This window comes from Streptomyces sp. QH1-20, assembly GCF_041283565.1.
Classification (GTDB): Bacteria; Actinomycetota; Actinomycetes; order Streptomycetales; family Streptomycetaceae; genus Streptomyces; species Streptomyces syringius.
In genome coordinates this window covers 2,238,280-2,294,318 of record NZ_CP166299.1, presented here as the reverse complement: position 1 = coordinate 2,294,318, position 56,039 = coordinate 2,238,280, and the positions used below count along the sequence as shown (strand labels likewise).

Below are 56,039 nucleotides of genomic sequence, written 5' to 3'. Positions count from 1 at the left end.
GACCCGCAGGCCCCCAAGGGCCGCCCCACCCCCAAGCGCAGCGAGGCGACCTCGCAGCGCCGCAGCCTGGCCGGTACGCCGACCAATCGCAAGGACGCCGTCAAGCGTCAGCGCGAGGCCCGGCGCGCGGACCTGGCCAAGCAGCGCGAGGCCCTCGCCAGCGGGGACGAGCGCTTCCTGCCCGCCCGCGACAAGGGCCCGATCCGCCGGTTCGCGCGCGACTTCGTGGACTCGCGGTACTCCGTGGCGGAGTTCTTCCTGCCGCTCGCCGTGGTGATCCTGATCCTCAGCATGATCAACAAGGGTGACTTCCAGTCGCTCGTGCTGCTGCTGTGGCTCGTCGTGATCCTGCTGATCGTGATCAACTCCGTGATCACAGCCATGAGCCTCAAGCGCGCCCTCAAGCAGCGCTTCCCCGACGAGAACCTGCGCGGCGCGGTGCCGTACGCCCTGATGCGTACGCTCCAGATGCGCCGGCTGCGGCTGCCGAAGCCGAAGGTCAAGCGCGGGGAGCGGCCCTGAGCGCCCTGTCGGGCTTCGGCGGCGGTGCGCAGGGCTGGCTGAGCGGTCTCGGCGGGTTACGGAACACCGTCCGTCAGGAGCTGGTCGCCCGGCAGCTGGACGAGCAGATAGCCGCGCGGTTCCCGGTCGGCCGACGGCTGCGCGTGCTCGACGTCGGCCTCGGCCAGGGCACGCAGGCGCTGCGGCTGGCCCGCGCCGGCCATGAGGTCACGGGCCTGGAGTCCGACCCCCGCATGGTGGCCGCGGTCCGTGAGGCGCTGGCCGCCGAGCCCGAGGGCATCCGCGAGCGGGTGCGGCTCATAGAGGGCGACGGCCGGGACACCGGCGCGCACTTCCTCCCGGGCGCCTTCGACATCGTGCTCTGTCACGGCGTCCTGATGTACGTACCGGAGCCGGACCCGATGCTCGCCGGGCTCGCCCGGGTGCTCGCGCCGGACGGTCTGCTCTCGCTCGTCGTCCGCAACGCGGACGCGCTCGCGCTGCGGCCGGGTCTGAGCGGGGACTGGGAGGGCGCCCTGGCGGCCTTCGACTCGCCCGCCTACACCAACCGGATCGGCCTGAGCGCGCGTGCGGACCGGCTGGAGACCCTGACGGCGACCCTGGCCGGCATCGGCGCACCCCTGCACGCCTGGTACGGCGTGCGCGTCTTCACCGACCAGGCGCCGGACGACCGTCAGCCGCCCCCCGTCGCGGAGCTGGAGCGCATCCTGGCCGCGGAGGACCGTGCCGGCCGCACCGACCCGTACCGCCGCGTCGCTGCGCTGCTGCATCTGTGCGGCGTGCGGGGTTAGCCGTCAGGTCTTTGCCGCCTGCGGCGGCGGGCGCCCTGCGGGCGCGTCCTCAAGCGCCGGACGGGCTGAAATCAGCCCGTGCGGCGCTTGAGGACACCGCCGCGCAGCGGAGGTGCGGGGCACCCCGCACCGGCGCGAGCCGGTCAGGCCTCCGCGGCCGCGCGCAGGCTCATCTCGTAGATCTTCGTGTCGTCCTCGAAGAGCGTCACCCGCTCCGCGCCGCCGTCGAGCAGTTCCTTCCAGACCTCGCCGATCCAGGACTCCGCGTCCCCTTGCGTGGTGAACTCCTCGGGCTCCACCGCGGGTGACGTCTCCGTCCCGTCGGCCTTCTCGAACCGCCACGACCACACCATGTCCGCCTCCTGAGTTCTGCCTGCGTTCCTCAAGTGCCACGTGCTGTGCAGCGCAGCCTAACGGTCCGTACAGGACGTGAAAGGGTGAGCCCCGCGCGCCCGTCGCGCGGGGACGCGAGACGATCGACCTGTGGAACTGACTCTGCTCGGCACCGGAGCCCCCGACGGGCTGCCGCGCCCCGGCTGCCCCTGCGCCTCCTGCGCCACCGCCGTCGGCGACGAGGCGCGGGCCGCGACCGCGCTCCTCGTCGACGGGGCGCTGCTCCTGGACCTCACCCCGGGGCCCGCCTTCGCCGCCGCCCGGGCGGGGCGGTCGATCGCCGGGGTGCGGCAGGTGCTGCTCTCGCACCCGCACGACGGGCCCGCCGTGGAGTTCCCGGCCGGGCTGCCCGCGCCGGGGCGGGTGCCGGACGGCCGTGAGCTGGCGGTGATCAGCGGGCACCGGGTGCGGGCGATGGCCCTGGACGCGCCGGGCACCGGATACGAGGTGACCGGCCCGGAGGGCGAGCGGCTGCTCTATCTGCCGCCGGGCGCCTCCCCGGCGGGGCTCGCGCCGCTGGGCTCCTCGGGCCCGTACGACATGGTGCTGCTCGACGTCCTCGGCCGGCCGGACGCCCTGGCCCGGCTGCGGGAGACGGGGGCGGTCGGCGCGACGACGGACGTGCTCGCCGTCCACCTCGACCACGACGTACCGCCGGGCCGCGAGCTGCACCGCAGACTGGCGGCGCTCGGGGCGCGGGCCGTGCCGGACGGCACGACGCTGGTGGTCGGCGACTACCACGCGGTGCCGGATCTGCCCCGGCGGACGCTGGTGCTGGGCGGGGCCAGATCGGGCAAGTCGGTGGAGGCCGAGCGGCGGCTGGAGGGGTTCCCCGACGTCGTCTACGTCGCCACGGGCGGCACCCGTGAGGGCGACCGGGAGTGGGCGGCGCGGATCGCCCTGCACCGCGAGCGCCGGCCGGGCTCCTGGCGCACGGCCGAGACCTGCGACCTGGTGCCGCTGCTGGCGGAGGACGGCCCGGCCCTGCTCATCGACTGCCTCGGGCTGTGGCTGACCGACGCGATGGACTCCGTGGAGGCCTGGGACGACGCCGTCTGGGCCAACGGCGGCGCGCGGGCCCTGGCCAAGCGTGTCGCGGAGCTGGCCGCGGCCGTCCGGGCCACCCCGCGCACGGTCGTCCTGGTGAGCAACGAGGTCGGCTCGGGCGTCGTCCCGGCCACCGCTTCCGGCCGTCGCTTCCGCGACGAGCTCGGCCGGCTGAACACGGCGGTGGCCGCCGAGTGCGAACACGTCCTGCTGGTGGTGGCGGGCCAGCCGCTGCCGCTGCGCGGCTGACCGCCAACTCCGCCCGGAGCCCCGGAAACTGACGGGCACCTGGCTGCGTACGCTGGGCGTATGACTGTGCCCAGCGGCGACCGGCCCGTACGCCCCATCCGAGTCCTGCTCGCCGACGACCAGGCACTGCTGCGCAGCGCGTTCCGGGTGCTGGTGGACTCGGAGCCGGACATGGAGGTGGTGGGGGAGGCCGCGGACGGGGCGGAGGCGCTCGAACTCGCCCGTGCCCAGGCCCCGGACGTGGTCCTGATGGACATCCGGATGCCCGGCACCGACGGTCTCGCCGCGACCCGCGCGATCTGCTCCGACCGTGCTCTCGCGGAGGTGCGGGTGGTGATGCTGACGACCTTCGAGGTCGACGAGTACGTGGTGCAGTCGCTGCGCGCGGGCGCCTCGGGATTCCTCGGCAAGGGCGCGGAGCCGGAGGAGCTGCTGGCGGCGATCAGGATCGCGGCGGCGGGGGAGGCGCTGCTGTCACCGGCCGCGACGAAGGGGCTGATCGCGAAGTTCCTGGCGCAGGGCGGGGAGTACGACGGCCCGGCCGGCTCCGCCGTGCGGCTCGATGTGCTCACCGGGCGGGAGCGCGAGGTGCTGGTCCAGGTGGCGGGCGGGCTGTCCAACGACGAGATCGGCGAGCGGCTGACGGTCAGCCCGCTGACCGTCAAGACCCACGTCAACCGTGCGATGGCCAAGCTCGGCGCCCGTGACCGGGCACAGCTGGTCGTGATCGCGTACGAGACGGGGCTGGTGCGGCCGCGAGGGGACTGACCGGGAACGGCGTCCTCAAGGGCCCGACGGGCTGCTGTGCTGGGTCCTCAGGGGCCGGGCGGGTTCCGTCCGGCCCCTGAGGACAGCTACCGCTACGGAAGCGCCAGCATCCGCTCCAGGGCCAGCTTGGAGAAGCTCGCGACCTCGGGGTCGACCTCGATCCGGTTCACGACCTTGCCGTCCGCCAGCGACTCCAGCGCCCACACCAGGTGCGGCAGGTCGATGCGGTTCATGGTCGAGCAGAAGCAGACCGTCTTGTCGAGGAAGACGATCTCCTTGCCCTGGTCGGCGAAACGGTTCGCGAGCCGCCGGACCAGATTGAGCTCGGTGCCGATGGCCCACTTCGACCCGGCCGGGGCGGCCTCCAGGGTCTTGATGATGTACTCCGTCGAGCCGACGTAGTCCGCCGCCGCCACGACCTCGTGCCGGCACTCGGGGTGCACCAGCACATTGACGCCCGGGATGCGCTCGCGCACGTCGTTGACCGAGTCCAGCGAGAAACGGCCGTGCACGGAGCAGTGGCCGCGCCACAGGATCATCTTCGCCGCGCGCAGCTCCTCGACGGTCAGGCCGCCGTTCGGCTTGTGCGGGTTGTACAGCACGCAGTCGTCCAGGGACATGCCCATGTCGCGGACGGCGGTGTTGCGGCCCAGGTGCTGGTCGGGGAGGAAGAGGATCTTCTCGCCCTGCTCGAAGGCCCAGTTCAGCGCCCGCTCGGCATTGGAGGAGGTGCAGATCGTGCCGCCGTGCTTGCCGGTGAAGGCCTTGATGTCGGCCGAGGAGTTCATGTACGAGACCGGGACGGTCACGTCGGCTATGCCGGCCTCGGTGAGCACGTCCCAGCACTCGGCGACCTGCTCGGCGGTGGCCATGTCGGCCATCGAGCAGCCCGCGGCCAGGTCCGGCAGGACGACCTGCTGGTCCTCCGTGGTCAGGATGTCCGCGGACTCGGCCATGAAGTGCACACCGCAGAAGACGATGTACTCGGCGTCGGGCCGGGCGGCCGCGTCGCGCGCGAGCTTGAAGGAGTCCCCGGTCACATCCGCGAACTCGATGACCTCGTCGCGCTGGTAGTGGTGGCCGAGCACGAAGACCTTGCTGCCGAGCTTCTCCTTGGCCGCGCGGGCGCGCTCCACCAGGTCCGGGTCGGACGCCGCCGGCAGATCGCCGGGGCACTCCACACCGCGCTCGCTCCGGGGGTCGGACTCACGGCCGAGCAGCAGGAGAGCGAGGGGGGTGGGCTGGACATCCAAGGGTTGGGCGGTGGTCACGACACGCACCCTTTCTGTTCTGCGGACGGCCGATCCGGCCTTGTCGTCAAGTTGACGCTATCTATCATAACTGCTTCACGTCAGTTTGACGATGACGATCGCGTCGATGTGACGCATTCCCGATCGGGTGGGCTGTGTGCGAGCATGAAAGACGGAAGTTTCAAGTCCAGGCCCCGGAATGAATCCGCGGCCTCGCCGGTTGCAGCCGACGGCAAGCAGTCCGCACCAAACCCGGGAGTGAAGCAGATGTCCGTTCAGGACGAGAAGACCACTGTGAGCGACGGCATCCTCCTGTCCGACGCCGCCGCCGCCAAGGTCAAGGGCCTGCTCGAGCAGGAAGGCCGCGAGGACCTCGCGCTGCGCGTCGCCGTTCAGCCCGGTGGCTGCTCCGGCCTGCGCTACCAGCTGTTCTTCGACGAGCGCTCGCTCGACGGTGACGTGGTCAAGGACTTCGACGGCGTCAAGGTCGTCACCGACCGGATGAGCGCCCCGTACCTGGGCGGCGCCTCCATCGACTTCGTCGACACCATCGAGAAGCAGGGCTTCACCATCGACAACCCGAACGCCACGGGTTCCTGCGCCTGCGGCGACTCGTTCAGCTAGTCCGGCCCGGGCCGGGCACCCCGGCCCCAGCCGTACGTACGAAGGCGGCGCCCCCATCGCGGGGGCGCCGCCTTCGTACGTACGGATCCGGCCTTACTTCGCCTGCTTCTCCGCCACCTGCTCGCCGCTCTTGGCGTCCACGACCTTCCGGTCCTCCAGCGGCTCGTCGAGCGTCACAGTCTTCTGATACGACTTCGCCATCATCACGCAGACCTTGCCGGGCTCCTTCTCGGTGCCCGTGATCTTCACCTTCACCTCGTCCGAGGACTCCTCGGCGGAGGCGGAGAAGTCACTGCACACCCCGCCCCAGAAACGCAGGGTCAGCTTGTCGCCGTCCACGGTGTAGGACTCCACCGGCAGCGGCCCGGACTTCGGCGGGACGGACGACGGCTTGCCGCTCGGCGCCGTCGGGGCCGGTGCCGGCTTGGCGATGAACTTCGGGTCCACCGCCGGCTGGGTGATGGTGATCGTGGCCTTCTTGTCCGCCTTGTCCGTGCCGGGCTGCTGGACCTGGAAGAGCCACGACGGCACCAGCGCCTGCCGCCCGCCCACCGAGTGCGTGGCCAGTGCGAACGAGGCGCCGCGCACCAGCGCGGGATCCCGCTGCTTCGTCGTCCCCGGGCTCGTCTCCAGGCACGGCGGGGTCGGCTCCACGGCCTTGTCGCCGCTCTCCCCGTCCTTGCCGTGCGGGACCGCCGACGCGCAGCCGCCGATGACGACCCGGCCGGTGCCACCGCCCTTGTTCAGCTCCTTGAGCGCCTCCGCGGCCGTGATCAGCGGGTACGTGGCGCTCTTCTTCGGGGTCTGGAGCGCTCCGCTGCCGCCCACCAGCTGCGCGTCGGCGCCGACCTTCAGGCTGGTCTGCCAGCCGTAGGTGGGCACACCGCCGACCACCGGCTCCGCCGTGACGGTCCGCACGGCCCCGAAGAGCCCGCTCGCGTCGATCTTGGCGTCGTCCTGGCCCAGCTCCTTGAGCACGGGAGCGGCGGCCTGCTTGGCCTTGTCCTCCGACACGGGCCCCTCGGCACCGTCCGACGGCGACGGGGAGCCGTCCCGGAAGGACGGGCACGGCTTCGAGGCCGTCGTCCCCGAGGGGTCGGCGCCGGACAGCTCCATCGTCTTCTCCGGACCCTCGCCCGACGGCGGCACACAGGGCTTGCCGCCCGGGATGCCGTACCGCGAGAACGACCAGTTGCCCGGACCCGTCCGCTGCACCTGAAGGGTCGGCCCGGCCGCGTCCGGCGCGCCGCCCACCTGCCACACGTCCTTCTCCAGCCGGGGCGTGCCGGACACCTTCAGCACCTTCGCCAGGGCCGCCACCTCGCTCCGGTCGACCTCGCGGCCCGGCAGGTAGACGGGCGCGGTCCGCGGCCCGTCGGGCAGCTTCCCCTCGGCCCGGTACCGGACGCCGTTCGGATCCGGCTCGCCGACCGCGATGCCCCGGGAGGGGACGCTGCCCCCGCCCGACCGGCCGTAGCCGTCCAGGGCGAGCGGCGCCGGGGCGCCGTTCTCACCGGGGGCGCCGGGCGGGCTCGCGTCCTTGCCGTCGGCCGCGGTGGTGGCCCAGTACGCGCCGCCGCCACCGGCCAGCAGCACCGCCGCCGCCACCGATACGACCGCCAACGGCGAATGCTTCCGCCGGCGCTTGCTGTCGGGGGTGCCGCCTTCGGTGCTCACCACATCGCTCCTTCGCTCCGCTCAATGTGTGTACTGCGCCATCCCCCGTGAGGGGGACGCCGCTTGGACGGAACACAGGAGCGAGCGGTTCCACGGAGCCTCCAGGGGCGTTCCGGGAGCCGTCAGTCGCCGTAGTCCGACATGCCGTCGATCAGCCGCGCGGACGCCACGGGGACCGAGACGCCGTGGATGCGCGACGGCGGTACGGGCGCGGGAGCGGGGGCCGGGGTGCTGCTCGTCCAGTGCGGTGCCATCGCCGCGCAGCAGCCGCGCAGCTCGTCCAGCGACTCGGGATCGTTCGCGGAGGTGAGAGTGACGTCCTTCACAGGGTTCGGCATACCCGCACCGTAAGCACCGTGCGGCACACGGAGAAAGGCCTACTATTTGGTAATTTTGGCCGCTCAGTGGCTTGAAACGAGCACGGCGACGGTATCCGGACCCGGTAGCGTGGTGTGGCTCTTCTTGTTTTTCTCCTTATGTCACCTCGCCCCGCAGGGAGCAGACCAGCCGTGCGTATCGCAGTCACCGGCTCCATCGCCACCGACCACCTGATGACTTTCCCCGGCCGCTTCGCCGATCAGCTCGTGGCGGACCAGCTGCACACCGTTTCGCTGTCCTTCCTGGTCGACGAGCTCGACGTCCGCCGGGGCGGCGTCGGCCCCAACATCTGCTTCGGCATGGGCGTGCTCGGTCTGCGCCCGGTCCTGGTCGGTGCCGCCGGTCAGGACTTCGCCGAGTACCGCGCGTGGCTGGACCGGCACGGCGTCGACACCGCGTCGGTGCGGATCTCCGAGGTCCTGCACACGGCCCGCTTCGTCTGCACGACGGACACCGACCACAACCAGATCGCGTCGTTCTACACCGGCGCGATGAGCGAGGCCCGCCAGATCGAGCTGCACCCGGTCTCCGAGCGGGTCGGCGGGCTCGACCTCGTCCTGATCGGCGCGGACGACCCCGAGGCGATGCTGCGCCACACCGAGGAGTGCCGCACCCGCGCCATCCCCTTCGCGGCCGACCCCTCCCAGCAGCTCGCCCGCCTGGAGGGCGACGACATCCGCCTGCTGATCGAGGGCGCCACGTACCTGTTCACCAACGAGTACGAGAAGGCTCTGATCGAGTCCAAGACGGGCTGGACGGACGCCGAGGTCCTCGCCAAGGTCGGCACCCGGGTCACCACCCTCGGCGCGCGCGGCGTCCGGATCGAGCGCACCGGCGAGCCCGCCATCGAGGTCGGCTGCGCCCAGGAAGAAGCGAAGGTCGACCCGACGGGCGTCGGCGACGCCTTCCGCGCGGGCTTCCTCGCGGGCCTGACCTGGAAGCTCTCCGTCGAGCGCGCCGCGCAGCTGGGCTGCATGCTCGCGACGCTCGTCATCGAGACCCTCGGCACCCAGGAGTACGAGCTGCGCCGCGGCCACTTCATGGACCGCTTCGCCAAGGCGTACGGCGAGGAGGCGGCCGCCGAGGTCAAGGCCCACCTGGCCTAACCGGGGCTCCGCCCCGGACCCCAGTGCTCAAACGCCGGACGGGCTTGATTTGGCTGAGCTCAGCCAAATCAAGCCCGTCCGGCGTTCGAGGACGAAACGGCGGGTCAGCCGCTAGACGCGGCGCCGCACCACGTACGCCGCCCCCCGCTCCGCCGGACGCTCGCCCACGTACTCCTGGCCCCGCATCCCGCACCACGCCGGGATGTCCAGCCGGGCCGCCTCGTCGTCGGACAGCACCGTGACCAGGCCGCCCGTCGGCACCTCGCCGATGACCTTCGCCAGCTCGATCACCGGGATCGGGCACCGCTTGCCGAGCGCGTCCAGGACCAGCTCCGAGGAACCGCCGGCCGCGGCCGTGGCCCCCGTCGGCGCACCCAGCTGCTCCCGTACGGACGACACCACCTCGGGCAGCACGTCGAGGAAGCCCTCGACGTCCTCCTCGGTCGTGCCCGTCGGCAGCGACACCCGGATGTTGCCCTCCGACAGCGCACCCATCGCCCGCAGCACATGGCTCGGGGCCAGCGTGCTGGAGGTGCAGGAGGAGCCGGAGGAGACCGAGAAGCCGGCCCGGTCCAGGGCGTGCAGCAGGGTCTCACCGTCGACATACAGACACGAGAAGGTGACCAGATGCGGCAGTCGCCGCTCAGGGTCGCCGACGACCTCCACATCCGGTACGAGCCGCGGCACCCGCTCCCGGATCCGGTCCACCAGAACCCGCAGCCGGGCCCCTTCGGCCGCCGCCTCCTGCCGTACGGCCCGCAGTGACGCGGCCGCCGCGACGATCGCGGGCAGGTTCGGGAAGCCGGGCGCCCGGCCCGACTCCCGCTCGTCCGCCGGCCCCCGGGCGGCGAACCGCACGCCCTTGCGCACGGCCAGCAGGCCCACCCCCGACGGCCCGCCCCACTTGTGCGCGCTCGCCGTCAGCAGGGACCAGCCCTCGGCGACCGGACCCCAGCCGAGCGACTGGGCGGCGTCCACGAGCAGCGGTACCCCCGCCGCCCGGCAGGCCTCGGCCACCTCGGCCACCGGCTGCTCCGTGCCCACCTCGTGGTTGGCCGACTGCAGGGCGGCCAGCGCGGTGTCCGGGCGCAGCGCCGCCGCGAACGCGTCGGGCCCGACCCGGCCCGTGCGGTCCACCGGGACCTCGGTGACCTCGCCGCCGGCCGCCTGGAGCTCCGCCGCGCTCTGCAGGACGGCGGAGTGCTCGACGGCGGACACCGCCAGATGGCGGCCCACGCGCCGGCGGCCCGCGAGGGCCCCGGCGATCCCGTCGTGCAGGGCGCGGGTACCCGATGGGGTGAAGACGAGCTCGTCGGGCCGGCACCCGACGGCCTCCGCCGCGGCCTCGCGCGCGGCGTCCAGCAACAGCCGGGCCCGGCGGCCCTCGCGGTAGAGCCGCGCAGGGTCGGCCCAGCCCTCGTCGAGGGCGGCGAGCAGCGCCTGACGGGCGACGGGGTGCAGGGGAGCGGCGGACGCGGTGTCGAAGTAGGGCACGTGAGGAACGCTAACGCGCGGCGCGGCCGTACGGGGCTGCCGCCCGCCTGCGCGGCACACGCCGCGCCGCGGACGGGAAGCGGAGCCCTCCGGGGGCGGCTCCTCCCCGTGGTGTCACCCGTGCACATGTGTGCGGACCGCGCGTCGGCCATGTCCGCCGCCGATGGGTCCGGGGTCCGGGGCGGCGGTCACCAGGTCCGCGACGGTTCGCGCGCGCCCGCCGCGCCCGGGCGCGGCACGGCCCCTCCGGAAGCGACACAGTCGCAGGTCGCGGCCGTCTGACGGTCCTCCAGATGGCCCACGGAGCCCCAGATTCCATCCCTTCGGGGAGTGACCCGGCGCGTTGGGCACCCTCCCCGCGCGACCCCAAATAGCGTCCAGTAGGGTTTGGTCCGCATAAACATCCAAACCCCTGCCCGCAGCGGGCCGGCGACCGACCCGAGACGGCCGCAGCCGGCCGCACGGGCGAGACTCTCGGGAAGGCGCTACGTGAGTCCCAACGGCTCCGACCGCTCGTCGCGGCGCCCGGTGCGGCGGAAGCTGCTGCAGGCGCTGGCCGCGGGCGCTGTCCTTGTGACCGCCACCGGTTGCACATCGAAGGACTTCCCCCGCCTCGGAATGCCCACTCCCGTCACGGAAGAGGCGCCGCGGATCCTCTCCCTGTGGCAAGGCTCTTGGGCCGCCGCCCTCGCGGTCGGCGTTCTGGTGTGGGGCCTGATCATCTGGAGCGTCATCTTCCACCGGCGCAGCCGGAGCAAGGTGCAGGTCCCTCCGCAGACCCGGTACAACATGCCCATCGAGGCGCTGTACACCGTGGTCCCGATCATCATCGTCTCGGTGCTCTTCTATTTCACCGCGCGCGATGAGAACAAGCTCCTGACCAACCCCGAGAAGCCGCAGCACGTCATCAACGTGGTCGGTTTCCAGTGGAGCTGGGCGTTCAACTACATGGAGGACGTCGACGGCAAGGCCGCCACCCCGGCCAAGCCGCTCCGCGAGAACAAGGAGCTGGACGCGATCCCCGACCGGTTCCTGAAGAAGGCACCGGCCGGCGCCGAGGGCGTCTACGACGTCGGTGTCCCCGGTGACCGGAACCCGCAGAACAACAACCCGGGCCCCACGCTGTGGCTGCCCAAGGGTGAGACGGTCCAGTTCATCCTGACCTCGCGGGATGTCATCCACTCCTTCTGGGTGGTGCCCTTCCTGATGAAGCAGGACGTCTTCCCGGCGCACACCAACAGCTTCACGGTGACTCCGAACAAGGAGGGCACCTTCATGGGCAAGTGCGCCGAGCTCTGCGGCCAGGACCACTCCCGGATGCTCTTCAACGTCAAGGTCGTCTCTCCTGAGCGTTACCGGGCGCACCTGAAGGAGCTGGCGGCAAAGGGCCAGACCGGCTACCAGCCGGCGGGCATCGCGCAGACCCCTCACGCGAAGAACGCGGAGACCAAGAACAAGTGAGCATCCTCAACGAACCCCAGGGTGCCGCCGCCGCGACAGCCACGGCAGCACCGCCCGTACGCCAGAAGCAGCCCGGCAGTAACGTGATCAAGTGGCTCACCACCACTGACCACAAGACGATCGGCACGCTGTACCTGGTCACGTCGTTCGCGTTCTTCTGCATCGGCGGCGTGATGGCGCTCCTCATGCGCGCCGAACTCGCCCGTCCCGGCACGCAGATCATGTCGAACGAGCAGTTCAACCAGGCGTTCACGATGCACGGCACGATCATGCTGCTGATGTTCGCGACGCCGCTGTTCGCCGGATTCGCGAACTGGATCATGCCGCTGCAGATCGGCGCGCCCGATGTGGCGTTCCCGCGGCTGAACATGTTCGCCTACTGGCTGTACCTCTTCGGCTCGCTGATCGCGGTGGCCGGCTTCCTCACCCCGCAGGGTGCCGCCGACTTCGGGTGGTTCGCCTACACCCCGCTGTCGGACGCGGTCCGGTCGCCGGGTGTCGGCGCCGATATGTGGATCATGGGTCTGGCCTTCTCCGGCTTCGGCACGATCCTCGGTTCGGTCAACTTCATCACCACGATCATCTGCATGCGCGCGCCCGGCATGACGATGTTCCGCATGCCGATCTTCACGTGGAACGTCCTGCTGACCGGTGTCCTGGTCCTGCTGGCCTTCCCGGTGCTCGCCGCCGCGCTGTTCGCCCTGGAGGCGGACCGCAAATTCGGTGCGCAGATCTTCAACCCGGCCAACGGTGGCGGACTGCTCTGGCAGCACCTCTTCTGGTTCTTCGGACACCCAGAGGTGTACATCATCGCGCTGCCGTTCTTCGGCATCATTTCCGAGGTCATCCCGGTCTTCTCCCGTAAGCCGATGTTCGGCTACATCGGTCTGATCGCCGCGACGATCTCGATCGCCGGTCTGTCGGTGACGGTGTGGGCGCACCACATGTACGTCACCGGTGGTGTGCTGTTGCCCTTCTTCTCCTTCATGACCTTCCTGATCGCGGTCCCGACCGGTGTGAAGTTCTTCAACTGGATCGGCACCATGTGGAAGGGCTCGCTGTCCTTCGAGACCCCGATGCTGTGGGCCGTCGGCTTCCTGATCACCTTCACCTTCGGTGGTCTGACCGGCGTCATCCTGGCCTCGCCCCCGATGGACTTCCACGTCTCCGACTCGTACTTCGTGGTCGCGCACTTCCACTACGTCATCTTCGGCACCGTGGTGTTCGCGATGTTCTCCGGCTTCCACTTCTGGTGGCCGAAGTTCACGGGCAAGATGCTGGACGAGCGCCTGGGCAAGATCACCTTCTGGACGCTGTTCGTGGGCTTCCACGGCACGTTCCTGGTGCAGCACTGGCTGGGTGCCGAGGGCATGCCGCGTCGCTACGCGGACTACCTCGCGGCCGACGGCTTCACCCTGCTGAACACCATCTCGACGATCAGCTCGTTCCTGCTCGGTCTGTCGATGCTGCCCTTCATGTACAACGTGTGGAAGACCGCGAAGTACGGCAAGAAGGTCGAGGTCGACGACCCGTGGGGTTACGGCCGTTCGCTGGAGTGGGCGACCTCCTGCCCGCCGCCGCGGCACAACTTCCTCACCCTGCCGCGGATCCGGTCCGAATCCCCGGCGTTCGACCTGCACCACCCGGAGATCGCGGCTCTCGAGCTCGAAGAGAACCTCTCCGCGGATGACAAGGCCCTCGCGGGTGGCAAGGAGGCCGGCAAGTGAAGATCCAAGGACGGATGTTCATCTGGCTCGCCGTCTTCATCCTCGCCATGGCGGCCGTCTACGGCGTCTGGTCGAAGGAGCCGGTCGGTACCACGGCGCTGTTCATGGCCTTCGGCCTGAGCATCATGATCGGTTACTACCTGGCGTTCACCGCGCGCCGGGTGGACACCGGTGCCCAGGACGACAAGGACGCGGACGTCGCGGACGACGCCGGTGAGCTGGGCTTCTTCGCCCCGCACAGCTGGCAGCCGCTGTCCCTGGCCGTCGGTGGCGCGATCGCCTTCCTGGGCGTCATCTTCGGCTGGTGGCTGATGTACTTCGGCGCGCCGATCATCATGATCGGTCTCTTCGGCTGGGTGTTCGAGTTCTACCGCGGCGCGGACCAGAACCAGTAGGTTCACCGCACGTCGGCGATCGGGCCCCGCACACCTCGGTGTGCGGGGCCCGATGCGTTTGCACCCGTTCGGAGTCACCCCGCGAGCCCCGTCTGGCGTTCCTCCCTACCGTGGTGACCATGAGCCACTCACCTCGACGCCGCACGGCGCTCGCCTGCGCCCTGCTGGCGATTCCAGTGGCGCTGGGGGCCGCCGCGTGCGGCGGCTCGTCCAACCCACTGGCCGCCAAGCCCTACGACGCCACCCGGAACGTGGCCCTCAGCAGTGCCCGGGAAGGCAAGCCCGCCGACCCGAGCAAGCCCCTGGAAGTACGGGCCGAGAACGGTGACAAGATCACCGACGTCACCGCGACGGACGCCGCCGGGCGGTACGTCAAGGGCGAGCTGGCGGCCGACGGTTCCAGCTGGCACAGCACCAGCGCGCTGTCCGCCGGCGCGCACTACACCGTGCGCGTCAGCGTGGAGGACGAGGACGGGGCCCAGGGGCGCCGGACGCTCGGTTTCGACACCAGCGCGGCCGACCGGCTGCTGCGCGTCGCCTTCGGCCCGCAGAAGGGCACCTACGGCGTCGGACAGCCCATCACCGCCGAGCTCAGCGCCCCCGTCGAGGACCCCGCCGCGCGGGCCGTCATCGAACGCACCCTGCGCGTCGACTCCACCCCCGCCGTCGAGGGCTCCTGGCACTGGGTGGACAACCGGACGCTGCACTACCGTCCGCGCGAGTACTGGCCCGCCCACGCCACCATCGACGTGCGCTCCGGCCTGAACGGCATCAAGGTGGGCGCCGGTCTCTACGGCGGCCCCTCAGCGCCCCTGAGGATCACCACCGGCGACCGCATCGAGGCCGTCACGGACGCGAGCGCGCACTACATGACCGTGCTGCGCAACGGCCAGCAGATCCGGTCCATCCCGGTCACCACCGGCAAGCCCGGCTACGCCACCCGTAACGGGGTCAAGGTGATCCTCGGCCGGGAATCCTTCGTACGGATGCGCGGCACCAGCATCGGCATCGCGGAGGGCAGTTCGGACTCCTACGACCTGCCGGTCTACTGGGCCACCCGGGTCACCTGGAGCGGCGAGTACGTGCACGCCGCCCCCTGGTCCGTGGGCTCGCAGGGGGCGGACAACGTCAGCCACGGCTGCACGGGGATGAGCACCGACAACGCCAAGTGGTTCTTCGACACCGTCAAGGTCGGCGACATCGTGAAGGTCATCGGCAGCACGGGGGAGACGATGACGCCGTTCGACAACGGCTTCGGCGACTGGAACATGCCCTGGGAGACATGGCGCCAGGGCAGCGCCCTCGTGGCCGGGAAGCACGACGGGAGCAGCCCCGCCGATGCGGCCCGCCTGCGACCGAGGGTGTAGGCGTCGGCGGGCCCCGCTGGGCCCGCCGGGGGCGCCCAGCGGCCCGTCAGACCTCCACGGCCGGTTCGGCGCGCAGCAGCCCGGCCAGCGCGTCGGCGAAGGCCACCGGGTCCACCGGGTGCGTCACCACCGCCTCCGCCCGGCTCCAGGTGGCCAGCCAGGCGTCCTGCGGGCGCCCGATGAGCAGCAGCACGGGCGGGCAGCGGAAGACCTCGTCCTTGAGCTGCCGGCAGACGCCCATGCCGCCGGCGGGGGCCGTCTCGCCGTCCAGCACGCACACGTCGACGTGCCGCTCGTCCAGGGTCTTCAGGACGGCGGGCAGGGTCGCGCACTCCACGTACTCCACCGGCGGCACATCGGCCGCGGGACGCCGTCCCGCGGCCAGCCGCACCTGCTCCCGGGTGCCCGCGTCGTCGCTGTAGACCAGCACCGTGGCAGTCGGCTGCATCGTTCCTCCAGGCTCATGAACAGGCTCGTGAACAGAAGTGCGGACAAGCGTGCGGGCGGATTCCCGGGGACGGGCGCCGTGTGGCGGATGCTACTCCGCGAGCGCCGCGCCGGAGGAGGGGTCGGCATCGGGGAAGATCGGCCGGACGTGCCGTCAGCACCGGTCGCGACGGGGCTCGCGGAGCCCTGCGGAACCTCTGCTTCCCCCCTTTGGGGGACGCTCGTAATGGGCCGTACGAGCAGGGCATACGCTCTTGACACACCGAACGGCACCCCCCGGAGTGAGCGCGAGATAAGGGACCGACATAATGTCGGTCGTGGCGACAGCAACAGCAGTAGATACCGGGCACGCGCACCCCTCGGTCAACCGACCGAACCTCACCAGCGTCGGAACCATCATCTGGCTGAGTTCCGAGCTGATGTTCTTCGCGGCCCTCTTCGCGATGTACTTCACCCTGCGATCGGTGATGGGCGCCGACCACTGGAAGGAAATGGCGGACAGCCTGAACCTTCCGTTCTCGGCGACCAACACCACGATCCTGGTGCTCTCCTCCCTCACCTGCCAGCTCGGTGTCTTTGCGGCCGAGCGTGGCGACGTGAAGAAGTTGCGCACCTGGTTCGTGGTCACCTTCGTGATGGGTGCCATCTTCATCGGCGGCCAGGTCTTCGAGTACACCGAACTGGTCAAGAAGGACGGGCTCTCGCTCTCCTCCGACCCGTACGGCTCGGCCTTCTACCTGACGACCGGCTTCCACGGCCTGCATGTGACGGGCGGTCTCATCGCCTTCCTGCTGGTCCTGGGCAGGACGTACGCGGCCAAGAGGTTCACCCACCACCAGGCGACGGCGGCCATCGTCGTGTCCTACTACTGGCACTTCGTCGACGTGGTCTGGATCGGGCTCTTCGCCACGATCTACTTGATCAAGTAATCGGTCCCGCACCGGACCAACAGTCCAGCATCGACGCAGAAGATCCTGACACCGGGGTAATCCGTGAAAAAGCTCTCCGCACGACGACGCCATCCGCTGGCGGCGGTCGTCGTCCTACTCTTCGCGCTGGCGGTAACTGGGGGGCTGTACGCCGCGTTCGCGCCCGCGGACACGGCCAAGGCCGATGACACCGCCCAGTCCCTTGCCATCGAGGAGGGCAAGAAGCTCTACTCCGTGGGCTGCGCAAGCTGCCACGGCACCGGCGGTCAGGGCACCACCGACGGCCCGAGCCTGGTCGGCGTGGGTGCCGCGGCCGTCGACTTCCAGGTCGCCACCGGCCGTATGCCGCTGCAGCAGCAGGGCGCCCAGGCGCCCAAGAAGAAGGCGATCTACTCGCAGGCCGAGATCGACCAGCTCGCCGCGTACATCGCCTCGCTCGGCGCCGGCCCCTCGGTTCCGTCCAAGAGCCAGTACAGCCCGGACGGCGCGGACATCGCCAAGGGTGGGGAGCTCTTCCGTACGAACTGCGCCCAGTGCCACAACTTCACCGGCAAGGGTGGCGCTCTCTCGAACGGCAAGTACGCCCCGCCGCTCGACGATGTCGACCCGAAGCACATCTACGAGGCCATGCAGACCGGCCCGCAGAACATGCCTTCCTTCCCCGACACCACGATGACGGAGAAGAACAAGAAGGACATCATCGCGTACCTCGACACGGTCAACAGCAGCAAGTCGGAGAGCCCGGGCGGCCTCGAACTGGGTGGGCTCGGCCCGGTCAGTGAGGGTCTGTTCGCGTGGATCTTCGGTCTGGGTGCGATGATCGCCGTCGCCATCTGGGTCGCGGCCCACACCGCTAAGGCCAAGAAGTCATGAGTAGCCAAGACATTCCAGAAGAGAACCTGCCGAGCACGCAGGGCGACGCGCACGCCACCGCCGTAGCCGTCGCGGGCGACCCGTTCGCCGACCCCGGCCTGCCGCCGCACGAGCACCGCATCCAGGACATCGACGAGCGGGCCGCCAAGCGCTCCGAGCGCGTGGTCGCGTTCCTGTTCGTCCTGTCGATGCTGGCGACCGTCGGCTTCATCGCCTCGTACGTGACCCTGCCGGTCGACAAGATCGTCTACATCTTCCCGCTCGGTCACATCAGCGCGCTGAACTTCGCGCTGGGCATGACCCTCGGTGTGGCGCTGTTCTGCATCGGCGCGGGCGCGGTCCACTGGGCCCGCACCCTGATGTCTGACGTCGAGCACGCCGACGACCGGCACCCCATCGCCGCCGAGCCCGAGGTCAAGGCCAAGGTCCTGGCCGACTTCAAGCAGGGCGCGGAGGAGTCGACCTTCGGCCGGCGCAAGCTGATCCGCAACACCATGTTCGGCGCGCTGGCCCTGGTGCCGCTCTCCGGTGTGGTGCTGCTGCGCGACCTCGGTCCGCTGCCGGGCACCAAGCTCCGCAAGACCGCCTGGTCCGCGGGCAAGATGCTGATCAACCAGAACACGAATCAGCCGCTGCGCCCCGAGGACATCCAGGTCGGGTCCCTCACCTTCGCCATGCCCGAGGGCATGAAGGAGGAGGACCACGACTTCCAGAAGGAGATCGCCAAGGCGGCCCTGATGATCGTCCGGCTCCGTCCGGAGAACATCAAGGACAAGCGGGAACTCGACTGGTCGGCCGACGGCATCGTCGCGTTCTCCAAGATCTGCACGCACGTCGGCTGCCCGATCAGCCTGTACGAGCAGCAGACGCACCACGTGCTCTGCCCGTGCCACCAGTCGACCTTCGACCTCGCCGACGGCGGACGAGTGATCTTCGGCCCGGCCGGTCACGCGCTTCCGCAGCTGCGGATCAAGGTCAATGACAAGGGCTACCTTGAGGCCATGGGCGACTTCGCCGAGCCCGTCGGTCCTGCCTACTGGGAGCGCGGATGAGTACTGCAACAGCTGACAACCAGCGCAAGGCGCCCGCCGGTGAGCGGATGGCCGACTGGGCGGACGGCCGACTGGGCATCTACGGCCTGGCCAAGGCCAACATGCGCAAGATCTTCCCGGACCACTGGTCCTTCATGCTGGGTGAGGTCGCGCTCTACAGCTTCATCATCATCATCCTCACGGGTGTGTATCTGACGCTGTTCTTCCACCCGAGCATGAACGAGGTCGTCTACCACGGCTCGTACGTCCCCATGCAGGGCATGCGGATGTCCGAGGCGTTCCAGTCGACGCTCAACATCAGCTTCGACGTCCGTGGCGGTCTGCTGATCCGGCAGATCCACCACTGGGGCGCGCTGATCTTCCTCGCGGCGATGTTCGTGCACATGATGCGCGTCTTCTTCACGGGTGCCTTCCGCAAGCCGCGTGAGGTCAACTGGCTGTTCGGCTTCCTGCTGTTCGTGCTGGGCATGTTCACCGGCTTCACCGGTTACTCCCTGCCGGACGACCTGCTCTCGGGCACCGGCGTCCGCTTCATGGAGGGCGCGATCCTGTCCGTGCCGATCGTCGGTACGTACATCTCGTTCTTCCTGTTCGGCGGCGAGTTCCCCGGCTCGGACTTCGTGCCGCGGTTCTTCTCCATCCACGTCCTGCTGCTGCCGGGCATCATGCTCGGTCTGCTGGTGGCGCACCTGATCCTGGTGTTCTTCCACAAGCACACCCAGTTCCCCGGCCCCGGCCGGACGAACAAGAACGTGGTCGGCATGCCGCTGCTGCCGGTCTACATGGCCAAGGCCGGAGGCTTCTTCTTCCTGGTCTTCGGTGTGATCGCGGCGGTCTCCGCGATCGCGACGATCAACCCGATCTGGGCGATCGGCCCGTACCGGCCGGACCAGGTGTCCACCGGCGCGCAGCCCGACTGGTACATGGGCTTCTCCGAAGGCCTGATCCGTGTCATGCCGGGCTGGGAGATCAACCTCTGGGGCCACACCCTGGTCCTGGGCGTCTTCATCCCGCTGGTGATCTTCCCGCTGGTCCTCCTGGCCATCGCGGTCTACCCGTTCATCGAGTCCTGGGTGACCGGCGACAAGCGGGAGCACCACCTGCTGGACCGCCCGCGCAACGCCCCGACGCGCACCGCGTTCGGTGCCGCCTGGATCAGCGTGTACTTCGTGCTGCTGATCGGTGGTGGAAACGACCTGTGGGCCACCCACTTCCACCTCTCGATCAACGCCATCACCTGGTTCGTCCGGATCGGCTTCTTCGTGGTGCCGGTACTGACCTTCATCGCCACGCGCCGGATCTGCATGGGTCTCCAGCGCCGCGACCGGGACAAGGTGCTGCACGGACGCGAGTCCGGCATCATCAAGCGCCTGCCGCACGGTGAGTTCGTCGAGGTCCACGAGCCGCTGTCGCAGGAGGCCCTGCACACCCTCACCGCGCACGAGCAGCCCAAGCCGCTCGAGCTCGGCCCCGAGGTCGACGAGAACGGTGTGAAGCGCAAGCTGAGCGCCACGCAGAAGCTCCGGGTGAAGCTCTCCAAGGGCTTCTACGGCGAGGGGACGCACATCCCCAAGGCCACCGCGGAGGAGTACCAGGAGATCACCAGCGGCCACGGCCACCACTGATCCCCGTCTGACCGATCACTGATCGCCACGGCAAGAGCCCCGTCCATGCGCTGGACGGGGCTCTTCGCCGTCCCCGGTCCTGGATAGGCTGGACCCGCGAACACCGCGAACACCGCGGCATCACGGATTCGACCACCAGGAGCGTGGACCATGAACGTTGTGACCCCGGCAGGCGGCGACAGCGCGACGGCCCGCACCTGGCCGGGGGTGCTCGACGCCCTCCTCTCCGGTGTGGACCTGAGCGCGGACGACACCGCCTGGGCCATGGACCGGATCATGCGCGGTGAGGCGACCGACGCCCAGATCGCGGGCTTCGCGGTGGCGCTGCGCGCCAAGGGCGAGACCGTCGCCGAGATCTCCGGTCTCGTACGGACCATGTACGCGCACGCCAACCTCATCGAGGTGCCCGGCCCGAGCGTGGACATCGTCGGCACGGGCGGCGACGGCGCCAAGACCGTCAATATCTCCACCATGTCCGCGATCGTCGTGGCCGGCACCGGCGCGAAGGTCGTCAAGCACGGCAACCGCGCCGCGTCCTCCGCCAGCGGAGCCTCGGACGTGCTGGAGAAGCTGGGCGTCAATCTGGACCTCAGCCCGCGCCGGGTGGTGGAGGTGGCCGAGGAGGCCGGCATCACCTTCTGCTTCGCGGTGAAGTTCCACCCCGCCCTGCGCCATGTGGCGCCCGCCCGCCGCGAGTTGGGCATCCGCACCACCTTCAACGTGCTCGGCCCGCTGACCAACCCCGCGCGGGTCAAGGCCCAGGCGACCGGTGTCGCCGACGCCCGGATGGCCCCGATCCTGGCCGGCGTCCTCGCCGAGCGCGGCGCCTCCGCGCTCGTCTTCCGCGGCGACGACGGGCTGGACGAGCTGACCACCACCGCGACCTCCCAGGTGTGGATCGTCGGCGGCGGTGAAGTGCGCCGGGAGGCCTTCGACCCGCGGGACGTGGGTATCGACCTGGTGCCCGTGGAGGCGCTGCGGGGCGCGGACGCCTCGTACAACGCCGATGTCGCGCGGCGGCTGCTGGACGGTGAGACCGGCCCCGTACGGGACGCGGTGCTGCTCAACTCGGCGGCGGCGCTGGTCGCCCTGGAGCCGACCGGCGCCCCGCTGGCCGAGCAGATCACGGTGGGCCTCGCGAAGGCGGCGGAGTCGATCGACTCGGGCGCGGCGAAGCGGGTGCTGGACCGCTGGGTGACGGCCAGCAACGGTTAGCCGCCCGCGGCGGCGGGCGCCCTGCGGGCGCGTCCTCAATCGCCGGACGGGCTTGATTCGGCTGAGCTCAGCCGAATCAAGCCCGTCCGGCGATTGAGGACACCGCCACGCAGCGGGGGTGCCACGAGAGCGGCCGGCAGTGTCCCGCCATGCGGACTCCCATTCCGCGCGATGATCGGCTGTGCCATACTCTTCGCCAGGTCACGAGTGACAGCGACATAGGCCCCGGCCCGCTGTCCGGCAACCCTCCTTCCGTGGCGGGGTGCCCCGGGTGATGACCGGGCCGCAGGCAAGAGTTCTGCGGCAAGCGCGGATCCCTCGCCAGGGATCCTGGTCGTCGAGGGAGCTTCTTCCGTGATGCAGCGAATGCGATAGGGCCTACGGCCCGTTCCCGTGAACTCCGCGCCTGTGCCGTGCGTTTGGAGTTCGGTTTCCCGCACGCCGGTGACGCCTTCCCGCGTGCGTATCCGCAATCACCCCTGTCTGCAGGAGAATTCGCCATGTCCGCATGCCCTGTTGCCGCCACCGCCACTGCCGCCGCCACCATCGAGGCCCCCGCCGACGCGCCCCTGCCGGTCCTCGGCCACGACGTCCGGGTGCCGCTCGTCACCGGGGGCGAGGTGCCGTACGCGGCGCTCGACTACGCGGCCAGCGCCCCGGCGCTGCGGCGGGTGTGGGAGGACGTCGCCGCGTACGCGCCCTACTACGGGAGCGTGCACCGCGGGGCCGGTTACCTCTCGCAGCTGTCGACCGATCTGTTCGAGAGCAGCCGGGCGGACGTGGCCGCCTTTCTCGGCTGCCGCCCCGCCGACCAGGTCGTCTTCACCCGCTCCACCACCGACTCGCTGAACCTGCTCGCGGCCGTGGTCCCCGCCGGCACCCGGGTCTTCGTCTTCGAGACCGAGCACCACGCCTCGCTGCTGCCGTGGGAGCGGCGCGAGGACGTCGATGTCACCTACCTCGACGCGCCGCGCACCCCGGGCCAGGCCGTCCGGACGCTGGAGGAGGCCCTCGCCACCCGCGAGCCGTACGGCCCGGCCCTGGTGTGTGTGACGGGTGCGTCCAATGTGACGGGTGAGCTGTGGCCTGTGCGGGAGCTGGCCGCCGCCGCGCACGCGCACGGCGCCCGGATCGTACTGGACGCCGCGCAGCTGGCACCCCACCACCCGGTGGACGTCACGGAGCTGGACGTCGACTGGGTCGCCTTCTCCGGGCACAAGCTGTACGCGCCGTTCGGTGCCGGTGTACTGGCCGGGCGCGCGGACTGGCTCCAGGCCGGCGAGCCGTATCTGGCGGGCGGCGGAGCGAGCCGCAAGGTCGCGCGGCTCGATGGCGGCGGGGTGGACGTCGAGTGGCACGACACCGCAGCCCGGCACGAGGCGGGCTCGCCCAACGTCATCGGGGTGTACGCCATCGCGGCGGCCTGCAAGGCGCTCACGGAGGCAGGCTTCGAGCGGCTCGTCGAGCGGGAGCAGCGGCTCGTCGCGACGGTACGGGCGGGCCTCGCGGAGGTGCCCGGGGTCAAGGTGCTCTCGCTGTTCGGTGACGACGCCCCGCGCGTGGGCGTCATCTCCTTCGTCGTGGAGGGCTGGAACAGCTCGCACTTCGCCGCGGCGCTCTCCGCGGAGTACGGGATCGGGGTCCGCGACGGGCTCTTCTGCGCGCACCCGCTGGTGCGGACGCTGCTGGGGGACGACTCCCGCGAAGCGGGCGAGTGTGGTGCGCCGGACGGCGCCGCGGGTGACGGCCCGCAGCTCAATGCCCTCCGCGTCAGCTTCGGCGCGGGCACGCCGGACGAGCATGTCGAGCGGTTCGTGACGGCGGTGGCGGAACTGGTCCGGGACGGCGCGCGGTGGTCCTACCGGACGGAGGGTGGGCGCTGCGTTCCCGTGTAACCGGGCCTCCGTTCACCCGGGGCTCCGCCCCGGACCCCGGTCCTCAATCGCCGGACGGGCTGGAAAATCCAGCCCGTCCGGCGATTGAGGAGAAGGCATAGGTGGGGGAGAGGCCCGGCCTCTCATGACCGCCGCTGCGGCGCGCAACCCCCACCGGCGGGGCCGGCGGTGCCGAACCGGGCGCGACACCCGGAGTGTGAGTGCCGGCCGGACTCGCTACGAGTCGAGGCCGATCGCGAAGGCCGCTTCGAGGTCGTGGCTCGAGTACGTGCGGAACGCGATGTGCGTCTCCGTGGAGGCCACGCCGGGGACCTTGCTGATGCGGCCGGGGATGACGTCCGCGAGGTCGTCGTGCCGGGCCACCCGCACCATGGCGATCAGGTCGTGCGCGCCCGTGACCGAATAGACCTCGCTGACGCCCTCCAACGCGGCGATCTTCTCGGCGATCTCGGGGATCCGGTCCACGTCGGTCTTGATGAGCACGATCGAAGTGATCACGGCTGGCTCCTATCGGGGGTCCCGGGGTCGCCCCCGGGAGCGGGCGACTCCTCGTGGGACCTGGCTGCGGTCTTCACTCTATCCGCAGGTCCGCAGCGGGCCCACGCGCAGAGGAAGCCGAGGCAGAAGCCCACCACGTGGGCCAGGTAGGCCACTCCGGGGCGGTCGCCCGCCGTGCGCGCCGCGAGCCACTGCAGCACGAACCAGAAGAGCAGCACGGCCCACGCCGGAAACCGCAGCGGCAGAAAGAAGAGGAACGGGAAGAGGCTGGTGACACGGGCCTTGGGGAAGAGATAGAGGAACGCACCGAGCACCCCGGAGATCGCCCCGGACGCGCCGACGAGTGTCTGGGCGGAGTGGGCGTGCACGGCCGCATAGCCGAGCAGCGCCAGATAGCCCGTGGCGAGATAGAAGAGGACGAAGGGGATCCGGCCCAGTCGCTCCTCCGTCATCGCGCCGAAGACGTAGAGGAAGAGCATGTTGCCCAGCAGGTGCAGCCAGTTGCCGTGGACGAAGAGGGCGGTGAACGGCGTGCACAGCTCCGAGGTCGGGCCGAGCCACAGCTCCTCGGGCACCACGCCCCAGCGCTCGAAGTAGGTGGTCTGTGCGGCGATCAGCTCGGCGCCGGTGCCGTAGGAGGCGTTGAAGCCCGAGGCGGGGCCGAGGAGGAAGACGACGCAGCAGATGCCGAGGAGGGTGTACGTCATCACGGGGGTCGGCACACGGGTCGCACGGGCGGTGTCGGAGGGGCCGGGGAGCGCCGCCTTCCCGAGACGTACTACCTTTCCGATCATGGTCAGATCATTGCGTACCGTGCGCAACCTGCCCAGAGTGCCTCGCCGGGCCGTCCGCGCGGGCCTGCGCACCGCGTCGCGAGACCGGCAGGCCGTAGGGTTACGGGGAAGACACTCCCGCGGTTCGACGACGCGGCCCGCCCGGGGGCCGCGGCAGCAGACGACGAGGACGGACGACACGATGGGCGTTCCCCAGCCGACAGCCGAGACCCGGTGGCGCTGCACGCTGTGCGGCAATCTCACCCGGTTCGACGTGACCCGTTCGACCAGGGCCGTCGAGTACGTCCACCTCGACCTGGCGGGAGAGCCGAACGTGGAGGAGCGCGAGGTGGTCAGTGAGACCATCGAGTCCGTGCGTTGCCGTTGGTGCAACGCGGTCGACCAGATCGAGCTGGTGGACCGGCCGGGCGCGGGCGCCTGAAGAACGGGAGCGTTGAACGGTGGTGGAGCACACAGGCGGCGAGGCGGCCGGTGACGCCGGCGGGGCCGACGGTGTTGCCGAGGTGCTCGACCGTCCGTTGCCCGAGGGGATCAGGCGACGGGTCGTCGGGCTCGTCGCGGAGGCGTTCGGCGGGCTGACGGTCGCCGAACTGCCCCCTCAGCTACGGCAGTACGCCCGGTTCACGCCGAGCCGGCGGGCCAAGTTCGCGGGCAACGCCATGGCCGCCGCGGTGGAGAACGACGCCGTCTTCCGGCAGCGCATCTCCGCCCGGCTGCGCGAGGGCGGGTCCGAGCTGGCCGAGGCGCTGGACGCCGGGTCCCCGCCGGCGGCCGCGGACCCGGAGGACGTGGCGGCCATGGCCTATGTGCTGCGGCCGCTCGGCTGGGTCAAGCTGGTCACCGCGGCCGGCGAGGAGGCCCAGCGGGCCGGCGCCGAGCGGGCGGGCCTGGAGGCGCAGCGCGAGTTGCGGCAGTTGCGCGAGGAGCTGGCCGCCGCGCGCGCCGAGGCCCGTACGGAGTCCGACCGGGCCCGCGCGGAGCTGGACGCGGTGCGCAAGGAGGCCGAGGCCGCGCAGCGCAAGCTGCGCAGCGCGGTCAGTGATGTGCGGCGCGGTGAGGCGGCTCTGCGCAAGGCGCAGGCCGAGCTGGAGGCCGTGCGGTCGGCCGCCGCGGGTGAGAAGACCGCGGCCCTGGGCGAGGCGCGACGGCTCAAGGCACGGCTGGCGGAGGCCGAGTCGGCGCTGGAGGCGAGCCGCCGGGCGGTGCGCGAGGGGCGCAGCGTGGAGGACATGCGGCTGCGGCTGCTGCTCGACACCGTCCTGGACGCGGCGCAGGGGCTGCGGCGCGAGCTGGCCCTGCCGCCGGCGTCGGTGCGCCCGGCGGACACGGTGGACGCGGTGGAGCCGGGCCGGATGACGCCCAAGGACATCGCCAACCGCGCGCTGTCGGAGACCGATCCGGCGTTGCTTGACCAGCTGCTGGCGCTGCCGCAGGCGCACTTGGTGGTCGACGGCTACAACGTCACCAAGACCGGCTATCCGACGATGCCGCTGGACAAGCAGCGGCTGCGGCTGCTGGGCGGGCTCGCGATGCTGGCCGCGCAGACGGGCGCGGAGATGACGTGTGTCTTCGACGGTGCCGAGCTGGCCGCGCCGGTGCTGCTCGCGCCGCCGCGCGGGGTGCGGGTGCTCTTCAGCAAGGCCGGGGTGACGGCGGACGAGCTGATCCGGCAGCTGGTGCGGGCCGAGCCGCCGGGCCGGCCGGTGGTTGTGGTCTCCACGGACCGGGAGGTGGCCGACGGGGTCGCGAAGGCGGGCGCGCGGCCGGTGGCATCGGCCTTGCTGCTCAAGCGACTTGCGCGTACCTGAGCGTGGGGCAGCCGTCACCTACTGTGTCATCTTCGTAAAAGATGCGTGGACGGCCGGAATTTTTCGCAGCAGAGTTTGAACGGACTGCGGGAAGGTCACTAAGGTCGGGCCTCGAACCTTCGCGCGGTTGTTCATCCATTCGGGGTGACGGCGAGGGTCCCGCCGAGCCCGCGGAGCCTGCGCGGTAGGCGGCCCCAGGAAAAGGAGCTCGTCTCCGTGGCGTCCCACCGTCGACCCAAGCAGCCGGGCCGCGCCCGCGTGACCGTGCTCACCGCGACCGCCGCGGCGGCCGTCGCCCTCTCGGCCCAGGGTGCGCACGCCGATCCGCAGGCGTCCAAGCAGGACGTCAAGTCGAAGGTCGACAAGCTCTACGAGGAAGCCGAGCAGGCCACCGAGAAGTACAACGGGGCCAAGGAGAAGCAGGACAAGCTGGACAAGCAGGTCAGCGATCTCCAGGACAAGGTCGCCCGCGGCCAGGAGGAGCTGAACAAGCTCCGCAACAGCCTCGGTTCGATGGCCACCGCGCAGTACCGCACCGGCAGCATCGACCCCGCCCTGCAGCTGCTGCTGTCCTCCGACCCGGACAGCTACCTGGAGCGGGCCTCCACGCTCGACCAGCTCACCACCAAGCAGGCGGAGACCCTTCGTCAGATAGCCGGCAAGCAGCGCACCCTGAAGCAGGAGCGCCAGGAGGCCGCGGACAAGCTCGCCGACCTGGACTCCACGCGCAAGGCGCTGGGGGACAAGAAGAAGGAGATCCAGGGCAAGCTCTCCGACGCCCAGGAACTCCTCAACACCCTCTCGGCCAAGGAGAAGGCCGAGGTCACGGGCGAGGACAAGGCGCAGGAGGGCAAGGACGCCGCCGACCGCGCGAGCCGCTCCGGCGGCAGCCGCACGGACCCGGGGGGCTCGGGCAAGCCCGTGCCCGAGTCGCAGCGCGCCGGCGGTGCGCTCGGCGCCGCGCAGGGCAAGATCGGCTCCCCGTACGTCTGGGGCGCGACCGGCCCCAACTCCTTCGACTGCTCCGGGCTGACCTCCTGGGCGTACTCGCAGGCGGGCGTCACCCTGCCCCGCATGTCGCAGGACCAGGCGAACGCCGGCACCCGCATCTACGACCAGGGCTCCCTCAAGCCCGGCGACCTGGTGATCTTCTACGGCGATCTGCACCACGTCGGCCTGTACGCGGGCAACGGCCAGGTGCTGCACGCCCCGAAGCCGGGCGCCAACGTGCGCTACGAGGCCATGGGCAACATGCCCTTCCAGTTCGGGGTGCGCGTCGGCTGACGCCCCCCGCCGGGGCTCTCGGCCGCCCTCCCGCGGCCCTCATGAGCCCCATCCGCACCCCGGGTGCGCCTCAGGCCCGTCCTCCGCGTCGGGCCTGAGCGACACACCGCCCTTTCGGGCGAATCCCGGAACCCTCCGCTGACTCCACGCCCCGCCGGTGACCTGCGTCTCCGGCGGGGCGTCACGTTTCCCGCCCCGCGCGGTCTTTGAACCCGGGGTGATCGCGCCGCTACTGTCTGGCGCGCGGTGCCCCGCTGTCGTACGCCCGAACCCGGGCGGCAGGGGCCGCACACAGTGAAAGGGAGTGCGGCTTCCCGTGGCGTTCCATCGCCGTCCCGCGCCGACCGGTCTCAACCGGTCCGTCCGGGTCACCGTCCTGTCCGCCGCCATGGCCACCGCGGCCGCCGCCCTCTCGGCGTCACCCGCGGACGCCCGGCCCGGCGAAGGGGCGGACGGCAACCGGGCGTCCGGCACGGTGAAGGCACAGGTCGACCGGCTCTACGAGGAAGCGGAGCGGGCCACCGAGAAGTTCAACGCCGCCGACGAGCGCACCGACGGCCTGCGCGAGCGGGTGGAGCGGGCCGCCGACCGGGTCGCACGCGGTCAGGAGCGGGTCAACCGGCTGCGCACCGCCCTCGGCATGATCGCCACCGCGCAGTACCGCACCGGCGGCGCCATGGACCCGGCCATCGAGCTGCTGCTGTCCTCCGACCCCGATGCCTATCTGGAGCGGGCCGCCACCCTCGACCGCGTCACCGGCCGGCAGGCCGACCAGCTGCGGACCCTCCAGGGCGCGCAGCGCGAACTGCGCCAGGAGCGGGCCGAGGCGGCCCGGATCCTGGAGGACCTCGAAGCGGGCCGCCGGGCCGTCGTCCGGCACAAGCAGGAGGTCGAGCGGAAGCTCGCCACGGCCCGCCGGCTGCTGAACTCGCTGCCCACGGAGGACCGGGAGGAGTACGGCCGCGCGTCGCGGTCCGACCGCGGTGACGGTGTCCTCGCCGCCGCGCTGCCGAGCCTCGCCCCCACCTCCTCGCGGGGGGCGGCGGCCGCCATGGCCGCCCGCTCCGCCGTCGGCTCCCCGTACGCCTGGGGCGCCACCGGCCCGAGCGCCTTCGACTGCTCGGGGCTCATGCAGTGGGCGTACGGGCGCGCGGGCGTGGGCCTGCCGCGCACCTCGCAGGCGCAGCGGAACGCCGGACGGCACGTCTCGCTGGCGGAGGCCCAGCCCGGCGACCTGGTGATCTACCGGGCCGACGCCAGCCACGTGGGCATGTACGTGGGCAACGGGCAGGTCGTGCACGCCCCCTACCCCGGGGCCCGGGTCCGCTACGACCCGGCCAACATGATGCCGATTTCCTCCGTCACCCGGCCATGAGCGCGGCCTGAAGGCCTGCCGCCCGCCTGGCGGCTCGTACGATGCGGGGCGTGACAGGGCGACAGCGGTGGGGCGGAAGACGCGTGGCGTGCGGCCTGGCGGCGGTCCTGTTCGGCGCCCAGGCCCTGACCGGTTGCGGGCCGATGGGCTCCTCGGCCGGCCCGGACGCCGACGACAGGTCGGTGCAGCGGCTGCTGGACCGGTGGGCCGACGCACTGCGCGGCCGTGACGAGGCGGCCTTTCTGGCCGCCGTGGACCCCCGGGCGACGGGTTACCGCGCCGCACGGCAGCGGGTGTTCGACCGGCTCAAGGACGTCCCCCTGGCCGCCTACGGCTACCGGCTGGTGCGCAGGGGCGGATTCACCCCCGCGGCCGGCGACGGCCACCGCGTCGCCGTCGAGGCCGAACTGCGCTACCGGATCGCCGGCTACGACACCGCGCCCGTCACGGCCCCCGCGCGGCTGACGCTCGTCAAACGCGACGGCCGCTGGTACGTCGCCGCCCAGGACGACCGCGACGGCGGCCGGCAGCTGTGGGAGCACGGCACGGTGACGGTCGTGCGCGGCGCGCACAGCCTCGTCCTCGGCGTCGGCCAGGACCGGGGGCGGCTGCGGGCCCTCGCGGGCCTCGCCGACCGCGCGGTGCCGGCCGTGGGCGCGGCCTGGCGGGGGAAGTGGGCGGGGCGGGTGGTGGTCGAGATGCCAGCCTCGCTGGACACCATGGCGGCCCTGTTGGGGGCACCCGCCGCCGGCTACCGGGGCATCGCGGCCGTGACCACCGGAGAGGTCGGTGGCGCCGGTGCCGCCCCGGCCGACCGGATCATCGTCAACCCCGAGGCGTACGGCGTCCTCGGCGACTTCGGCCGCCGCGTGGTGCTCACCCACGAGACCGCCCACGTCGCCACCCGCGCGCTGACCTCCCCGGCCACCCCGCTGTGGCTCTCCGAGGGCTTCGCCGACTGGGCCGCCTACCGCGACACCGACCGCACCCCGCGCCAGGCCGCCCCCGAGCTGGCCCGCGCCGTCACCGGCGGTGAGCTGCCGCGGCGGCTGCCCGAGGACGGGGAGTTCGGCTTCGCGGGCGAGTCCGGGCGGCTGGCCCGCGCCTACGAGGAGGGCTGGCTGGCCTGCCGCATGATCGCCGACGAGTGGGGCGAGGAGAAGCTCGTCGCCTTCTACCGCGCGGTGGGCGGGCACAGCCGACGCGCGGGCGCCGTCGAGGTCGCCCTGCGCGACGTGCTCGGGGTGAACCTCGCCGACTTCACCGCACGCTGGCGCGCCTATCTGGAGGCCGCGCTCGGCTGACGCCGCCCGGCCCCCACCCGGCGACCGCCCTCACTTGGCGACCAGCGCCGACGACCGCTCGGCGGGTGGTTCCGGCGTCCCGGTCGGACCCGCCTCGGTCACCGTCTCCCGCCACAGCCGGGTGCACGAGAGCAGGGTCGCCACGACCAGCAGCAGATTGCGCAGCGTCAGCGTCGTCACGCCCAGCTTGTCGCTGGCCACGACGTGCGAGAACCAGATGGGGAACTCGAGCTGGGTGAGCGGCGCCGCCAGCAGCACCAGGGCGACGGGCAGTCCCTGCCGGGTCGTCCGCATCGTCATGCACACCGCCGCCAGGCCGATCAGCCAGATCAGATACTGCGGGCTGATCACCCGGCTGGTGGTGGTGAACAGCAGCACGGCGGCGAAGGCCGCGTCGTAGGGCGTGCACGCCGTGAACCGCCGCGCCCGCACCCGCCACAGCAGCAGCCACCCGAAGGCCAGCACGCTCAGGCCCAGCGCCAGCCGGCTCATCGTGCGGACGTACGGGCCGAGGAACTCCACCGAGCCGTAGTGCAGCCGCGCGTGGCCCTCCCATCCGAAGTGCCGCCCCAGATGGAAGACCAGCGACCCCAGCGACTCGATCTCCGTGCCCCGGTCGCGCTGGAAGGTCAGGAACGCCAGCGCCCCCGGCATCGCCACGGCGAACAGCAGCCCCAGCACGAGCCCCGTGAGCAGCGCCGCGCCCCAGGCGGAGCGGGTGCGGCGGCCGCGCGGGGTGCCCACCAGCAGCAGCACCGGCCAGACCTTCAGCAGCGCCCCGAAGCCGGCCAGCGCCCCCGAGAGCCGGGCCCCGGCCGGACGCGCGGCGGCCAGCAGCGCCGCGACGGACACGGCGGTCACCATGACGTCGTAGCGGGCGTAGACGATCGGGCCCAGCAGCGGCACCCCGGCCACCCAGACCCACACCCCCGCCCGGCTGCGCCGGCCGCCCCGCACGGTGAACAGCAGCATCGCGAAGACCAGCACGTCCGCCAGGAAGCACATCAGGAAGAACGCCGGGGCGTAGTCGAGGAACGGCAGCAGCCCGGGGGAGAGCACGGCCAGCGCCGCCGCCGGCGGGTACTGCCAGGTCACGTCGTGCAGCGGGAAGGTGCCCGTCTTCAGCACCCCGTACCAGCCCTGGTAGATCACCTCGATGTCGATCCCGACATCCGATCCGGGCAGCACCCACACCCGGAACACACACAGCAGCAGAACGGCCCGGGTGACGGCCCACGCCACGATCGAGAGCCGCAAGCCAGTGCCCGCCATGATTCACCTCGTCCATTCACGGTCCACGCACGGTTTCACGACCCACGCACGGCCCTACACGCTCCGTCACTCCAAGGCATGATGGCCGGTCGAGGCGGCCCACGCGCGGTGACGTGGCGGGACGAAGGTCCAGATAGCCGCCCCCGGGGGCACCCCGGGGGCGGCCGGAGGAGCACCCGGTACTGTCGGGCGCGAGGTCACGGCCCCAGGCCTCCAGCCGAGCGATCCCCAGCCGAAAGACCCCCGTGCACAAGACCCTGATCGTCACCAATGACTTCCCGCCCCGGCCCGGCGGCATCCAGGCCTTCCTGCACAACATGGCGCTGCGCCTGGACCCGGCGGACGTCGTCGTCTACGCCTCGACGTGGAAGCGCGGCCGGGAAGGCGCCGAGGCCACCGCCCGCTTCGACGCCGAGCAGCCCTTCGAGGTCGTCCGCGACCGCACCACGATGCTGCTGCCCACCCCCCGGGTCACCCGCCGCGCCACCGCGCTGCTGCGCGAACACGGCTGCACCTCCGTGTGGTTCGGTGCCGCCGCGCCGCTGGGGCTGATGGCCCCCGCGCTGCGCCGCGCCGGGGCCCGGCGGCTGGTCGCCACCACCCACGGGCACGAGGCGGGCTGGGCCCAGCTGCCCGCCTCCCGGCAGCTGCTGCGCCGGATCGGCGAGGGCACGGACACGATCACCTATCTGGGGGAGTACACCCGCTCCCGGATCGCCGCCGCGCTGACGCCCGAGGCCGCCGCGCGGATGGTCCAACTGCCGCCCGGCGTGGACGAGAAGACCTTCCACCCGGCCTCCGGCGGCGCCGAGGTCCGCGCCCGGCTCGGACTCGCCGACCGCCCCGTCGTGGTCTGCGTCTCCCGCCTCGTCCCGCGAAAGGGCCAGGACACCCTGATCGAGGCCATGCCGCGGATCCTCGCGGCGGTCCCGGACGCGGTGCTGCTGATAGTCGGCGGCGGGCCCTACGCGAAGGACCTGCGGGCGCTCGCCGAGCGCACCGGCGTCGCCCACGCCGTCCGCTTCACCGGGCCCGTCCCGTGGGAGGAACTGCCCGCCCACTACGGCGCCGGCGACGTCTTCGCCATGCCCTGCCGCACGCGCCGCGGCGGCCTGGACGTCGAGGGGCTCGGCATCGTCTACCTGGAGGCGTCGGCGACGGGTCTGCCGGTGGTCGCGGGCGACTCCGGCGGCGCCCCCGACGCCGTCCTCGACGGCGAGACGGGCTACGTGGTGCGGGGCGGCTCCGCCGAGGAGTCCGCCGACCGCGTCATCACGCTGCTGGGGGACCCGGAGCTGAGGCGCCGCATGGGCGAGCGGGGCCGCGCGTGGGTGGAGGAGCGCTGGCGCTGGGATCTCTTGGCTGACCGCCTCAAGGAACTGCTGTAGAGGAAAGCCCTCAATCGCCGAATGCGAGCCCGCCCGGCGATTGAGGGCAATCTTTTACGCGCACCGCTACGCGTGGTAAATCGCTTCGATCTCCCCCGCGAAGTCCTTCGCCACCACATTCCGCTTCAGCTTGAGCGACGGCGTCACATGCCCGGAGTCCTCGGTGAACTGTGCGGGCAGGATGCGGAACTTGCGCACCGACTCCGCCTTGGAGACCGCCGCGTTGCCGTCGTCCACCGCCTTCTGCACATCGGCCAGCAGCTCGGCGTCGTCGGCCAGCTCCGAGGGCGTCGTGCCGGCCGGGCGGCCGTGCTCCGCCAGCCAGCGGGGCAGGAAGTCCTCGTCGAGGGTGATCAGCGCGCCCACGAACGGCCGGCCGTCGCCGACGACCATGCACTCGGCGATCAGGGCGTGCGAGCGGATCCGGTCCTCGATCACCGCGGGCGCGACGTTCTTGCCGCCCGCCGTGACGATGATCTCCTTCTTCCGGCCGGTGATCGCGAGGTAGCCGTCCTCGTCGAGCGTGCCCAGGTCACCGGTGTGGAACCAGCCGTCGGAGAGGGCCTCCTTGGTGGCCTGTTCGTTGTTCCAGTAGCCCGTGAACAGGTGCTCGCCGTGCAGCAGGACCTCGCCGTCGTCGGCGATCCGGACCACCGAGCCCGGCAGCGGCTGCCCGACCGAGCCGATCTTCTGCCGGTCCCAGGGGTTGAAGGCGGTCGCGGCACACGTCTCGGTCAGGCCGTAGCCCTCCAGGACCGTGAAGCCGATGCCGCGGTAGAAGTGGCCGAGCCGCTCGCCCAGCGGCGCACCGCCGGAGATCGCGTGGGTGGCCCGGCCGCCCAGCACCGCGCGCAGCTTGCTGTAGACCAGCTTGTCGAAGATCTTGTGCTTGATCCGGAGGCCGAACGACGGGCCCGCCGGGGTGTCCTGCGCGCGGCTGTAGGCGATCGCGGTGTCCGCGGCCCGGTCGAAGATCTTGCCCTTGCCGTCCGCCTGGGCCTTGGCCCGCGCGCCGTTGTAGACCTTCTCGAAGACCCGCGGCACGCCCAGCACCAGCGACGGCCGGAAGGACTGGAGGTCGTCGGTGAGATTGCGGATGTCGCTGACGAGGCCCAGCCGGATCGGGGCCATCACCGAGGCGATCTCGACCAGCCGCCCGAAGACATGGGCGGCGGGCAGGAAGAGCAGCACGGACGATTCACCGGTGCGGAAGAGCGGCTTGAGCCGCTCGACCACGTTGCCGCACTCGGCGAAGAAGCTGCGGTGGGTCAGCACACAGCCCTTCGGGCGGCCGGTGGTGCCCGAGGTGTAGACGATGGTGGCGGGGGAGTCGGCGGTGGCGACGGCGCTGCGCTCGTCGACGTCCTCGTCGGTCAGCTCCTCACCCGCCGCCCGCAGCCGATCGAGCGCGCCGCGCTCGATCTGCCAGATGTTCGCAAGGCCGGGCAGCCGGTCCCGGACGGACTCCACGGCGGCCTCGTGCGCGGGGGACTCCACCAGGCAGGCCACGGCACCGGAGTCGCCGAGGATCCACTGGATCTGCTCCGGCGAGCTGGTCTCGTAGACGGGCACGGTCACGCCGCCCGCGCTCCAGATGGCGAAGTCCAGCAGCGCCCACTCGTAGCGGGTGCGGGACAACAGGGCGACCCGGTCACCGGGGCGGATACCGGAGGCCATCAGACCCTTGGCGGCCGCACGGACCTCCGCCAGGAACTGGGTAGCGGTGACGTCCTGCCACCGGCCGTCGACCTTGCGCCCTATGACGGGGACATCAGGATGCTGCGCGGCGTTGCGGCGGATCAGATCCGTCAGGTTTCCGTCCGCGGGGACCTCGTACAGGGCCGGAAGGCTGAACTCGCGCAAGACTGCTGCTCCTCGTCGGGCGTCGGCGCCGCCGCGTCTTCGAGGGGCGCTGCGCCGGCTGCGGTCCATGATCAGGCAAGGGGGGTATTGGACTGCCCGGACGTTACCCACCGGTACGGCTATTCGAATAGGGGTCGCGTCCAGATGTTCTATGCGTCACATGCCACGGGACTGCTGTCCGAACCCTAGCCCCTAGCTTTGGTAACCCGGAAGTAACCGCAGGTCGGGGCCCTTCCGAAGGCCGGGCCGCACGCCCTAGGGTGATCCGCATGCGAGGTGGCTTCAGGATTCACGTGGTCAGTGATGTGCACGGCAACAGCGAGGCCCTCGCCCGGGCGGGCGACGGCGCCGACGCCCTGGTGTGCCTGGGGGACCTGGTCCTCTTCCTCGACTACGCCGACCACTCACGCGGCATCTTCCCCGAGCTGTTCGGCGTCGAGAACGCCGACCGGATCGTCGAGCTGCGCACGGCCCGCCGTTTCGAGGAGGCCCGAGAGCTGGCCCGGCGCCTGTGGGACGGGATAGACCGCGACTCGGCCGTCGAGAAGGCCGTGCGCGGACAGTACGCCGAGCTCTTCGCCGCCTTCCCCACCCCCACCTACGCGACCTACGGCAACGTCGACATCCCCGGGCTGTGGCCCGAGTACGCCCGGCCCGGCACGACGGTCCTCGACGGCGAGCGGGCCGAGATCGGCGGCCGCGTCTTCGGCTTCGTCGGCGGCGGCCTCCGGTCGCAGATGCGCACCCCCTATGAGATCGACGACGAGACGTACGCCGCGAAGCTCGCCGCCCTCGGCGAGGTCGACGTGCTCTGCTCGCACATCCCGCCCGACGTGCCCGAGCTCTGCTACGACACCGTGGCCCGCCGCTTCGAGCGCGGCAGCTCGGCGCTGCTGGAGACGATCAAGGCCACCCGGCCCAAGTACGCCCTCTTCGGCCATGTCCACCAGCCGCTCGCGCAGCGGATGCGCATCGGCGACACCGAGTGCGTCAATGTCGGCCATTTCGCGTCGTCCGGTACTCCGTGGGCACTGGAGTGGTGACCGGCCGCGCGATGTAGCCTTCACCGGCAGGCACACGAGGCACATGAGGCAGCGGGACCCCGGTACGGAGGAGCCACGGCGATGGCGGAACACACCAGCTCGAGCATCACGATCGAGGCGGCCCCGGCCGAGGTCATGTCGGTGATCGCCGACTTCGGCCGCTATCCGGAGTGGACCGGCGAGGTCAAGCAGGCCGAGGTCCTCGCCAGGGACGAGCAGGGCCGTGCCGAGCAGGTGCGCCTGGTCCTCGACGCGGGTGCCATCAAGGACGACCACACGCTCGCCTACAGCTGGCCCGCCGACAACGTGGTGAGCTGGTCGCTGGTCAAGTCCCAGATGCTGCGCCAGCTCGACGGCTCGTACAGCCTGGCTCCCGTGGCGGGCGGCGCGCACACCGAGGTGACGTACCAGCTCACGGTCGACGTCAAGATCCCGATGCTCGGGATGATCAAGCGCAAGGCGGAGAAGGTCATCATCGACCGCGCCCTCCAGGGCCTCAAGGAGCGCGTCGAGAGCGGCGCGAAGTCCTGACCCGGCCCGGCCCGGCGGGGCGGCGGCCTCAAGGACGTCCGGCCGCCGCCGCGCCGGCCGCGTAGAACCATGCACCTCATTGCCGGAGGCTCCTCCTTGCGTACGGTCCTCGTCACCGGTCCCGGCGGCGCGGGCCGCACCACCACCGCGGCGGCCACGGCGCTCGCCGCGGCCCGCCAAGGGCGGCGCGTGCTGCTGCTCACCTCCGACCGCGGCCCCGCCCCCGAGGCGGTCCTCGACGTCGCGCTGCCCGCACCCCCTGTGGGGGACGAGAGCCCCGCGCCCTGGGCGCCGCCCGTCGAGGTCGCCCCCCGCCTCCGGGCGGCCCGGATCGCCGTCGGCGAGCACTTCCGCGACCGGGCCCGGGAGCTCCAGGACCGCGGCGCCTCCCTCTTCGACCTGCTCGGCGCCACCCCGCTGGACGCCGAGGAGCTCACCGAACTCCCCGGCGCGGAGCCCCTCGCGATCCTCACCGCGCTGCGCGCCGCCCACACCGGTGACGCCCCCTGGGACCTGCTCGTCGTCGACATGCCGCCCGCGCCCGAGACCATACGGCTGCTCGCGCTGCCCGAGCAGCTGCGCCGCTATCTGCGCCGGCTGCTGCCCCCCGAACGGCAGGCCGCCCGCGCGCTGCGCCCCATGCTCGCGCAGCTGGCCGGGGTGCCGATGCCCGCGCAGCGGCTGTACGACACCGCCGAGCGCTTCGAGGCCGAGCTGGCCGCCGTGCAGCGGGTGATCGAGGCCAGGCACACGACCGTCCGTCTCGTCGTCGAACCCGGGCCGGTCGCCGCCGAGGCCGTACGCGTCGCCCGCGCCGGACTCGCCCTGCAGAGCTGCCGGATCGACACCCTCGTCACCAACCGGCTGTTCCCCGATGCCGCCGAGGCTGCCGGGACTCCCGGAGACACCGCCGGCTCCTGGCTCGCCGGGCTCGTCGACGAGCAGCGCACCGCGCTGAAGGCACTGCGCGAGGAATTCCTCGTCGACGCCGTCACCGTCTGCGAGCTGCCGCACCTCGGCCGGGGCCCGCGGGGCACCGGGGACCTCGACGAGCTGGCCGGCCGCGCCCGGTCGACCGCCGTCGGCGGGACCGGGATCGTCGAGGGCGACGGCCTCACCGACGAACTCGACGACTGGACCGGCCCGGATCCGGACGGCTCGGGCAGCGCCGAGGGGCCCGACGCCTGGTCCGTGGAGGACCGCATCGCCACCGACGGGGTCCTCGTCTGGCGGTTGCCGCTGCCCGGCGCCGACCGCGACGGACTCGACCTGGTCCGCCGGGGCGACGAGCTGATCGTCGGCGTCGGACCGTTCCGCCGCGTGCTGCCCCTGCCGTCCGCGCTGCGCCGCTGCACCGTCTCCGGTGCCGCGCTGCGCGACGGCGCCCTCTGCGTACGTTTCACCCCCGACCCCGGCCTCTGGCCGCGGAGCAGCTGAACGGCACTACGCCGTTCGGGTAACGTCGAAGGAAAATCCAGCCGCAGGAGTCCGCCATGAGCGAAGCCACCGAGCGCCCCGACATCGACGGGGCGGCCGACCACGACGCCTGGGAGCGGGCCTGCGCCGAGGACCTCGCCGCAGAGAAGGCCCGCCGCCGCGCGGAGTACGGGCAGGGCCCGGCCACCGGCACCGCCGCTGAGGAGCTGCGCAAGCTCGTCGACGCCGTCGCCGACAAGGTCGCGGGGCTCCAGCTGCCACTCGCCGGGGCGGCCGCGCAGGGCGCCGTGCAGCAGCTGATCACCCAGGCGAAGGCGGTGGTCGAGCCCGTCATCGAGCGCAACCCCGATGTCTTCGACCACCTGGCCTCCGCGGGCTCCGAGCTGCTCGCCGCCTACCGCGCCGCCGTCCAGGGACAGGAGGGCCGCTGGACCCGGGGCGAGCGCCCGTCCTCCGCGCCCGCCGACCGGCCCGGCACGGCCCCTGACACCCCGCCCGGCAAAGGCGACGGAGCGGCCGGCGGGACCGAGCGCATCGACCTGGACTGACCTGGCCCTCCGGTACGGTGGGCCGTGGCGGGGTTCGAGCGAATAACTGAGGGATACATGGGACTCACCATCGGCGTCGACATCGGCGGCACGAAGATCGCGGCCGGCGTGGTCGACGAAGAGGGCAAGATCCTCGCGACCTGCAAGGTGCCCACCCCCCCGACGCCCGAAGCGGTCGTCGACGCCATCGCGGACGCGGTGCGCACGGTCAGCGTCGGCCATGACGTCGAGGCGGTCGGCATCGGTGCCGCGGGCTACGTGGACGACAAGCGGGCCACCGTCCTGTTCGCCCCGAACATCAACTGGCGTCACGAGGCCCTCAAGGACAAGGTCGAGCAGCGCGTCGGCCTCCCGGTCGTCGTCGAGAACGACGCCAACGCCGCCGCCTGGGGCGAATACCGCTTCGGCGCCGGCCAGGGCCACGACGACGTCATCTGCATCACCCTGGGCACCGGGCTCGGCGGCGGCATCATCATCGGCAACAAGCTGCGCCGCGGCCGCTTCGGTGTGGCGGCGGAATTCGGCCACATCCGGGTCGTCCCCGACGGCCTGCTGTGCGGTTGCGGCAGCCAGGGCTGCTGGGAGCAGTACGCCTCCGGGCGCGCGCTCGTCCGCTACGCCAAGCAGCGCGCCAACGCCACCCCGGAGAACGCCTCGATCCTGCTGGGTCTCGGTGACGGCACGGTCGAGGGCATCGAGGGCAAGCACATCAGCGCCGCCGCCCGGCAGGGCGACCCGGTCGCCATCGACTCCTTCCGCGAGCTGGCCCGCTGGGCGGGCGCGGGCCTGGCCGACCTGGCCTCGCTCTTCGACCCCTCCGCGTTCATCGTCGGCGGCGGTGTCTCGGACGAGGGCGACCTCGTCCTCGACCCCATCCGCAAGTCCTTCAAGCGCTGGCTGATCGGCGGCCAGTGGCGCCCGCACGCGCAGGTGCTCGCGGCGCAGCTGGGCGGCAAGGCCGGCCTGGTCGGCGCCGCCGACCTGGCCCGTCAGGGCTGACGACAACCGCCCGAGAGGGCTGATCACACCTTGTAGCACCGTTGGAGCAACAGGAGAGTGGCGATGCTCGCGGACCTGCCCCCGTCGCGTACCGAAGACGACGGCTCGGCCGTCGTCCGCGTGCTCAGCTACAACATCCGCTCCATGCGTGACGACACGGGGGCGCTGGCCCGGGTCATCCGGGCCTGCGCCCCCGATGTCGTCTGCGTCCAGGAAGCACCGCGCTTCTTCCGCTGGCGCAAGGCGGCCGCCCGCCTCGCCCGTACCTCCGAGCTGGTGTACGTCACCGGCGGGGCCACCGCCTCCGGCCCGATGATCCTGTCCTCGCTGCGCGCCACCGTGGAGCGCACGGAGGACGTCCTGCTGCCCCGCACCCCCGGACTGCACCAGCGCGGCTTCGCCACCGCCGTGCTCCGCTTCGGCCGCGCCCGGCTCGGTGTCCTCAGCTGCCACCTGAGCATGAAGGACAGCGAGCGCTACGGCCAGGGCAAGCTGCTCCTCGACCGGCTCGCCTCGCTCGGCGTCCCGCACGCCGTCGCGGCGGGCGACCTCAACGACCGACCCGACGGGCGTACGTTCGGTCTCCTCGCGGACGCCCTCCAGGACGGCTGGGCCACCAAGCCGTGGGGCCGCGAGCACACCACCCGGCTCGGCGACCCCCTCCAGCGCATCGACGCCGTCTTCGCGACCGAGGGTGTCGAGGTGCTCGGCTGCGGCGTCCCGATGGGGCTGCCGGGGATCGCGGAGCGGGATCTGCGGGCCGCGACGGATCATCTGCCGGTGTTGGCGGCACTGAGGGTGCCGGCTGTGTAGCCGGGGCTCTGCCCCGGACCCCGGTCCTCAAACGCCGGACGGGCTGGATCTCTCCAGCCCGTCCGATGAGAAAACCCCTACACGACCGCGCCGCGTCCCGGGTCGTCGTCCTCGTCGTCGTCGCCGTCCTTCATGCGCAGCACCAGCGTGGCGAAACCGCCGAGGAAGCCGCCGACGCCAAGCGTGGTCATCCACCACGTCAGCTCCTGGCGCAGCAGCACCATGACCAGCAGCAGCAACGGTCCGCCGAGCACGGCGATCCAGGCGAAGCGGGCGGTGACATCACCGGTCGGGAGCGGCGGCGGCTCCGGCGGGACGAAGTGGCCCTCGTCCGCGTCGTCACCGCTGTCCTTGCCGTCCTCGGCCTTGGGCTCGGTCCAGTCGCGGGGGCCGACACCGGGGGCGTAGACGATGAAGCTGCCCGGCCGGTCCGGCTGTGCCGGGGCGGCCGCGGCGGTCTTGGTGGTCCCGTCCCGGTCGTCACCGGAGGGGTCCGGCCCGTCGGAGGCCCCGGAATCCTCGGCCCCGTCCGGAGCGGCGGGGTCCTCGGCCCGCTCGCGGCCGTCGAGCTCGTCCGTGACATCACCGGAGGCGGGCCAGCGGCCCGTGGCGGGGTCGGGCTGTTCGCCGTACGCGGCGACGAGCTCCGCCCAGGCCGCGTCCTCGTCCAGCGGGTCGCGGCTCTCGTCGCGGCCGGCGTCGCGCTCAGCCACGGGTGGCCGTCCCCTCCTTGCCGGCGTCCACGTCGACACCGGCGCTCAGCCGGTTGATGAACGCGTACGTGTCCTTGAAGATCAGCTCGGCGTCGTGGTCCAGCGTCGCCACATGGCGGCTGCGCTCCAGCAGCCGCTCGGTGACGTCCCGGGAGGAGACACGGGCCAGGATGCGGGCCGAGTCGGCGGCGGGGACGACACGGTCGTCGGGGCTGTGCAGAAGCAGCAACGGCTGGGTGACCTGCGGAAGTTCGGAGTCGACCAGACGGAAGAAGCGGCGCAGCGAGTGCGCGGCGTGCAGCGGCACTCGGCCGTAGCCGATCTCGGCCGCGCCCGGCTTCGCGATGTCACTGGCGATGCCCTTGGTGGTGCGCACCAGATGGCGTGCCACGGGCAGTGCCTTGGCGGCGAGGCCGTGGACCTTGTTCCCGGGGTTGACCACGACGACGCCGCGGACCGCGTCACCGTGCAGGGCCGCGAGCCGCAGCGCGAGCGCCCCGCCCATCGACAAGCCGCACACGAAGATCTCGGAACAGTGCTCACGCAGCGACCGCAGCTCGCGGTCCACCTCCGCGTACCAGTCCTGCCACCCGGTGAGCTGCAGGTCCTGCCAGCGGGTGCCGTGGCCGGGCAGCAGGGGAAGCGACACCGTCAGGCCGCGTTCCGCGAGATAATCGGCCCAGGGCCGTACGGACTGCGGGGAACCGGTGAAGCCGTGACACACAAGGACGCCGACCTCTCCGCCGACGTGGCGGAACGGCTCGGCGCCGGGGAGGAGCGGCACCGGGATCTCCGATCGATGGAACGGGAAAAAGGGGTCTGGCCCTCAGCGTACGCGGAGCGCCGCACGGCGGGTAGGCAGGTTAAGGTCTCCTCGTCACTACAGGAGGTTCTGGGTTGTTCTACGGCGCTATGAAGCTGTCCATCGGCGGGTCGCTGAAGCTTGCCTTCCGGCCGTGGGTGGAGGGTCTGGAGAACATCCCGGCCGAGGGGCCCGCGATCCTGGCGAGCAACCACCTGTCCTTCTCGGACTCCTTCTTCCTTCCCGCGGTGCTCGACCGGAAGGTCACCTTCATCGCGAAGCAGGAATACTTCACCTCCCCGGGGGTCAAGGGGAAGCTGACGGCCGCCTTCTTCAAGGGCGTCGGCCAGCTCCCCGTCGACCGCTCGGGCGGCCGCGGCGCGGGCGAGGCCGCGATCAAGAGCGGCATCGAGGTGCTGGAGCGCGGTGAGCTGTTCGGCATCTACCCGGAGGGCACCCGTTCCCCGGACGGCCGTCTCTACCGCGGCAAGCCCGGCGGGCTCGCCCGGGTGGCGCTGCTGTCCGGTGCGCCCGTGATCCCCGTCGCGATGATCGACACGGAGAAGGTGCAGCCGCCCGGGAAGGTGCTGCCGAAGATGATCCGCCCGGGCATCCGGATCGGTGAGCCGCTCGACTTCAGCCGCTACCACGGCATGGACGGCGACCGCTTCATCCTGCGTTCGGTGACCGACGAGGTCATGTACAAGATCATGGAGCTGTCCGGCCAGGAGTACGTCGACATCTACGCGACGGCGGCCAAGCGGCAGATCGCGGAAGAGGCCAAGCGGAAGGCCGAGGAGGAGAAGGCCGCGAAGGCGGCCGGACTCGACAAGGCCGGCAAGCAGCCCGAGGCCTGAGCGCCCGGCGGGGGGTGGGGTCGATGACTCAGGGGACTCGCGCGGCACCGGGCATATCGCGCGCACCGGGCGGCAGGCGCCCGCGCGCCGTCCGCATGTCCGTGGAGCTGCCGCTGTGGCGCGCGCTGACCGGCTACCGGATCATCACCCTCGGCTACGCCCTCGCGCTCTTCTTCCTCAACTACCGGGAGTACGCGCACCCGCTCGGCGCCGCCCTCTACATGGGCGCGCTCACCGTATGGATGCTGCTGACCTGGAACCGGGTCACGGCACCCGAGCGGTGCACCAAGCGGTTCCTGGCCGCCGATCTCACCATCGCGCTGGCCGGAATCCTGCTCACCTCCGTCATCGACTCCCCCGAGCGCATCGCGAGCGGCGCGGCCACCCTGCCGTCCATCTGGGCGGGCGGCGCCGTGCTGGGCTGCGCCATCAAGGGCGGCTGGCGCTGGGCGGCCGTCGGCTCGACCCTCGTGGCCGTCGCTAACCTCGTCGAGCGCGGCGGCGCCGCCCGCGACACGGTCCACAACGTGCTGCTGGTGTGGGTCTCCAGCATCGCCATCGGCTACATCGTCGAGGTGGCCCGGGCCAGTGAGCGCACGCTCGCCCGTGCCCTCCAGATCGAGGCGGCGACCCGCGAGCGCGAGCGGCTGGCCCGCGACATCCACGACGGCGTCCTCCAGGTGCTGGCCATGGTGCAGCGCCGGGGCGCCGCGATCGGCGGCGAGGCCGCCGAGCTGGGCCGGATGGCGGGTGAGCAGGAGATCGCCCTGCGCACCCTCGTCGCCGGCGGTCTGCTGCCCCCGCAGCGCTCGGCCGCCCAGCTCGCCGAGGACGCCGAGCTGGTACGCACGGTCACCCCCGCCCCGGCCGCCGCGCCGTCGGGCCCCTGCGACCTCGCGGCGCTCCTCGCCCCGTACGCCGGGGCCACCGTCTCCTTCGCCGGACCCGGTACGCCCGTCCTGCTGGAGGCGGCCGCCGCGGCGGAACTGGCGGCGGCGGTCGGCGCCGCGCTGGACAATGTGGCCAAGCACGCCGGCGACGGCGCGCGGGCCTGGATCCTGCTGGAGGACGAGCCCGGCGAGGTGATCGTCACCGTGCGGGACGACGGCCCGGGCATCGCCGAGGGCCGGCTGGCGGACGCCGAACGGGAGGGGCGGATGGGGGTCGCGCTGTCGATCCGCGGCCGGCTGCGGGACCTGGGCGGCAGCGCGGAGCTGGTGTCGGTGCCGGGGCAGGGCACCGAAGTCGAACTGAGAGTTCCGCGCGCGGGCGCGTGAGCGGAAACCGCAAGGGAAGGCACCGGGGGAAACGAGCCCGGTGCGGGTGACGAGCGATGAGTGAAGTCCGATGAGTGAAGAGCAGGCCGTACGGGTCATGGTGGTCGACGACCACCCCATGTGGCGGGACGCGGTCGCCCGCGATCTGGCCGCCGCCGGGTTCGATGTCGTGGCCACCGCCGGCGACGGCCCGCAGGCGGTCCGGCGCGCCCAGGCCGTGGCCCCCGACGTCCTCGTCCTGGACCTCAATCTGCCCGGTCTGCCCGGCGTGGCCGTCTGCAAGGAACTGGTCGGGGAGAACCCCGCGCTGCGCGTCCTGGTGCTCTCCGCCAGCGGCGAGCACGCGGACGTCCTGGAGGCGGTGAAGTCCGGGGCGACCGGCTATCTGCTGAAGTCGGCCAGCACGGACGAGCTGGTGGACGCCGTGCGCCGGACCGCCGTCGGCGACCCCGTCTTCACCCCGGGGCTGGCCGGACTGGTGCTCGGCGAGTACCGCCGGCTCGCCTCCGACCCGGCCCCCGCCGCCCCCGACGAGCCGAAGGCTCCCCGGCTCACCGACCGGGAGACCGAGGTGCTGCGCCTGGTCGCCAAGGGCCTCTCCTACAAACAGATCGCCGAGCGGCTGGTTATTTCCCACCGCACGGTGCAGAACCATGTTCAGAACACCTTGGGCAAGCTCCAGTTGCACAACCGCGTGGAGCTGGTGCGCTACGCGATAGAGCGAGGTCTCGACGACGCCTGACCCTTCGCGGCCGGGCGTACCCGGCTGAAGGGAAGGTGTCATGCGGGTCGGAGTACTGACCGGTGGCGGTGACTGCCCCGGGCTCAACGCGGTCATCCGCGCCGTCGTCCGCAAGGGCGTCCAGCGGTACGACTACGAATTCCTCGGCTACAAGGACGGTTGGCGCGGGCCGCTCCAGGGCGCGACGACGCGTCTCGACATCCCCGCCGTGCGCGGCATCCTGCCGCGCGGTGGCACCGTGCTCGGATCGTCGCGGACCAACCCCTTCAACGAAGCGGACGGCGTCCGCCGGATCAAGGACAACCTCGCCAAGGACCGGGTGGACGCCCTGATCGCCATCGGCGGCGAGGACACCCTCGGTGTCGCCGCCCGGCTCTGCGCCGAGTACGGCATCCGGTGCGTCGGCGTCCCCAAGACCATCGACAACGACCTCTCCGCCACGGACTACACCTTCGGCTTCGACACCGCGGTCAACATCGCCACGGAGGCCATCGACCGGCTGCACACCACCGCCGAATCGCACATGCGCGTCCTCGTCGTGGAGGTCATGGGCCGGCACGCGGGCTGGATCGCCCTGCACTCCGGCATGGCCGGCGGCGCCAACGTCATCCTCGTCCCCGAGTACCGCTTCGACCTCGACGAGGTGTGCGGCTGGGTCACCTCCCGCTTCCGCGCCAGCTACGCGCCGATCGTCGTCGTCGCGGAGGGCGCCATGCCGAAGGACGGCGACCTCGTCCTCAAGGACGCCGCCGCGCAGGACGCCTTCGGCCACGTCCGCCTCTCCGGGGTGGGGGAGTGGCTGGCGGGGCAGATCGAGAGCCGCACCGGCAAGGAGGCGCGCACGATAGTGCTGGGCCACGTCCAGCGCGGTGGCACCCCGAGCGCGTTCGACCGGTGGCTGGCGACCCGGTTCGGGCTGCACGCGATCTCCGCGGTGCGGGACGGCGACTTCGGGACGATGGTGGCGCTGCGCGGCACCGACATCGTGCGGGTGCCTCTCGGCGAGGCGACGGCCCGGTTGAAGACGGTGCCGGCTGATCGGTACGAGGAAGCGAAGCTTCTGTTCGGCTGAGACCCCGGCTACCGCCGGGAGCCGAAGGACTGTCCTCAATCGCCGGACGGGCTCCACGGAGCCTGCCCGGCGATTGAGGACAAAGACGTTCTCAGACCAGCACCGACGCCAGCAGGTCCGCCACGATCGTCGCGCCGTTCAGGGTCAGCACCGACTCCGGGTGGAACTGCACCCCCGCGAAGCCGGGGCCGCGCACCGCGTGCACCTCGCCGGAGGAGTCCCGGCTGACCTCCACCCGGTGCATCGCCAGCTCTTCCTGGGCCGTGTCCGTGCAGCGTGCCGTGAACGTGTTGTAGAAGCCGACCGTCTCCGGGCGCCCGAAGAAGTCGATCCGCTGCTGCGCCCCCTGGGCCGGGTCCGTCTTGCGGACGATGTCCAGGCCCAGCTCCGCCGCGATCAGCTCATGGCCCAGGCACACCCCCAGCACCCCGTGCCGGTGCTCGCGCAGCAGCTCCGCCGCCAGCCCGCGCAGCAGCCGCATCCTGGGGTCGGCCGCGTCCGACGGATTCCCGGGGCCCGGCCCCAGCACCACGGGCCCCTCGTGGCGCAGCGCCGCGTCCCGCAGGCCCGGCTCGTCGTAGCGGCGCACGGTGACGGTCAGCCCCGAGGTGCGCAGCAGATGCGCCAGCATCGCCGTGAAGGTGTCCTCGCCGTCGACGACGAGCGCGTGCCCCGACAGCTTCGCCGTCGACGACGTGGTCTGCATGCGCAGCCAGAACGGCGCCAGGTCCGCGCGCCGGGCGTCGAGCGCGGCCCTTACGCGGGGGTCGTCACCGAGCCGGGCACAGGGCCCCGCCGGCGCGGACCCCCGTGCGGCGCGGACGCCGAGCGCCGCGAGCACGCCGGCGGCCTTGGCGTGTGTCTCGGCGACCTCGCCGGCCGGGTCGGAGTGGCGTACGAGCGTGGCGCCGACGGCCACCCGCAGCCGGCCGCGCCGGTCGATGTCGGCGGTCCGGATGAGGATCGGCGAGTCGAGGGTCTGCGTGCCCGCCGCGTCCCGGCCGATGAGGGCGAGCGCCCCCGCGTAGTAGCCGCGCCCCTGCGGCTCGTAGCGCCCGATGACCCGGCAGGCGTTCTGCACCGGCGAGCCGGTCACGGTCGCCGCGAACATCGTCTCCCGCAGCACGTCCCGTACGTCCAGCGAGGAGCGCCCGCGCAGCTCGTACTCGGTGTGCGCGAGGTGGGCCATCTCCTTGAGCCGGGGGCCGACCACCACGCCGCCCATGTCGCCGACCGTGCACATCATCTTCAGCTCCTCGTCCACCACCATGGACAGCTCCTCCACTTCCTTGCGGTCGTGCAGGAAGGCCAGCAGCCCCTCGGGTGTGGGGCCCCCGGCGGGGTAGCGGTACGTGCCGCTGATCGGGTTCATCACGACCGTCCCGCCCGACATCCGCACGTGCACCTCGGGGCTCGCCCCCACCAGCGTCCGGTCGCCCGTGTGCACGACGTACGTCCAGTACGCGCCGCGCTCGCCGGCCAGCAGCCGCCGGAAGAGGGCCAGTGCGTCGGCTGCCCCGAAGCCGTGGATCTCGCCCTCGAAGGTCCGCCGGATGACGAAATTGGCCCCTTCGCCCGTCCCGATCTCGTCCTCGATCACCCGCTCGACGATCCCCGCGTACTCCTCGTCGCTCACGTCGAAGGCCCCGCCGTCGACCCGCACCTCGTGCGCGGGCAGCGCGGCGAGGACCTCGGCGAGCGGCAGCTCGTAGGACTCCTCGGGCCGCAGCACCAGCAGCGGCGTCCCGTCGTCGCGGACCTCGAAGCCGCGCTCGCGGATCTGCCGGAACGGCACGAGCGCGAGCGCGTCGTGCGCGGGGCCGCCCCCGGCGGGGGCACCGGACGGCAAGGGGATGTCGGCGAGGCGACCGGTCTCGCCCACCGGACCGAGCAGCAGCTCGACGCCGTCCTCCCCGGTGCCGGCCGGGTGGCCGGGGGTGCGGCGGCGCAGCAGGGCGAAGGGCGGGCAGGCGGGGTCGGTCAGCCGTGCGAGGAGAGCGGAGGTGTCGGGCATCTGAGGGGTTCCTTCCGGTGAGAGGAGGGAACGGCCCGTGAAACACGGAAGGCCGCCCCTCGGGGCGGCCTTCGCGGTGAGTGTGCTGCTACGCGCGATCAGTGGGCCGCCTGAGAGCGGTCCACCACCAGTTCTGGGTCATCGGCGCGAACATGCTGCGCACCCTACCGGAACCCCGACATCCGAGTGTGGACCGTCTCAGATGTCGGTCCCGGCGGATGGACAGATGCATCGACCCCGTAATGTTGGAGTGTGACCGTGAACGCTGAACTCCACGCCGGTGGCAACACCTGGCGCTCCCTGCCCGCGGCGCAGCAGCCTGACTGGCCGGATCAAGAGGCTCTGCGCGATGTGATCGCCGAGCTCGAGTCCTATCCGCCGCTCGTCTTCGCGGGCGAGTGCGACCAGCTGCGTCAGCGCCTGGGAGCCGTCGCCCGTGGTGAGGCGTTCCTGCTCCAGGGCGGCGACTGCGCCGAGGCCTTCGATGCCGTCGGCGCCGACCAGATCCGCAACAAGCTGAAGACGCTCCTGCAGATGGGCGCGGTGCTGACCTACGCCGGGTCGGTGCCCGTCGTGAAGGTCGGCCGCATCGCCGGCCAGTACAGCAAGCCCCGCTCGAAGCCGACCGAGACCCGCGACGGCGTGACCCTGCCGACCTACCGCGGCGACTCCGTCAACGGCTTCGCCTTCACCCCGGAAGCCCGTACGCCGGACCCGCAGCGGCTGAAGCGGATGTACAACGCCTCCGCCTCCACCCTGAACCTGGTCCGCGCCTTCACCACCGGTGGCTACGCCGACCTGCGCCAGGTGCACGCCTGGAACCAGGACTTCGTGAAGTCGTCCCCCTCCGGCCAGCGCTACGAGGCGCTCGCCCGTGAGATCGACCGCGCGATGAACTTCATGAACGCCTGCGGGGTGGACCCGGAGGAGTTCAAGACGGTCGAGTTCTTCTCGTCGCACGAGGCGCTCGTCCTCGACTACGAGTCGGCGCTGACCCGTGTCGACTCGCGCACCGGCGATCTGTACGACGTCTCGGGCCACATGGTGTGGATCGGTGAGCGCACCCGGCAGCTCGACGGCGCGCACATCGAGTTCGCGTCGAAGATCCGTAACCCGATCGGGGTGAAGCTCGGTCCGACGACGACGCCCGAGGACGCGCTGACCCTCATCGAGCGGCTCGACCCCGAGCGCGAGCCGGGCCGGCTCACCTTCATCACCCGTATGGGTGCCGACAAGATCCGGGACAAGCTCCCGACCCTGGTCGAGAAGGTCACGGCGTCCGGTGCGCAGGTCGTCTGGATCAGCGACCCGATGCACGGCAACACCTTCGAGGCGGCCTCGGGCCACAAGACCCGCCGCTTCGACGACGTGCTCGACGAGGTCAAGGGCTTCTTCGAGGTCCACAAGAGCCTCGGCACCCACCCGGGCGGCATCCACGTGGAGCTGACCGGCGACGACGTCACGGAGTGCGTGGGCGGCGGCGACGAGATCTTCGTCGACGATCTGCACCAGCGCTACGAGACGGCGTGCGACCCGCGCCTCAACCGCAGCCAGTCCCTGGACCTGGCGTTCCTGGTCGCGGAAATGTACCGGGACCAGTAAGAACCCGGCAGAACGAACAGTGGGGCGCGGATCGAAGTGATCCGCGCCCCACTGCGTTGTTAATCCCCGACCGGGCCGGGTAAGGTAAGGGTAACCTTATTGATCAACCCGGTGAGGCGGTGAACCGCGTGTACGTCTGCTCATGTTTCGGGATCACCGAGCAGCAGGTGCGCGAGCACGCGGACCGGGGGGCGTGCACCCCCCGCCAGATAGCCTCCGTGAGCAAGGCCGGCACCGACTGCGGCAGCTGTGTCCGCCGTATCCAGGGCATCCTCGGGCGTGGCGCGTGCCCCCGCCGGGAGCTCGCCGACCAGGGCGACCCGGAGGTGCTCAGCGCCGGGCTGACCCCGATACCCGAGGCGCAGGCGGCCTGACTCAGCTGTCCGGCTGCTCGATCAGCTGGGCGAGGTAGAGCGGCTCGCCGAGCTTCTCGACCAGATCCAGCTGGGTGTCGAGATAGTCGATGTGGCTCTCCTCGTCCTCGAGGATCGACTCGAAGATGTTCGCCGAGGTGATGTCGCCCTTGGCCCGCATGACCTCCACGCCGCGCTTGAGGCGGTCGATGGCCTCGACCTCCACCTGCCGGTCGGCCTGGAACATCTCGGTCACCGTCTGCCCGATCCGGACGTGGAAGAGCCGCTGGTAGTTCGGCAGCCCGTCCAGGAACAGGATCCGGTCGGTCAGGATCTCCGCGTGCTTCATCTCGTCGAACGACTCGGCCCGGGTGTGCTTGGCGAGCTTGGGCCAGCCGAAGTTCTCCTGCATCTTCGCGTGCAGGAAGTACTGGTTGATGGCCGTCAGCTCGGCAGTCAGCTGCTCATTGAGAAATTCGATGACCTCGGGGTCGCCCTGCATTGCAGAGGCTCCTTCCAAGAGGATGACTGGCAGGTAGGCCGCATCCTCGCACCGCCCCTCGAAAGCGTCCAGTAAGTGCACACTTAGTGGGAGTTGCCCCAATAGCGGAACCCCTGGTCATCACCACACCGGAAGGTCTGACACCATGGACCCATGGGTCAGTCGGAAAGCCGCAAAGGGGAACATCTTCAGCTGCCTCCGGGGCAGCGTCTCCAGCGCGGCTGGCCGGTGACGCACTACGGACCGGTGCCGAAGTTCAAGGCCGACCGCTGGGAGTTCCGCGTCTTCGGTTCGACCGCCGACGGTGACAAGCACTGCTGGAACCATGAGGACTTCTCCGCCCTGCCGTATTCGACGGTCGTCGCGGATCTGCATTGCGTTACGAAGTACAGCATGCTCGGCGCCGAATGGGGTGGAGTTTCGGCCCGGACGATCCTCGAACTCGCACCGCCCGCACCCGAGGTCACGCATGTGATGGTGTGGGCCGAGTACGGTTTCAGCTCAAATCTGCGGCTTGCCGATTTCACCGCCGAGCAGACCATTTTCGCCACCCACAAGGACGGCGAACCGCTCACCGCCGAGCACGGCTTCCCGGTCCGGCTCGTCGTACCGCACCTGTATGCCTGGAAGGGCCCGAAATGGGTGCGCGGCGTCGAATACATGACCGCCGACCGCCGGGGCTTCTGGGAAGAGCGCGGCTATCACAACGTCGGCGACCCCTGGCGCGAACAGCGCTACTCCTACCAGGAGGAACCCGGCGACGGCCCGGAGCTGTGACGCTTTCCAGCCCGTCCGGCGTTCGAGGACACCGCCGCGCAGCGGTGGTGCGGACGACACGGCCTGCGGACCCCGCGTGCCTGTGCCACCGGACACCGCCTAGCCGGCGCAGCCGTCCCGTAGCTCCTTCAGCCGCGCCACGTCCGCGGCGTGCCCCTCCTTGCCGCCCGGTGTCTCGATCGTCAGCGGCACCCCCTCGGTCGCCGGGTGCGTGAACAGCTCCGCGAAGGGCTCGGCGCCGATATGGCCGGAACCGATGTTCTCGTGCCGGTCCCGGTGCGCGCCGACGGCCTCCTGGGAGTCGTTCGCGTGGATCAGCCGCAGCCGGCCCTCGCCCACGACGGAGACCAGCTCGTCGAGCGTCTGCTTCATCCCGCCGGTCTCGGCGAGGTCGTGACCCGCCGCGAAGACATGGCAGGTGTCCAGGCAGACCCCGAGCTTGGGGTGGTGCTCCAGCGCCTCGAAGTACGGGCCGAGATCCGCCACCAGTGAGCAGAGGGACGCGCCCTGACCGGCCGTCGGCTCCAGCAGCAGCCACGGGTCGTCGTCGTGGGTCAGCTCGTCCAGCAGCGGCAGCAGCCGCTCGTGGACCTGCGCCAGGGCCTCGCGACGGGGCCGGCCGCCGGTCGCCGAGCCGGTGTGCACGACGACGCCGCGCGCCCCGATCGCCCGCCCCCGGCGCAGCGAGTGCCGCATCGACTCCACGGACTTCTCCGCCGTCGCCTCGGTGTGCGACCCGAAGTTGATCAGGTAGGGGGCGTGGACGAAGACGGGGAGGGACTCGGCCGCGCACGCGGCCCGGAATTCCTCGTCCTGCCGGGCGTTGCCGACCGGGGTCGCCCAGCCGCGCGGATTGGCGACGAAGACCTGCACGGCCTCGGCGCCCATCTCCCGGGCGTACGGCAGACCGACCTTGGCCAGCCCGCCGGCCACCGGGATATGGCCGCCGACGGGGTTACGGGTACGCGCGGACAGCAGTTCGTCCACAGCCTCGTTCATGGCGTCGTTCATGGCCTCGGTCATGGCTCAGAGACCGCCCTTGAGGCGGATGATGATGGTGTCGCCCTTGGGGGCCTTGTCGCCGCCCTTGACCGACTGGCCCTCGACCGAGTCCCGGGGGAAGAGGAACGGCCGGTCCACCTTCACCGCGAAGCCCGCGGCGGTCAGCGCCCGCTTGGCGTCGGCCTCGCTGCGGCCGGTGACGTCGGGGACCTCGACCATCTCCTTGCCCTTGGAGACCGTGATGGTGACGGTGTCGCCCTTGGCCGCCCGCTCGCCCCTGGCGGGGGACTGGCCGGCCACCGCGCCCTTCTCCTTGTCGGAGAAGACGGGGTCGTCCGCGACCTTGACCTTGAAGCCACGGCCCTCCAGCGCGGACGTGGCGTCGCCGATGGACAGCCCGCTCACGTCCGGCACGTCCAGTGCCTCGCCCTTGCTGACGGTCAGGGCGACGGCCGTGCCCGGCCGGCGCTCCACGCCCGGCTTCGGGTCGGTCGCGAGCACCGCGTCCTGCGGGGTCTCACCGCTGAACTGCCGGCCGACCTCGCCGACCGCCAGCCCCGCGGCCTCGATCTTCCGCTTCGCGGCGCCGAAGGGCATGCCCACGACATTGGGCACCTCGGCCCTGGCGGGGCCCTTGGACAGGACGATCGTCACCTTGCCGGTGTTGCGGATGCGCCCGCCCGGCCCGGGGTCGGTGGAGATGACATGACCGCGCTCGATCGTGTCGCTGACCTCCTCCTTGACCTTCACCCCGAGACCGGCCGCGCGCAGCTCCTGCTCGGCTTTCTCCCGCGTCATGTCCAGGACGGCCGGGACCTTCGTGAACTGGCCGGAGTTGATGTACCAGACGCCCGAGCCCGCCAGCACCAGCAGCACGGCGGCGAGCGCGGCGATCAGCCCCCACCGGGGCCGCGGCCGGCCCGGGCGCGGCACGTCGCCCGGGGGCACCGGCGGGGGCGGCGGCGCGGGCACGTGCTCCAGCCGCGTGGTGTGGTTGAGCTGATCGTCCGGGGCGGGCGCGGGCGGCGCCGCGGCGGTCCGCGGGATCACGCTCGTACGGTCCTCGGAACCGACGTGGTCCGGGCCCGGCTCCGCGGCGCGGCCCCCGTCCGCGGCCTGCGGCGGCACCACGTCCAGCTGCTCGTCGGTCAGGCTCTCGCGCACCCCGCGGACCAGCCCCAGCAGCGCGATCGCGTCGGCCGGCCGCAGCCCCGGGTCGCGCGCGGTCGCGGCGGCCACGAGGGCGTCCAGCTCGGCCGCCAGCCCCGGGACGGCCGCCGACGGCGGCGGCACGTCCTCGTGGAGGTGCCGGTAGAGGACCTGCGCGGGGGTGCTGCCGGTGTGCGGCTTGGCACCGGTGAGCATCTCGTAGAGGACGACGCCACAGGCGTAGACGTCCGCGCGGGTGTCCGCGGTGCCGTGCTCCAGCTGCTCGGGCGCGAGATACGACACGGTGCCCAGCACGGAGCCGCTGTCGGTCGTGGTGTTGGTGTCGACGGCCCGCACGAGCCCGAAGTCGGCGACCTTGACCCGGCCGTCGTCGCCGATCAGCACGTTCTCCGGCTTCATGTCCCGGTGCACCAGCCCGGCCAGATGCGCGGCGCCGAGCGCGGCCAGCACGGGCTCCGCGATGTCGAGCGCGGCACGCGGCTGGAGCGCCTTGCGCTCGCGCAGCACGTCGCGCAGTGTGCAGCCGGCCACGTACTCCATCGCCAGATAGACATAGGCGCCGTCGGTGCCCTGGTCGAAGACGCCCACCACATTGGGGTGGTCGAGCCGTGCCACGGACTTGGCCTCACGGATGAAGCGCTCCACGAACGCCTCGTCGGCGGCGAGGCCGGGATGCATCACCTTCAGCGCGAGCACACGGTCGAGCCGGGTGTCGACGGCCCGGTAGACCGTGGCCATGCCACCGACGGCGATCCGCGCCTCGACGCGGTAGCGGCTGTCGAGCACGTGCCCGACGAGCGGGTCCCCCAGGGTCGTATCCACGGCACACGAGTCTACGAGCCACGACGAGCAGGTCGAACGCGGTGCGCCTGCGGCGGGCATCCGCAGCCGAACAGTGACATTGGGCAGGCTGCTGCCCCTGCGAAATCGGGTTGCTGCCCGATTCCGGGCTGCTCCCGGGGGCGGGGGTGCTCCGGCGCGGCACACCGGCCGCTACCGGGTTGCGGGGCTGCCTCGCTTTACGCCCCGCCAACCCCCCTGCGCGTCCCGGCGCCTCCCGCCGTCGGTGGCCGGGGGGCGGAGCCCCGTCAGAACGCCGGCCGCTCCGGGTCGAAATCCGCCAAGCCCTCCGCAGGAGAAGACGCCTCGGCGAAGTGGCGGCGGGGGATGCGGCCCGCCCGGTGGGCCAGGCGGCCCGCGTGCACTGCGTGGCGCATGGCCTCCGCCATCAGGACCGGCTCCTGGGCGCGGGTCACGGCCGAGGCGAGCATCACCGCCGCGCACCCCAGCTCCATCGCGAGCGCCGCGTCGGACGCTGTGCCCGCGCCCGCGTCGAGGATCACCGGGACCTTGGCGCGCTCGGTGATCAGCTGGAAGTTGTGCGGGTTGCGGATGCCGAGGCCGGAACCGATGGGCGAGCCCAGGGGCATGATCGCGGCGCAGCCGACGTCCTCCAGCTTGCGGGCGAGGACCGGGTCGTCGTTGGTGTACGGCAGGACGGTGAAGCCCTCGTCCACCAGGATCTCGGCGGCGTCCAGCAGCTCGATCGGGTCGGGCAGCAGGGTGCGCTCGTCGGCGATCACTTCGAGCTTGACCCAGTCCGTGCCGAGCGCCTCACGGGCCAGCCGGGCGGTGAGGACCGCCTCGCCGGCGGTGAAGCAGCCCGCCGTGTTCGGCAGCACACGGATGCCGTGCTTCTCCAGGACGGAGAGCACCGAGCCCCGCACACCGGCGTCCAGCCGGCGCATGGCGACCGTGGTCAGCTCGGTGCCGGAGGCGAGCAGCGCGCGTTCGAGGACGTCGAGGCTGGGCGCCCCGCCCGTTCCCATGATCAGCCGGGAGGAGAACGCGGTGCCCGCGATGGTGAGCAGATCGTCTGCCATGGGGGGATCAGCCCCCCTGCACGGCGGTGAGGACCTCGACGCGGTCGCCGTCGCCGAGCGTCGTGGCGGGCCACTGGCCGCGGGGGACGACGGTCTCGTTGACGGCGGCGGCCACGCCCGCGTGCGCGGTGGTCAGGGCGGCCACGAGGCCGTCGAGGGTCAGCCCCCGGGGGACCTCGCGGCGCTCGCCGTTGACGTGGATGCCGACGTTGGCCGCGGGGCTGTCGGTGGGGTCGGTGGGGTTCATGCGGGCAGCTCCTGGAGCGCGTTCGAGAAGCGTCGGGGGGAGAAGGGAAGGGCCGTCTCGGGCAGCCGGCCGGTGGTCAGCACCTCGGCCATCACCTCGCCGGTGAGCGGGGTGAGCAGGATGCCGTTGCGGTGGTGGCCGGTGGCCGTGAGGAGGCCGGGCAGCTCGGTCGGGCCGAGCAGGGGCGCGTTGTCGGGGGAGCCGGGGCGCAGCCCGGCGCGGGTCTCGACCAGGGGCAGCTCGGTGATGCCGGGCACCAGCTCGTGGGCGTCGCGCAGCAGCTCGTACACCCCGCCGGCGGTCACGGTGGTGTCCCAGCCGAGCTCTTCCGTCGTGGCGCCGACGACCAGCTCGCCGTTCTCGCGCGGCACCAGATAGACGGGGCAGCCGCGGACGACCGCCCGGACGGTCCGGGAGAGGAAGGGCGCGTACGGGCCGGGCACCCGCAGCCGCAGGATCTGGCCCTTGACCGGGCGGACCGGGGGCAGGACGTGCTCGGGGATCCCCGCGAGACGGCCGCTGTGGCTCCCCGCGGCGAGCACCGTCGCCCCGGCGGCGACCCGGGTGCCGTCGGCCAGATGAGCCCCGGTGGCGCGCTCCGCCGTGACGTCGAGGCGGACCGCTTCCGCGCGGTGGAAGCGCACCCCCGCCCGCTCACAGGCGGTGAGCAGGGCCTTCGCGAGCCGCCGGGGATCGGTCTGGTGGTCGCCGTCCACCCGCAGACCACCGCTCACGCCCGGCGCGAGCATCGGCTCCAGCCGACGGCACTCGCGCCCCGTCAGCC

The 56,039-nt window shown here is 71.7% G+C and carries 54 protein-coding genes and 1 riboswitch (2 of these 55 only partly in view); of the genes, 35 read left to right on the top strand and 19 right to left on the bottom strand.

Annotated features, from left to right (window positions below; all coding sequences use genetic code 11):
• Both AB8O64_RS10225 and AB8O64_RS10220 read left to right on the top strand, forming a co-directional pair.
• On the top strand, positions 1-522 hold the 3' portion of the coding sequence (locus tag AB8O64_RS10225; protein ID WP_130877397.1) for a DUF3043 domain-containing protein. Its footprint begins 75 nt before the window's first position; the window shows 522 of its 597 coding nt (coding positions 76-597); its start codon lies off the left edge, out of view; its stop codon occupies positions 520-522.
• A gap of 38 nt (positions 523-560) precedes the next feature.
• Positions 561-1,313: a class I SAM-dependent methyltransferase gene (locus AB8O64_RS10220; RefSeq protein ID WP_370423838.1), complete on the top strand. Its 753-nt coding sequence runs from the start codon at positions 561-563 to the stop codon at positions 1,311-1,313.
• A gap of 143 nt (positions 1,314-1,456) precedes the next feature.
• Here the strand turns inward: AB8O64_RS10220 and AB8O64_RS10215 are convergent, their stop codons facing one another.
• Positions 1,457-1,666, bottom strand: a complete 210-nt coding sequence (locus tag AB8O64_RS10215) for a hypothetical protein (protein WP_356449449.1) — start codon at positions 1,664-1,666, stop codon at positions 1,457-1,459.
• A gap of 130 nt (positions 1,667-1,796) precedes the next feature.
• Between AB8O64_RS10215 and AB8O64_RS10210 the strand changes: the two genes are divergently transcribed.
• Positions 1,797-3,002 (top strand): bifunctional adenosylcobinamide kinase/adenosylcobinamide-phosphate guanylyltransferase, encoded by a 1,206-nt coding sequence (locus AB8O64_RS10210; RefSeq protein ID WP_370418845.1) that lies wholly within the window; start codon positions 1,797-1,799, stop codon positions 3,000-3,002.
• A gap of 60 nt (positions 3,003-3,062) precedes the next feature.
• Entirely contained in the window at positions 3,063-3,770 is a 708-nt protein-coding gene (locus AB8O64_RS10205) for a response regulator (protein ID WP_370418844.1), read from the top strand.
• A gap of 92 nt (positions 3,771-3,862) precedes the next feature.
• On the opposite strand, the gene nadA is transcribed toward AB8O64_RS10205, so the two are convergent.
• Positions 3,863-5,041, bottom strand: a complete 1,179-nt coding sequence (gene nadA / locus AB8O64_RS10200) for a quinolinate synthase NadA (RefSeq protein WP_370418843.1) — start codon at positions 5,039-5,041, stop codon at positions 3,863-3,865.
• Between the two features lie 246 nt (positions 5,042-5,287).
• Here nadA and AB8O64_RS10195 point away from each other — a divergent pair, with 246 nt between their 5' ends.
• Positions 5,288-5,644, top strand: coding sequence for an iron-sulfur cluster assembly accessory protein (locus tag AB8O64_RS10195; protein WP_130877393.1), 357 nt, complete (start codon positions 5,288-5,290; stop codon positions 5,642-5,644).
• Positions 5,645-5,737: 93 nt separating this feature from the next.
• Here the strand turns inward: AB8O64_RS10195 and AB8O64_RS10190 are convergent, their stop codons facing one another.
• Entirely contained in the window at positions 5,738-7,321 is a 1,584-nt protein-coding gene (locus tag AB8O64_RS10190) for a hypothetical protein (protein WP_370418842.1), read from the bottom strand.
• A gap of 122 nt (positions 7,322-7,443) precedes the next feature.
• Positions 7,444-7,659, bottom strand: coding sequence for a hypothetical protein (locus AB8O64_RS10185; RefSeq protein WP_356449439.1), 216 nt, complete (start codon positions 7,657-7,659; stop codon positions 7,444-7,446).
• A 171-nt stretch (positions 7,660-7,830) separates the two neighbouring features.
• On the opposite strand from AB8O64_RS10185, the gene AB8O64_RS10180 reads away from it, so the two are divergent.
• The gene (locus AB8O64_RS10180; protein WP_370418841.1) at positions 7,831-8,805 is read left to right on the top strand and encodes a carbohydrate kinase family protein; all 975 of its coding nucleotides are present in this window, start codon (positions 7,831-7,833) and stop codon (positions 8,803-8,805) included.
• Between the two features lie 111 nt (positions 8,806-8,916).
• Here AB8O64_RS10180 and AB8O64_RS10175 read toward each other — a convergent pair whose 3' ends face one another.
• Positions 8,917-10,299 carry a cysteine desulfurase/sulfurtransferase TusA family protein gene (locus AB8O64_RS10175; protein ID WP_370418840.1) on the bottom strand — a complete coding sequence of 461 codons (1,383 nt, stop codon included), beginning with the start codon at positions 10,297-10,299 and terminating at the stop codon, positions 8,917-8,919.
• Positions 10,300-10,788: 489 nt separating this feature from the next.
• Here AB8O64_RS10175 and coxB point away from each other — a divergent pair, with 489 nt between their 5' ends.
• The 4 genes from coxB (at position 10,789) to AB8O64_RS10155 (ending at position 15,249) form a co-directional block, all read left to right on the top strand.
• Positions 10,789-11,760 (top strand): cytochrome c oxidase subunit II, encoded by a 972-nt coding sequence (coxB, locus tag AB8O64_RS10170; RefSeq protein ID WP_356457265.1) that lies wholly within the window; start codon positions 10,789-10,791, stop codon positions 11,758-11,760.
• The gene (ctaD, locus tag AB8O64_RS10165) at positions 11,757-13,487 is read left to right on the top strand and encodes a cytochrome c oxidase subunit I (RefSeq protein WP_130877387.1); all 1,731 of its coding nucleotides are present in this window, start codon (positions 11,757-11,759) and stop codon (positions 13,485-13,487) included. Before coxB ends, ctaD begins: the two co-directional genes overlap by 4 nt.
• Positions 13,484-13,882 carry a cytochrome c oxidase subunit 4 gene (locus tag AB8O64_RS10160; RefSeq protein WP_130877386.1) on the top strand — a complete coding sequence of 133 codons (399 nt, stop codon included), beginning with the start codon at positions 13,484-13,486 and terminating at the stop codon, positions 13,880-13,882. Before ctaD ends, AB8O64_RS10160 begins: the two co-directional genes overlap by 4 nt.
• A 119-nt stretch (positions 13,883-14,001) precedes the next feature.
• Positions 14,002-15,249 (top strand): Ig-like domain-containing protein, encoded by a 1,248-nt coding sequence (locus AB8O64_RS10155; protein WP_370418839.1) that lies wholly within the window; start codon positions 14,002-14,004, stop codon positions 15,247-15,249.
• Between the two features lie 46 nt (positions 15,250-15,295).
• On the opposite strand, the gene AB8O64_RS10150 is transcribed toward AB8O64_RS10155, so the two are convergent.
• A complete protein-coding gene (locus AB8O64_RS10150; RefSeq protein ID WP_370418838.1) occupies positions 15,296-15,697 on the bottom strand; it encodes a hypothetical protein in 402 nt (133 codons plus the stop codon).
• A gap of 307 nt (positions 15,698-16,004) precedes the next feature.
• Here AB8O64_RS10150 and AB8O64_RS10145 point away from each other — a divergent pair, with 307 nt between their 5' ends.
• The 6 genes from AB8O64_RS10145 to AB8O64_RS10120 all read left to right on the top strand — a co-directional run bounded on the left by AB8O64_RS10145 (position 16,005) and on the right by AB8O64_RS10120 (position 23,285).
• Positions 16,005-16,625, top strand: coding sequence for a heme-copper oxidase subunit III (locus AB8O64_RS10145; RefSeq protein ID WP_130877383.1), 621 nt, complete (start codon positions 16,005-16,007; stop codon positions 16,623-16,625).
• Between the two features lie 63 nt (positions 16,626-16,688).
• A complete protein-coding gene (locus AB8O64_RS10140) occupies positions 16,689-17,498 on the top strand; it encodes a c-type cytochrome (protein WP_130877382.1) in 810 nt (269 codons plus the stop codon).
• Positions 17,495-18,550: a Rieske 2Fe-2S domain-containing protein gene (locus AB8O64_RS10135; protein ID WP_356457258.1), complete on the top strand. Its 1,056-nt coding sequence runs from the start codon at positions 17,495-17,497 to the stop codon at positions 18,548-18,550. The genes AB8O64_RS10140 and AB8O64_RS10135 overlap by 4 nt, the downstream gene beginning before the upstream one ends.
• Positions 18,547-20,175 carry a cytochrome bc complex cytochrome b subunit gene (locus tag AB8O64_RS10130; protein WP_370418837.1) on the top strand — a complete coding sequence of 543 codons (1,629 nt, stop codon included), beginning with the start codon at positions 18,547-18,549 and terminating at the stop codon, positions 20,173-20,175. Before AB8O64_RS10135 ends, AB8O64_RS10130 begins: the two co-directional genes overlap by 4 nt.
• Positions 20,176-20,325: 150 nt before the next feature.
• Positions 20,326-21,390: an anthranilate phosphoribosyltransferase gene (trpD, locus tag AB8O64_RS10125; RefSeq protein ID WP_370418836.1), complete on the top strand. Its 1,065-nt coding sequence runs from the start codon at positions 20,326-20,328 to the stop codon at positions 21,388-21,390.
• A 199-nt stretch (positions 21,391-21,589) separates the two neighbouring features.
• Positions 21,590-21,706, top strand: a riboswitch (SAM riboswitch).
• Positions 21,707-21,890: 184 nt separating this feature from the next.
• Entirely contained in the window at positions 21,891-23,285 is a 1,395-nt protein-coding gene (locus AB8O64_RS10120; RefSeq protein WP_370418835.1) for an aminotransferase class V-fold PLP-dependent enzyme, read from the top strand.
• Positions 23,286-23,501: 216 nt separating this feature from the next.
• On the opposite strand, the gene AB8O64_RS10115 is transcribed toward AB8O64_RS10120, so the two are convergent.
• Entirely contained in the window at positions 23,502-23,783 is a 282-nt protein-coding gene (locus AB8O64_RS10115) for an Lrp/AsnC family transcriptional regulator (protein WP_130877377.1), read from the bottom strand.
• Positions 23,780-24,490, bottom strand: coding sequence for a rhomboid family intramembrane serine protease (locus AB8O64_RS10110; RefSeq protein ID WP_370423837.1), 711 nt, complete (start codon positions 24,488-24,490; stop codon positions 23,780-23,782). The genes AB8O64_RS10115 and AB8O64_RS10110 overlap by 4 nt, the downstream gene beginning before the upstream one ends.
• Positions 24,491-24,758: 268 nt before the next feature.
• On the opposite strand from AB8O64_RS10110, the gene AB8O64_RS10105 reads away from it, so the two are divergent.
• The 5 genes from AB8O64_RS10105 to AB8O64_RS10085 all read left to right on the top strand — a co-directional run bounded on the left by AB8O64_RS10105 (position 24,759) and on the right by AB8O64_RS10085 (position 30,348).
• Positions 24,759-24,998 carry a hypothetical protein gene (locus AB8O64_RS10105; RefSeq protein WP_130877375.1) on the top strand — a complete coding sequence of 80 codons (240 nt, stop codon included), beginning with the start codon at positions 24,759-24,761 and terminating at the stop codon, positions 24,996-24,998.
• Positions 24,999-25,017: 19 nt separating this feature from the next.
• Positions 25,018-26,385, top strand: coding sequence for an NYN domain-containing protein (locus AB8O64_RS10100; RefSeq protein WP_356457250.1), 1,368 nt, complete (start codon positions 25,018-25,020; stop codon positions 26,383-26,385).
• A 216-nt stretch (positions 26,386-26,601) separates the two neighbouring features.
• The gene (locus AB8O64_RS10095; RefSeq protein ID WP_370418834.1) at positions 26,602-27,669 is read left to right on the top strand and encodes an NlpC/P60 family protein; all 1,068 of its coding nucleotides are present in this window, start codon (positions 26,602-26,604) and stop codon (positions 27,667-27,669) included.
• 316 nt (positions 27,670-27,985) lie between these two features.
• Positions 27,986-29,044, top strand: coding sequence for an NlpC/P60 family protein (locus AB8O64_RS10090; RefSeq protein WP_370418833.1), 1,059 nt, complete (start codon positions 27,986-27,988; stop codon positions 29,042-29,044).
• 41 nt (positions 29,045-29,085) lie between these two features.
• Positions 29,086-30,348, top strand: coding sequence for a hypothetical protein (locus tag AB8O64_RS10085; RefSeq protein WP_370418832.1), 1,263 nt, complete (start codon positions 29,086-29,088; stop codon positions 30,346-30,348).
• Positions 30,349-30,378: 30 nt separating this feature from the next.
• Here the strand turns inward: AB8O64_RS10085 and AB8O64_RS10080 are convergent, their stop codons facing one another.
• Positions 30,379-31,620 carry a glycosyltransferase 87 family protein gene (locus AB8O64_RS10080; protein WP_370418831.1) on the bottom strand — a complete coding sequence of 414 codons (1,242 nt, stop codon included), beginning with the start codon at positions 31,618-31,620 and terminating at the stop codon, positions 30,379-30,381.
• A 245-nt stretch (positions 31,621-31,865) separates the two neighbouring features.
• Between AB8O64_RS10080 and AB8O64_RS10075 the strand changes: the two genes are divergently transcribed.
• Positions 31,866-33,008 carry a glycosyltransferase family 4 protein gene (locus AB8O64_RS10075; RefSeq protein ID WP_370418830.1) on the top strand — a complete coding sequence of 381 codons (1,143 nt, stop codon included), beginning with the start codon at positions 31,866-31,868 and terminating at the stop codon, positions 33,006-33,008.
• 66 nt (positions 33,009-33,074) lie between these two features.
• Here the strand turns inward: AB8O64_RS10075 and AB8O64_RS10070 are convergent, their stop codons facing one another.
• Positions 33,075-34,871 carry a long-chain fatty acid--CoA ligase gene (locus tag AB8O64_RS10070; protein ID WP_370418829.1) on the bottom strand — a complete coding sequence of 599 codons (1,797 nt, stop codon included), beginning with the start codon at positions 34,869-34,871 and terminating at the stop codon, positions 33,075-33,077.
• A gap of 269 nt (positions 34,872-35,140) precedes the next feature.
• On the opposite strand from AB8O64_RS10070, the gene AB8O64_RS10065 reads away from it, so the two are divergent.
• The 6 genes from AB8O64_RS10065 to AB8O64_RS10040 all read left to right on the top strand — a co-directional run bounded on the left by AB8O64_RS10065 (position 35,141) and on the right by AB8O64_RS10040 (position 40,242).
• Positions 35,141-35,914, top strand: a complete 774-nt coding sequence (locus AB8O64_RS10065) for a metallophosphoesterase (RefSeq protein WP_130877367.1) — start codon at positions 35,141-35,143, stop codon at positions 35,912-35,914.
• Positions 35,915-35,995: 81 nt separating this feature from the next.
• On the top strand, positions 35,996-36,445 hold the full coding sequence (locus AB8O64_RS10060; RefSeq protein WP_370418828.1) for an SRPBCC family protein: 450 nt from the start codon (positions 35,996-35,998) through the stop codon (positions 36,443-36,445).
• A gap of 96 nt (positions 36,446-36,541) precedes the next feature.
• Positions 36,542-37,882 (top strand): ArsA family ATPase, encoded by a 1,341-nt coding sequence (locus AB8O64_RS10055; protein ID WP_370423836.1) that lies wholly within the window; start codon positions 36,542-36,544, stop codon positions 37,880-37,882.
• A gap of 56 nt (positions 37,883-37,938) precedes the next feature.
• Positions 37,939-38,430, top strand: a complete 492-nt coding sequence (locus AB8O64_RS10050; RefSeq protein ID WP_370418827.1) for a DUF5304 domain-containing protein — start codon at positions 37,939-37,941, stop codon at positions 38,428-38,430.
• 57 nt (positions 38,431-38,487) lie between these two features.
• Positions 38,488-39,429 carry an ROK family glucokinase gene (locus tag AB8O64_RS10045; RefSeq protein WP_130877364.1) on the top strand — a complete coding sequence of 314 codons (942 nt, stop codon included), beginning with the start codon at positions 38,488-38,490 and terminating at the stop codon, positions 39,427-39,429.
• Positions 39,430-39,492: 63 nt separating this feature from the next.
• Positions 39,493-40,242, top strand: a complete 750-nt coding sequence (locus tag AB8O64_RS10040; protein WP_370418826.1) for an endonuclease/exonuclease/phosphatase family protein — start codon at positions 39,493-39,495, stop codon at positions 40,240-40,242.
• Between the two features lie 77 nt (positions 40,243-40,319).
• Here the strand turns inward: AB8O64_RS10040 and AB8O64_RS10035 are convergent, their stop codons facing one another.
• Positions 40,320-40,955, bottom strand: a complete 636-nt coding sequence (locus AB8O64_RS10035) for a hypothetical protein (RefSeq protein ID WP_370418825.1) — start codon at positions 40,953-40,955, stop codon at positions 40,320-40,322.
• Positions 40,948-41,739: an alpha/beta hydrolase gene (locus tag AB8O64_RS10030; RefSeq protein ID WP_370418824.1), complete on the bottom strand. Its 792-nt coding sequence runs from the start codon at positions 41,737-41,739 to the stop codon at positions 40,948-40,950. Before AB8O64_RS10030 ends, AB8O64_RS10035 begins: the two co-directional genes overlap by 8 nt.
• 128 nt (positions 41,740-41,867) lie before the next feature.
• Here AB8O64_RS10030 and AB8O64_RS10025 point away from each other — a divergent pair, with 128 nt between their 5' ends.
• The 4 genes from AB8O64_RS10025 to AB8O64_RS10010 all read left to right on the top strand — a co-directional run bounded on the left by AB8O64_RS10025 (position 41,868) and on the right by AB8O64_RS10010 (position 45,705).
• On the top strand, positions 41,868-42,614 hold the full coding sequence (locus AB8O64_RS10025) for a 1-acyl-sn-glycerol-3-phosphate acyltransferase (RefSeq protein WP_207303895.1): 747 nt from the start codon (positions 41,868-41,870) through the stop codon (positions 42,612-42,614).
• Positions 42,615-42,637: 23 nt separating this feature from the next.
• Positions 42,638-43,891: a MacS family sensor histidine kinase gene (gene macS, locus AB8O64_RS10020; protein ID WP_370418823.1), complete on the top strand. Its 1,254-nt coding sequence runs from the start codon at positions 42,638-42,640 to the stop codon at positions 43,889-43,891.
• A 70-nt stretch (positions 43,892-43,961) separates the two neighbouring features.
• Positions 43,962-44,633 carry a response regulator transcription factor gene (locus AB8O64_RS10015; protein WP_356457224.1) on the top strand — a complete coding sequence of 224 codons (672 nt, stop codon included), beginning with the start codon at positions 43,962-43,964 and terminating at the stop codon, positions 44,631-44,633.
• A 40-nt stretch (positions 44,634-44,673) separates the two neighbouring features.
• On the top strand, positions 44,674-45,705 hold the full coding sequence (locus tag AB8O64_RS10010; protein WP_370418822.1) for a 6-phosphofructokinase: 1,032 nt from the start codon (positions 44,674-44,676) through the stop codon (positions 45,703-45,705).
• A 91-nt stretch (positions 45,706-45,796) separates the two neighbouring features.
• On the opposite strand, the gene AB8O64_RS10005 is transcribed toward AB8O64_RS10010, so the two are convergent.
• A complete protein-coding gene (locus tag AB8O64_RS10005; protein ID WP_370418821.1) occupies positions 45,797-47,719 on the bottom strand; it encodes an anthranilate synthase family protein in 1,923 nt (640 codons plus the stop codon).
• A 252-nt stretch (positions 47,720-47,971) separates the two neighbouring features.
• On the opposite strand from AB8O64_RS10005, the gene AB8O64_RS10000 reads away from it, so the two are divergent.
• Complete coding sequence (locus tag AB8O64_RS10000) at positions 47,972-49,321, top strand: class II 3-deoxy-7-phosphoheptulonate synthase (RefSeq protein ID WP_356450988.1); 1,350 nt, start codon at positions 47,972-47,974, stop codon at positions 49,319-49,321.
• 119 nt (positions 49,322-49,440) lie between these two features.
• On the top strand, positions 49,441-49,695 hold the full coding sequence (locus AB8O64_RS09995) for a bacterioferritin-associated ferredoxin (RefSeq protein WP_370418820.1): 255 nt from the start codon (positions 49,441-49,443) through the stop codon (positions 49,693-49,695).
• 1 nt (position 49,696) lies between these two features.
• Here AB8O64_RS09995 and bfr read toward each other — a convergent pair whose 3' ends face one another.
• Positions 49,697-50,176: a bacterioferritin gene (gene bfr, locus AB8O64_RS09990; protein ID WP_130877354.1), complete on the bottom strand. Its 480-nt coding sequence runs from the start codon at positions 50,174-50,176 to the stop codon at positions 49,697-49,699.
• A 153-nt stretch (positions 50,177-50,329) separates the two neighbouring features.
• On the opposite strand from bfr, the gene AB8O64_RS09985 reads away from it, so the two are divergent.
• Positions 50,330-50,953, top strand: coding sequence for a sulfite oxidase-like oxidoreductase (locus AB8O64_RS09985; protein WP_356450984.1), 624 nt, complete (start codon positions 50,330-50,332; stop codon positions 50,951-50,953).
• Between the two features lie 99 nt (positions 50,954-51,052).
• Here the strand turns inward: AB8O64_RS09985 and AB8O64_RS09980 are convergent, their stop codons facing one another.
• The 5 genes from AB8O64_RS09980 to thiO all read right to left on the bottom strand — a co-directional run.
• The gene (locus tag AB8O64_RS09980) at positions 51,053-51,952 is read right to left on the bottom strand and encodes a deoxyribonuclease IV (protein WP_370423835.1); all 900 of its coding nucleotides are present in this window, start codon (positions 51,950-51,952) and stop codon (positions 51,053-51,055) included.
• 27 nt (positions 51,953-51,979) lie between these two features.
• On the bottom strand, positions 51,980-53,947 hold the full coding sequence (pknB, locus tag AB8O64_RS09975) for a Stk1 family PASTA domain-containing Ser/Thr kinase (RefSeq protein ID WP_370418819.1): 1,968 nt from the start codon (positions 53,945-53,947) through the stop codon (positions 51,980-51,982).
• 266 nt (positions 53,948-54,213) lie between these two features.
• Positions 54,214-55,008 (bottom strand): thiazole synthase, encoded by a 795-nt coding sequence (locus AB8O64_RS09970; protein WP_370418818.1) that lies wholly within the window; start codon positions 55,006-55,008, stop codon positions 54,214-54,216.
• A 7-nt stretch (positions 55,009-55,015) separates the two neighbouring features.
• The gene (thiS, locus tag AB8O64_RS09965; protein WP_370418817.1) at positions 55,016-55,255 is read right to left on the bottom strand and encodes a sulfur carrier protein ThiS; all 240 of its coding nucleotides are present in this window, start codon (positions 55,253-55,255) and stop codon (positions 55,016-55,018) included.
• Positions 55,252-56,039: the 3' portion of a glycine oxidase ThiO gene (gene thiO, locus AB8O64_RS09960; protein ID WP_370418816.1), read on the bottom strand. Its footprint extends 412 nt past the window's final position; 788 of the gene's 1,200 nt are visible here — the last part of the coding sequence; the start codon falls outside the window, past its right edge; the stop codon is at positions 55,252-55,254. The genes thiS and thiO overlap by 4 nt, the downstream gene beginning before the upstream one ends.

Bases quoted from the DNA above. Each gene is read 5' to 3' on its own strand.
- AB8O64_RS10105 (WP_130877375.1), top strand. From the start codon at position 24,759: ATGGGCGTTCCCCAGCCGACAGCCGAGACCCGGTGGCGCTGCACGCTG.
- AB8O64_RS10145 (WP_130877383.1), top strand. From the start codon at position 16,005: ATGTCGGTCGTGGCGACAGCAACAGCAGTAGATACCGGGCACGCGCAC.
- AB8O64_RS10065 (WP_130877367.1), top strand. From the start codon at position 35,141: ATGCGAGGTGGCTTCAGGATTCACGTGGTCAGTGATGTGCACGGCAAC.
- AB8O64_RS10185 (WP_356449439.1), bottom strand. From the start codon at position 7,659: ATGCCGAACCCTGTGAAGGACGTCACTCTCACCTCCGCGAACGATCCC.
- AB8O64_RS10045 (WP_130877364.1), top strand. From the start codon at position 38,488: ATGGGACTCACCATCGGCGTCGACATCGGCGGCACGAAGATCGCGGCC.
- AB8O64_RS10015 (WP_356457224.1), top strand. From the start codon at position 43,962: ATGAGTGAAGAGCAGGCCGTACGGGTCATGGTGGTCGACGACCACCCC.
- AB8O64_RS10080 (WP_370418831.1), bottom strand. From the start codon at position 31,620: ATGGCGGGCACTGGCTTGCGGCTCTCGATCGTGGCGTGGGCCGTCACC.
- AB8O64_RS10060 (WP_370418828.1), top strand. From the start codon at position 35,996: ATGGCGGAACACACCAGCTCGAGCATCACGATCGAGGCGGCCCCGGCC.
- AB8O64_RS10150 (WP_370418838.1), bottom strand. From the start codon at position 15,697: ATGCAGCCGACTGCCACGGTGCTGGTCTACAGCGACGACGCGGGCACC.
- AB8O64_RS10205 (WP_370418844.1), top strand. From the start codon at position 3,063: ATGACTGTGCCCAGCGGCGACCGGCCCGTACGCCCCATCCGAGTCCTG.
- AB8O64_RS10005 (WP_370418821.1), bottom strand. From the start codon at position 47,719: ATGCCCGACACCTCCGCTCTCCTCGCACGGCTGACCGACCCCGCCTGC.
- AB8O64_RS10010 (WP_370418822.1), top strand. From the start codon at position 44,674: ATGCGGGTCGGAGTACTGACCGGTGGCGGTGACTGCCCCGGGCTCAAC.
- trpD (WP_370418836.1), top strand. From the start codon at position 20,326: ATGAACGTTGTGACCCCGGCAGGCGGCGACAGCGCGACGGCCCGCACC.
- AB8O64_RS10215 (WP_356449449.1), bottom strand. From the start codon at position 1,666: ATGGTGTGGTCGTGGCGGTTCGAGAAGGCCGACGGGACGGAGACGTCA.
- AB8O64_RS10155 (WP_370418839.1), top strand. From the start codon at position 14,002: ATGAGCCACTCACCTCGACGCCGCACGGCGCTCGCCTGCGCCCTGCTG.
- AB8O64_RS10195 (WP_130877393.1), top strand. From the start codon at position 5,288: ATGTCCGTTCAGGACGAGAAGACCACTGTGAGCGACGGCATCCTCCTG.
- AB8O64_RS10040 (WP_370418826.1), top strand. From the start codon at position 39,493: ATGCTCGCGGACCTGCCCCCGTCGCGTACCGAAGACGACGGCTCGGCC.
- AB8O64_RS10135 (WP_356457258.1), top strand. From the start codon at position 17,495: ATGAGTAGCCAAGACATTCCAGAAGAGAACCTGCCGAGCACGCAGGGC.
- AB8O64_RS10120 (WP_370418835.1), top strand. From the start codon at position 21,891: ATGTCCGCATGCCCTGTTGCCGCCACCGCCACTGCCGCCGCCACCATC.
- AB8O64_RS09970 (WP_370418818.1), bottom strand. From the start codon at position 55,008: ATGGCAGACGATCTGCTCACCATCGCGGGCACCGCGTTCTCCTCCCGG.
- AB8O64_RS09985 (WP_356450984.1), top strand. From the start codon at position 50,330: ATGGGTCAGTCGGAAAGCCGCAAAGGGGAACATCTTCAGCTGCCTCCG.
- AB8O64_RS10085 (WP_370418832.1), top strand. From the start codon at position 29,086: ATGCGGGGCGTGACAGGGCGACAGCGGTGGGGCGGAAGACGCGTGGCG.
- AB8O64_RS10130 (WP_370418837.1), top strand. From the start codon at position 18,547: ATGAGTACTGCAACAGCTGACAACCAGCGCAAGGCGCCCGCCGGTGAG.
- bfr (WP_130877354.1), bottom strand. From the start codon at position 50,176: ATGCAGGGCGACCCCGAGGTCATCGAATTTCTCAATGAGCAGCTGACT.
- AB8O64_RS10025 (WP_207303895.1), top strand. From the start codon at position 41,868: ATGAAGCTGTCCATCGGCGGGTCGCTGAAGCTTGCCTTCCGGCCGTGG.
- macS (WP_370418823.1), top strand. From the start codon at position 42,638: ATGACTCAGGGGACTCGCGCGGCACCGGGCATATCGCGCGCACCGGGC.
- AB8O64_RS10110 (WP_370423837.1), bottom strand. From the start codon at position 24,490: ATGACGTACACCCTCCTCGGCATCTGCTGCGTCGTCTTCCTCCTCGGC.
- AB8O64_RS10050 (WP_370418827.1), top strand. From the start codon at position 37,939: ATGAGCGAAGCCACCGAGCGCCCCGACATCGACGGGGCGGCCGACCAC.
- thiS (WP_370418817.1), bottom strand. From the start codon at position 55,255: ATGAACCCCACCGACCCCACCGACAGCCCCGCGGCCAACGTCGGCATC.
- AB8O64_RS09980 (WP_370423835.1), bottom strand. From the start codon at position 51,952: ATGAACGAGGCTGTGGACGAACTGCTGTCCGCGCGTACCCGTAACCCC.